Annotated in this window: 37 protein-coding genes and 1 pseudogene; 24 read left to right on the top strand and 14 right to left on the bottom strand. The window is 33.5% G+C overall.

Going from position 1 to position 43,846, the window contains the following annotated elements; translation table 11 throughout:
* Positions 1–26: 26 nt before the first annotated feature.
* Entirely contained in the window at positions 27–1,091 is a 1,065-nt protein-coding gene (locus tag ADIWIN_RS12690) for an endonuclease/exonuclease/phosphatase family protein (RefSeq protein ID WP_020897592.1), read from the bottom strand.
* Positions 1,092–1,228: 137 nt separating this feature from the next.
* Between ADIWIN_RS12690 and ADIWIN_RS12685 the strand changes: the two genes are divergently transcribed.
* The 3 genes from ADIWIN_RS12685 (at position 1,229) to ADIWIN_RS12675 (ending at position 5,987) form a co-directional block, all read left to right on the top strand.
* The gene (locus ADIWIN_RS12685; RefSeq protein ID WP_020897591.1) at positions 1,229–4,009 is read left to right on the top strand and encodes a carboxypeptidase regulatory-like domain-containing protein; all 2,781 of its coding nucleotides are present in this window, start codon (positions 1,229–1,231) and stop codon (positions 4,007–4,009) included.
* 77 nt (positions 4,010–4,086) lie between these two features.
* Positions 4,087–5,544: a DUF5689 domain-containing protein gene (locus ADIWIN_RS12680; RefSeq protein WP_020897590.1), complete on the top strand. Its 1,458-nt coding sequence runs from the start codon at positions 4,087–4,089 to the stop codon at positions 5,542–5,544.
* Positions 5,545–5,615: 71 nt separating this feature from the next.
* The gene (locus ADIWIN_RS12675; protein WP_040757239.1) at positions 5,616–5,987 is read left to right on the top strand and encodes a hypothetical protein; all 372 of its coding nucleotides are present in this window, start codon (positions 5,616–5,618) and stop codon (positions 5,985–5,987) included.
* 53 nt (positions 5,988–6,040) lie between these two features.
* Here the strand turns inward: ADIWIN_RS12675 and ADIWIN_RS12670 are convergent, their stop codons facing one another.
* On the bottom strand, positions 6,041–6,556 hold the full coding sequence (locus ADIWIN_RS12670; protein ID WP_040757237.1) for a cation transporter: 516 nt from the start codon (positions 6,554–6,556) through the stop codon (positions 6,041–6,043).
* A gap of 73 nt (positions 6,557–6,629) precedes the next feature.
* Here ADIWIN_RS12670 and ADIWIN_RS12665 point away from each other — a divergent pair.
* Positions 6,630–7,542: pseudogene (locus ADIWIN_RS12665) on the top strand (DMT family transporter).
* Between the two features lie 57 nt (positions 7,543–7,599).
* Here the strand turns inward: ADIWIN_RS12665 and ADIWIN_RS12660 are convergent.
* The 3 genes from ADIWIN_RS12660 to ADIWIN_RS12655 all read right to left on the bottom strand — a co-directional run bounded on the left by ADIWIN_RS12660 (position 7,600) and on the right by ADIWIN_RS12655 (position 11,016).
* A complete protein-coding gene (locus tag ADIWIN_RS12660) occupies positions 7,600–9,093 on the bottom strand; it encodes a M16 family metallopeptidase (RefSeq protein WP_316929655.1) in 1,494 nt (497 codons plus the stop codon).
* Between the two features lie 101 nt (positions 9,094–9,194).
* On the bottom strand, positions 9,195–9,677 hold the full coding sequence (locus ADIWIN_RS21940) for a M16 family metallopeptidase (protein WP_316929654.1): 483 nt from the start codon (positions 9,675–9,677) through the stop codon (positions 9,195–9,197).
* Positions 9,678–9,696: 19 nt separating this feature from the next.
* On the bottom strand, positions 9,697–11,016 hold the full coding sequence (locus ADIWIN_RS12655) for a M16 family metallopeptidase (RefSeq protein ID WP_020897582.1): 1,320 nt from the start codon (positions 11,014–11,016) through the stop codon (positions 9,697–9,699).
* 300 nt (positions 11,017–11,316) lie between these two features.
* On the opposite strand from ADIWIN_RS12655, the gene rplU reads away from it, so the two are divergent.
* From rplU to ADIWIN_RS12630, 5 genes are all read left to right on the top strand, one after another.
* The gene (gene rplU, locus ADIWIN_RS12650) at positions 11,317–11,970 is read left to right on the top strand and encodes a 50S ribosomal protein L21 (protein WP_020897581.1); all 654 of its coding nucleotides are present in this window, start codon (positions 11,317–11,319) and stop codon (positions 11,968–11,970) included.
* Between the two features lie 41 nt (positions 11,971–12,011).
* Positions 12,012–12,272: a 50S ribosomal protein L27 gene (gene rpmA, locus ADIWIN_RS12645; protein ID WP_020897580.1), complete on the top strand. Its 261-nt coding sequence runs from the start codon at positions 12,012–12,014 to the stop codon at positions 12,270–12,272.
* Positions 12,273–12,428: 156 nt separating this feature from the next.
* Entirely contained in the window at positions 12,429–13,985 is a 1,557-nt protein-coding gene (locus ADIWIN_RS12640) for a tetratricopeptide repeat protein (RefSeq protein WP_152487259.1), read from the top strand.
* A gap of 156 nt (positions 13,986–14,141) precedes the next feature.
* Positions 14,142–16,973 (top strand): TonB-dependent receptor, encoded by a 2,832-nt coding sequence (locus tag ADIWIN_RS12635; protein ID WP_020897578.1) that lies wholly within the window; start codon positions 14,142–14,144, stop codon positions 16,971–16,973.
* 4 nt (positions 16,974–16,977) lie between these two features.
* A complete protein-coding gene (locus ADIWIN_RS12630; RefSeq protein ID WP_020897577.1) occupies positions 16,978–17,997 on the top strand; it encodes a phytase in 1,020 nt (339 codons plus the stop codon).
* A gap of 57 nt (positions 17,998–18,054) precedes the next feature.
* Here the strand turns inward: ADIWIN_RS12630 and ADIWIN_RS12625 are convergent, their stop codons facing one another.
* From ADIWIN_RS12625 to ADIWIN_RS12605, 5 genes are all read right to left on the bottom strand, one after another.
* The gene (locus tag ADIWIN_RS12625) at positions 18,055–19,827 is read right to left on the bottom strand and encodes a MutS-related protein (protein ID WP_020897576.1); all 1,773 of its coding nucleotides are present in this window, start codon (positions 19,825–19,827) and stop codon (positions 18,055–18,057) included.
* Positions 19,828–19,927: 100 nt separating this feature from the next.
* Positions 19,928–20,674 carry a succinate dehydrogenase/fumarate reductase iron-sulfur subunit gene (locus tag ADIWIN_RS12620; protein WP_040757231.1) on the bottom strand — a complete coding sequence of 249 codons (747 nt, stop codon included), beginning with the start codon at positions 20,672–20,674 and terminating at the stop codon, positions 19,928–19,930.
* A 10-nt stretch (positions 20,675–20,684) separates the two neighbouring features.
* Positions 20,685–22,697, bottom strand: coding sequence for a fumarate reductase/succinate dehydrogenase flavoprotein subunit (locus ADIWIN_RS12615; RefSeq protein WP_020897574.1), 2,013 nt, complete (start codon positions 22,695–22,697; stop codon positions 20,685–20,687).
* 12 nt (positions 22,698–22,709) lie between these two features.
* Positions 22,710–23,384 (bottom strand): succinate dehydrogenase cytochrome b subunit, encoded by a 675-nt coding sequence (locus ADIWIN_RS12610; protein WP_040757229.1) that lies wholly within the window; start codon positions 23,382–23,384, stop codon positions 22,710–22,712.
* Between the two features lie 109 nt (positions 23,385–23,493).
* Positions 23,494–26,337, bottom strand: coding sequence for a beta propeller repeat protein (locus ADIWIN_RS12605; RefSeq protein ID WP_020897572.1), 2,844 nt, complete (start codon positions 26,335–26,337; stop codon positions 23,494–23,496).
* 300 nt (positions 26,338–26,637) lie between these two features.
* On the opposite strand from ADIWIN_RS12605, the gene ADIWIN_RS12600 reads away from it, so the two are divergent.
* Together ADIWIN_RS12600 and ADIWIN_RS12595 are read left to right on the top strand one after the other, a co-directional pair.
* On the top strand, positions 26,638–27,930 hold the full coding sequence (locus ADIWIN_RS12600; protein ID WP_020897571.1) for an aminopeptidase P family protein: 1,293 nt from the start codon (positions 26,638–26,640) through the stop codon (positions 27,928–27,930).
* 92 nt (positions 27,931–28,022) lie between these two features.
* Entirely contained in the window at positions 28,023–28,946 is a 924-nt protein-coding gene (locus ADIWIN_RS12595; RefSeq protein WP_020897570.1) for an EamA family transporter, read from the top strand.
* 67 nt (positions 28,947–29,013) lie between these two features.
* Here ADIWIN_RS12595 and ADIWIN_RS12590 read toward each other — a convergent pair whose 3' ends face one another.
* From ADIWIN_RS12590 to ADIWIN_RS12580, 3 genes are read right to left on the bottom strand one after another with little or no spacing between them, the layout of a single operon-like run.
* Positions 29,014–29,718, bottom strand: coding sequence for a DNA adenine methylase (locus ADIWIN_RS12590; protein ID WP_020897569.1), 705 nt, complete (start codon positions 29,716–29,718; stop codon positions 29,014–29,016).
* On the bottom strand, positions 29,718–31,022 hold the full coding sequence (locus tag ADIWIN_RS12585) for a branched-chain amino acid transport system II carrier protein (RefSeq protein WP_020897568.1): 1,305 nt from the start codon (positions 31,020–31,022) through the stop codon (positions 29,718–29,720). Before ADIWIN_RS12585 ends, ADIWIN_RS12590 begins: the two co-directional genes overlap by 1 nt.
* Complete coding sequence (locus ADIWIN_RS12580) at positions 31,023–32,543, bottom strand: serine hydrolase (protein WP_235047111.1); 1,521 nt, start codon at positions 32,541–32,543, stop codon at positions 31,023–31,025.
* A gap of 126 nt (positions 32,544–32,669) precedes the next feature.
* Here ADIWIN_RS12580 and ADIWIN_RS12575 point away from each other — a divergent pair, with 126 nt between their 5' ends.
* The 3 genes from ADIWIN_RS12575 to ADIWIN_RS12570 all read left to right on the top strand — a co-directional run bounded on the left by ADIWIN_RS12575 (position 32,670) and on the right by ADIWIN_RS12570 (position 34,078).
* Positions 32,670–33,455, top strand: a complete 786-nt coding sequence (locus ADIWIN_RS12575; protein ID WP_040757226.1) for an alpha/beta fold hydrolase — start codon at positions 32,670–32,672, stop codon at positions 33,453–33,455.
* 68 nt (positions 33,456–33,523) lie between these two features.
* Positions 33,524–33,766 carry a DUF1660 family phage protein gene (locus ADIWIN_RS22430; protein WP_081669578.1) on the top strand — a complete coding sequence of 81 codons (243 nt, stop codon included), beginning with the start codon at positions 33,524–33,526 and terminating at the stop codon, positions 33,764–33,766.
* 81 nt (positions 33,767–33,847) lie between these two features.
* The gene (locus ADIWIN_RS12570) at positions 33,848–34,078 is read left to right on the top strand and encodes a DUF1660 family phage protein (RefSeq protein ID WP_040757224.1); all 231 of its coding nucleotides are present in this window, start codon (positions 33,848–33,850) and stop codon (positions 34,076–34,078) included.
* Here the strand turns inward: ADIWIN_RS12570 and thiL are convergent.
* Complete coding sequence (gene thiL, locus ADIWIN_RS12565) at positions 34,062–35,114, bottom strand: thiamine-phosphate kinase (protein WP_040757282.1); 1,053 nt, start codon at positions 35,112–35,114, stop codon at positions 34,062–34,064. The two genes, ADIWIN_RS12570 and thiL, sit on opposite strands and share 17 nt — an antisense overlap.
* A gap of 286 nt (positions 35,115–35,400) precedes the next feature.
* On the opposite strand from thiL, the gene ADIWIN_RS12560 reads away from it, so the two are divergent.
* The 10 genes from ADIWIN_RS12560 to ADIWIN_RS12515 all read left to right on the top strand — a co-directional run bounded on the left by ADIWIN_RS12560 (position 35,401) and on the right by ADIWIN_RS12515 (position 43,774).
* A complete protein-coding gene (locus ADIWIN_RS12560) occupies positions 35,401–35,640 on the top strand; it encodes a hypothetical protein (RefSeq protein WP_051155462.1) in 240 nt (79 codons plus the stop codon).
* Positions 35,641–35,776: 136 nt separating this feature from the next.
* Positions 35,777–36,109: a HesB/IscA family protein gene (locus tag ADIWIN_RS12555; RefSeq protein ID WP_020897561.1), complete on the top strand. Its 333-nt coding sequence runs from the start codon at positions 35,777–35,779 to the stop codon at positions 36,107–36,109.
* A gap of 15 nt (positions 36,110–36,124) precedes the next feature.
* The gene (gene sufB, locus ADIWIN_RS12550; RefSeq protein WP_020897560.1) at positions 36,125–37,573 is read left to right on the top strand and encodes a Fe-S cluster assembly protein SufB; all 1,449 of its coding nucleotides are present in this window, start codon (positions 36,125–36,127) and stop codon (positions 37,571–37,573) included.
* Positions 37,574–37,595: 22 nt separating this feature from the next.
* Entirely contained in the window at positions 37,596–38,477 is an 882-nt protein-coding gene (locus tag ADIWIN_RS12545; protein ID WP_020897559.1) for an N-acyl homoserine lactonase family protein, read from the top strand.
* A gap of 26 nt (positions 38,478–38,503) precedes the next feature.
* A complete protein-coding gene (locus ADIWIN_RS12540) occupies positions 38,504–38,887 on the top strand; it encodes a hypothetical protein (protein WP_020897558.1) in 384 nt (127 codons plus the stop codon).
* 4 nt (positions 38,888–38,891) lie between these two features.
* Complete coding sequence (gene sufC / locus ADIWIN_RS12535) at positions 38,892–39,644, top strand: Fe-S cluster assembly ATPase SufC (RefSeq protein ID WP_020897557.1); 753 nt, start codon at positions 38,892–38,894, stop codon at positions 39,642–39,644.
* A gap of 153 nt (positions 39,645–39,797) precedes the next feature.
* Entirely contained in the window at positions 39,798–41,111 is a 1,314-nt protein-coding gene (gene sufD / locus ADIWIN_RS12530) for a Fe-S cluster assembly protein SufD (RefSeq protein ID WP_020897556.1), read from the top strand.
* A 122-nt stretch (positions 41,112–41,233) separates the two neighbouring features.
* A complete protein-coding gene (locus ADIWIN_RS12525; protein ID WP_020897555.1) occupies positions 41,234–42,448 on the top strand; it encodes an aminotransferase class V-fold PLP-dependent enzyme in 1,215 nt (404 codons plus the stop codon).
* Positions 42,449–42,493: 45 nt separating this feature from the next.
* On the top strand, positions 42,494–43,318 hold the full coding sequence (locus ADIWIN_RS19675; protein ID WP_051155460.1) for an META domain-containing protein: 825 nt from the start codon (positions 42,494–42,496) through the stop codon (positions 43,316–43,318).
* Between the two features lie 33 nt (positions 43,319–43,351).
* A complete protein-coding gene (locus tag ADIWIN_RS12515; RefSeq protein ID WP_020897553.1) occupies positions 43,352–43,774 on the top strand; it encodes a SufE family protein in 423 nt (140 codons plus the stop codon).
* Positions 43,775–43,846 lie beyond the last annotated feature (72 nt).

Here is a 43,846-nt window from a genome sequence, read left to right as displayed (position 1 = left end):
CTTTTTTTTATATGTTAATCAAACTTTTAATTCTCGGTATTCACCTCTTTAATCAAGTAAATATACACTGGAAAGTGATCACTAAAGCCACCCGAAAATCCACCATCAGCAAAACTTCTAAATGGATAGCCTTTGTAACGTCCTTGTTTATTTGTTAAATAGGATTTATTAAAAATACCTGCTTTATAAAATCGGAACGAAGAATAATCCTTCTCTAAAAACGGTTGCGTAAATAAAATCTGATCAAACAAACTCCAGGCATCTCTATAAGCATTAGAACCCAAACCTTGTCTAAAAAATTCTTCCATAGGATTATATATACCTTTAAGTCCAACTTTACTTTCCTTACGTTCTGCTTTTAAAACCTCTTTTACACTTTCATTTGTTGGGTTATCATTTAAATCTCCCATTGTAATAATTTTAGCATAAGGATCTTTAGATTGTAAAGAGTCTATAATTCGTTTGTTCAGTTTTGCTGCTCCAACTCTTTTAGATCTACTTCTTGCCTCACCTCCACTTCGAGATGGCCAGTGATTAACAATAATATGAATTAGATCACCTTCTAATTCACCACTAACTAACAACTGATCTCTTGTGTATACGCGTTTTCTTGTTGAATCGTCATAAATAAGTAGTTCATGAGAACTTGTGTCAATAGGTTTAAAAAGGGCTTTCTGATATAATAAAGCCACATCAATCCCTCTTTTATCTGGCGATTCAAAATGGATAATACCATAGTCCTTATTTAAAAGTTGTGGGTCGTTTACTAAGTCTACAAGCACTTGTCTGTTTTCAACCTCAGAAACACCGATAATTGCAGGTGTATTTTTTGTGTCCTCAGAACCAATATCAGCAACCACTCTTGCCATATTCTGAACTTTTTTCTTATAAACCTCGGCTCTAAGTCCCTCGTTCATTTCCATAATAGGACTAGCCTCATCGAACTTCGTAGTATCGTTTATGGTATCAAATAAATTTTCTAAATTGTAAAATGCTACGGTGTGAATTTTATACTTTTTCTTTTCCTGAGCATTTATACTTATAAATACAAAAACAAATAATACTAATAAGCTGTGTTTTAAATTTTTCATTTAGCGCATGTTATGTTAACATTAATTACTTTACAAATCTTGAGCCAAAAGTAGATATTTATTATAAATAATGTAAATTTGCACGCCTTAAATAACTTTTATTTAATGTACCAAGATTATTAACTTTAAATTTAGATATGAAAAAAAGTTTAATTATTTTATTATTTGGAGTTTTAACTTCCTTTACCATGATGGCACAAAGTACCATTATTAAAGGTAGTGTAAAAGATGCCGCATCTTCTGAACCAATTCCAGATGTAACAATTACTATTGAAGAAACCCAACAATCGACTTTGACCAACGGTTTCGGTGAATTTATTTTTTCTAGCAATGTGCCATTAGGCGAACAAGTCTTAAAAATTTCTAAAGCTGGTTATGCTACGAAACGTTACCCTATTATTGTAAACGAAGGACAAACCGTAGATATAACGGATATGTCTTTAGATATCGATGTAACAGATGTACAAGATATGTTTACTATTACGTTGTCTGACGATGAATTAAATGATGATACAAGTGGTGCAGATAATATATCTGGATTATTATCATCTTCATTAGATGTTTTTCAAAGAACAGCAGCTTTTGAGTTTAGTTCTTCTTTCTTTAAGGTAAGAGGTTTAGACTCTGAAAACGGTTCTGTTTTAATGAACGGTATTGAAATGAACAAACTTTACAACGGGAGACCACAATGGAGTAATTGGGGAGGATTAAACGATATGATGCGTAACCAAGTTTTAACAACTGGTCTTACTCCTTCTGACTACAATTTTGGTGGTGTTTTAGGAACATCAAACATTATAACTAGAGCGTCTTCGTACAGAAAAGGTGGACGTTTTACCTATTCATCTTCTAATAGAAGTTATACTAACCGTGTAATGGCAAGTTATGCATCTGGTTTATTAGATGGAGGCTGGTCTTATGCGCTTATGCTAGGAAGACGTTGGGGAGAAGAAGGTTTTGTGGATGGAACATTATATGATTCTAATTCATTCTTTGCTTCTGTAGAAAAGAAAATAAACGACAAACATAGTATTAACTTTACTTCAGTTTACACACCTAATAGAAGAGGGAAGTCGTCACCAAATACACAAGAGATTTATGACTTAAAAGGGATTAAATACAATGAATATTGGGGAAGCTTAGATGGTGAACAACGTAACTCTCGTATTAAAGAAGTTGAAGAGCCAATCTTTATGTTAAATCACTATTGGGATATTTCTTCTAAAACAAGGTTAAACACTAATGTTGGTTACCAATTTGGTAAACTAGGAAACAGTAGATTAGATTACAGTGGTGGTGGTAACCCAAGTGCTGCTTATTACCAACTACTACCTAGCTACCATGAACAAAGAGATGATCTTGCTGGCGCTTATTTAGCAGAGCAAAAATTCATAAATGATGGTCAGTTAGATTGGCATCGTATTATAGATGCTAACGTTACTAATAATATTGGTGACATTACTTCTGCTTACGCTTTATATGAAGACAGAGCTGATGACAAACAATTAACGGTTAATTCTATATTTACATCTGAAATTAATGAGAACATCGTTATTAATGGAGCGGTAAACTACAAAAACTTAAAATCAGAAAACTTTGGAGAAGTTCTAGATTTATTAGGTTCTGATGTTGGTTTATTAAATGTAGATTCTTTTGACGGGTACCAATACGATAATCGTAATGAAGATAGAATAGTACAAGAAGGAGATAAATACAGATATAACTATAACTTATATGCTGATGTCATTTCAGCTTATGCACAAGGACAGTTTAAGTATAACAAATTTGATTTCTATGCTTCTGCTAACATCACTAGCACAACATACCAAAGAGAAGGGTTATGGGAAAATAGTAGATTTGATGGAGTTGACGGACGACCAGAGTCTTATGGAAAAGGAGAAGAACTTTCTTTTACAGGCCTTGGTGCAAAAGCAGGATTCACATATAAAATTACAGGAAAACACTTAATTGATGTTAATGGAGGCTACCTTACTAGAGCACCAAATTTACGTAACACATACTCTAACTCTAGAGAAAATCATTCTGTTGTAAATAATATCAGTGAAGAAATCGTAACATCTTTAGATGCAAGCTACATATTTAGATCACCAATCGTTAATGCTAAAGTTACAGGATTCTATACCAAAATAGAAGACGCTAACGAAGTTGGTTTTTATTATGCAGATGGTTTAAGTGGCGGTAATGATATTACAGATAACGATACGTCTGCATTTGTACAAGAAGTTTTACAAGGTATAGACAAAAGCCATTTAGGCATGGAATTAGGAATTGAAGCACAAGTAACACCAACTATAAAATTAAAAGGTGCTGCTTCTATTGGCCAATACACCTACGATAACAACCCTAATTTATACTTAACGTCTGCTAGTTTTCAAACAGCAGATGGATCAGGTTCTATTGATTATGGTAAAGCGAATTTAAAAGATTATAAACTTGCAGGAGGCCCTCAAAGAGCTGCTTCTATTGGTTTTGAATATAGAGATCCAGATTTCTGGTGGTTTGGCGCAACAGCTAACTTCTTCTCTAATGCTTATATAGATGTTAATGCATTAACAAGAACAGAGAATTTCTATTTAGATTCAGACGGGTTACCAATAAATGACTATGATGAAGATTTAGCTACTGACTTATTAAAACAAGAGAAAATTAGCGACTATATGGTTATTAACCTTGTCGGTGGTAAATCTTGGAAAGTTGATGAGTATTATATTAGTCTGTTTGCTAGTGTTGGTAACATCCTAGATGAAGTTTACAAAACAGGTGGTTTTGAGCAAGGTAGAAATGCTAACTTTAGAGAACTTAGGGATGATAATGCTGATGGCAATCCTAGATTTGGTTCTAAGTACTGGTATGGACGTGGAGCTAACTATTTTGTTAACTTAAACGTAAGATTCTAAAAGAAAAATTAATAAATTATATCACAGTTATGGAATGTTTCAATTTCATAAATTCAATAATAATAAATAGAAAAGTTATGAATAAAGCGATTAAATCTTTAAAATTAATGTTAGTCTTAATAGCTTCTGTAGCTATTACATCTTGCGTACAAGATGATGACTATACTATTCCTAATAGTTTAGGAGACGAAGAAAATAAAAGTCTTACATCATTGTTAGAGACTGGAAATGAATTGACATTTGCAGAGGTTAAAGCATTGTACCAAGGTGGAGAGTTCATTGAACCAGTAGATACTAATGATTATGTTAAAGGATACGTATCTTCATCTGATCAAACAGGAAACTTCTTTAAAGAATTTTTTATTCAAGATAGTCCTACGAACCCAACATCAGGTTTAAAAGTAATTTTAAACCAAGTTGATACTTATAACCAATTCAATTTAGGAAGAGAAGTTTATATTAGTCTTCAAGGTTTATTCATTGGTGAAGAACGTGTTGGAAACGGGGTCACTACTATTGGTGGAGGAACTGAAACTGATCAATTTGGTACTACTGTATCAAGTTTAAATGAAATTCAAATTAGACAAAAAGTTTTAAGATCTACAGTTACTGAAGAACTTACTCCTTTAAACTTAGGTTTAACTGCAATTAACGCTAGCCATGTAGGTGTTTTAGTAAAAGTCGAAAATGTAGAATTTGCAGATGATGAAATTGGTTTAAATTATTTTGACCCAATTGAAGTTTTTGATACACAAAGAACGTTACAAGATTGTAGAGGTTTTACATACCCACAATTTATATTAGAAACGAGTAGTTTTTCAAGTTTTAAAAATGAGCCTTTACCAATTGGAAACGGATCTGTTACAGCTGTTGTTAGTAAAACTTTTGATGGAGCTAGCTTAATATTGGCTTTAAACTCTACTGATGATGTAAATATGGATAGTGCTAGATGTTCTTTATTAGATCCTGCGGATTTCAGCAACCTTTTTTCTGAGGACTTTGAAGGAATGTCAACAGGTGCCACTGTATCTGGAAATGGCTGGACAGCCTATGCAGAAGAGGGTACTTATAACTGGAGAGCTTTAACGACTACTGATAGTGGTAATCCAGGACCTGGAAACAAAATTGCGTCAATGGGAGCCTATAACTCTGGTGTACCAGTTAATATTGCTTGGCTAATTAGTCCATCTATTGATTTAGATTCTCAAGAATTAACGTTTATTAACTTCCAATCTTCAAACAATTTTGATGACGATAGTGAATTAGAACTTTTAATATCTACTGATTGGGATGGAAATCTTTCTACAATAACTAACTCAACATGGACTTCCTTACCGGGAAATATAGTTTCTGATGACACATTTTACCAAGATTGGGTAGATTCTGGATTAATTAATTTAAGCAATTACTCAGGCACAGCTTATGTAGCTTTTAAATACGTTGGTGGTGATAATAGCGGTAATGAGTCTCCAAATACAGGAACTATTGATGGTACTTTTGAAATTGATAATTATAGAGTTTTAGGTCCGAACTAAACCGATAAAATAATATTCACCAAACCTGCAATGATAAACATTGCAGGTTTTATTTTTTAAACTCTATCTATATGACTTCATTTTTTGACAATTATTATATTTTAATTTTCAACCATTACAAAAAAAAATTAGGTAAACGAAGCCTAAACATAGCCTTGTTTTATATTACGTTTTTAGAGCTGTCCGTTATATTTGCTTTATCGGCTTTTCTTATGGCATTTGCTAGCCAAATGAAAATGGCTATAATGTCTTCTACAAAATTTTGGGTACTATTTTCAATAATCACATTTTTTATAATTTCTAAAAACTGGATGCGTTACAACGGAAAGAAACGAACGATTCTTAATGCTAAATCTAAACGCAGTGATACTTCTATTTACTTATTGTGGCTTTTCCCGTTAGGATGCTTTGCAATAGCTTTTATACTACTTCAAGTTCAATAAAAAAACGCCACCCTTTCGGATAGCGTTTTTATACTATTTTATTTTATCTGAATTTATTCAGCTACTTTCTCTTTACTACAACATTCTTTTTTACAATCTGCTTTACAAGCTATTTTTTCAGCCTCTGTTTTGTTTGCACAACAGGCCTCTTTACAGTCTGCTTTACAAACTTTCTTCTCAGCACCAAAATCATCTACAGCATGCATATCTTTAACCTTATAGGTATCTGACACTTTACCAACGGCTTCTTCTAAAGATTTAGGCGTTACTTTAGCCTCATCATACTCTACCATAGCTAAACGCGTGTCAAAATCAACTTTTGCAGATTTTACACCTTCCATTTTCGCCATCTTCCTTTCAATAGTTTTAGCACAACCCATAGCACAAGTCATTCCGTCTATTCCAAACTCTACTTTAGCATACGTTGCATTAGGATCTAGAGTTTTAGCAACGTCTTTTTTAGCAACTTCTACATCTACAGTTTTTACTTCTGGTTCTGATTCATTTTTACAAGAGGTAAAAACCAAAGCCACAATTGCTACTATACTTATTGTCTTAAATATCTTCATTGATTTAAAGTATTAATATTTTGGTTAAAACTAACAAATATTGACGTTCCTTGCGAAACAATTAACGAATTTTATGACTCAATTACAGCGTTTTTGTACGAAAGGCCCTAATTTGAAATGGATATACCTTATAATACTATCCATTATATGGGGAAGCTCATTTATACTTATTAAGAAATCGCTTTTAGGACTTACAGCTTACCAACTTGGAGCACTTAGAACTATTATAACAGGACTACTTCTTTTAGCTTTTGGCTTTAATACACTAAAAACAATTCCAAAATCTAAATGGAAATGGTTGTTAATTTCTGGGCTTTTAGGTTCATTTATTCCTGCATTCTTTTTTGCGATTGCAGAAACAGAAATTGATAGTGCTGTAGTATCAATATTAAATTCTTTAGTGCCATTAAACACCATTTTATTAGGCTTTGCCGTTTTTTAGAATCACATCAACCAAGCGCCAAGTTTTTGGTGTCATTATCGGCTTTATTGGTACGGCAATTTTAATTTTAAAAGGATCTGAATTAAACCCCAATCAAAATTATTTATATGCAGGCTTTGTAATTGCATCGACAGTAATGTATGCCGCAAACGTCAATATTATAAAACGCTATTTACAAGATGTAAAACCATTGGCTATTGCTGCTGGCAATTATGCCTTCATTGTTATTCCGGCACTAATTGTATTACTAGTTAGTGACTTCTTTACAGTAGAAACGCTTTCTAATCCAAAGTTATTACACGCCTTAGTTTATGTTGCTATACTATCTGTTTTTGGTACTGCACTCGCCAAAATATTATATTTTAAATTGGTACAAATGTCCACACCCGTTTTTGCATCTTCTGTAACTTACATTATGCCTATTGTCGCTTTAATTTGGGGCGTTTTAGATGGAGAGAATTTAAGTTATATACAAGGTTTAGCTTCAATACTTATTTTGATTGGTGTCTATTTATCTCATAAACCACAGTCTAAACCAAAATAATACGCATAAAAAAACCGAAGCTTTCACTTCGGTTTTAATATTAATATTTAGATATGATTAGTTAAAATCAGCATCTGATACTCCTTCGTTAATTTTAACTTCTGTAGTCTCAAAAGATAAAACTTGAGGTCCTGTTGCTATTTTCATAGTGTTAGGTAACATTACAGCGTTTACTTCTTTATAATTAGAATAATCAGTAATCGTTGTCATTGTTTGTCCTGCCATCTCTGCAGTCTCTTCTGTTCTTACTAAATAGTTAGTTTTAGTATCGTAATATCTATAAGATGCAACATCTCCATTTGTTACTTTAACTTTATAAACATCTGTACCATCAATGGTCATAATACTTTCCAATTCTAAGCTAGAAGCATCAATATACAATTCTGGAAACAATCCTTTTTCAGCTTTCTTAACTGATAGCATTTTATCATCCATTACAGTTTTTTGACCTTGTTGAACCATATAGCCACTCTCACCGTTAAAACTTTGTTGCATTACAGCACCCATACCTTCTACAACAATTTCCATATAAGATTTGTTTGGTGCCATTTGCTTAATTGTCGCTTTTGGCTTGAATGGTGCTCCTTGAATAGTTACATCAGAATTCACTAAAATTGTATTAATCTTATTTAAATTCGCTTCACCACCAATTGAAGTAACATAATTATTGACAACAGCATCAGCAGTTAAACCTGCTGGTAATGGCTTAGAAAATACTGGCTTTTCAGTTGCATTTGCATATTTATCAAAGTACTTAATAGGAATTCCTGTTTTTTCTAAATTCTCTAAAACATCTGCACCATTACCTACAACAATAATTCTTAAGTTATCTTCTTTAAAATATTTGTTGGCAACACGTTGAATATCTTCTACTGTTACATCATTTATTTTCTGTAAATAAGTAGTGTAAAAATCTTCAGGCAAATCGTTTAACTTAATATTTAACGCATAATTTGCTATAGTTTGCGGACGCTCTAAAGCCATTACAAAGTTACCTACATATTTTGCTTTAGCATCTTTTAAAAGCTGAGCATCAACTGGTTCTGTTCTAATTCTTTTAATTTCTTTTAAAGTTTCAATAACAGCACTATCAGTTACTGCATTTCTAACTTTAGCAGTTGCATTAAAACGAGATGCACCATATCTGTCTGTTCCTAAACTAGAATAAGCACCATATGTATATCCTTTATCTTCTCTAAGATTTTTAAATAAATAACCTTCACCACCACCACCTAAGATGTTGTTAGTAATTAAAGCGATATGATAATCTTCATCATTCATCTTTAAATTAACATTATTTGTAATAGAAAGATTAGATTGTGTAGCATCTGGTACATCAACAAAGTTAATTTGCGTGTATTGTACGTTAGCGCTTGGTTTTGGAACTATACTGTTAACAGCTACAGACTGTGACCAATTTTTAAAATATTTTTGAATTTGCTTTTTAACGTCTTTATATTTTACGTCACCAATCACAACTAAATAAGCATGATTTGGGTTAAAGTACTTTTCATAGAACGCAACAGCATCACCAAAAGTTACATTTTTGATAGTCTCTTCAGTTACAAATTCTCCATAAGGGTGATTTGTTCCATAAGATAAAGCCGAACCAACTCTACCAGAAATAGCATCTGCACTTTTAGCATCTGCTTTTAAACCTTCAAGTAATTTAGTTTTTCTTTATCAAACTCTTCTTCTGTTAATAATGGATTGATAGCTGCATCTGCCATTAATTCTAATATTCTATCAGAATATTTCGTTAATGAACTTGCAAAACCTCCACTAATTCCAAAGTTTAAATTTGCACCTAAGAAATCTATTTCTTCGTTAAAGTCGTCTTTAGAAATGGTTGTCGTTCCATTACCTAACATACTTCCAATTAAGCTTTCAATACCCGCTTTTTTTCCTGTAGCTACAGGAGCATTATCAATTCTTAAAGAATAAGATACTCTTGGTAATTTGTGGTTTTCTACGACAAGCACCTTTAAACCATTCTTTAATGTAAATTCTTCTGGCTTATCAATTGAGATTTCTGGTTCTGGACCTGCCACAGGTGGCTGAGATCTATCTATTTGTGCACTGGCGCCAATAGTCATTATAAATAATGCGAAAAAGGCTACTATTTTATTGTTCATGTTAATTGCTGTTTTCATATTATTGATCGTCTTTTTTTGGTAGATATTCAATTTCTACACGTTGGTTAGGGCTTAAATATTGCTTAGCCGCTGCCTGAATGTCTTCTCTTGTAATAGATCTATAAGTTTCTAACTGATTGTTAATGATATTTACATCACCATATAATAAGTAGTATGTTGCTAAAGACCCTGCAATACCAGCTACACTAGAATTAGAGCTTACGAAATTATTTTCAAATTGATTTAAAAGTTTTTGATAATCACGTTCACTAATTAATTCATCTTGAAGTTTTACAATTTCCTCATCGATCTCTGCCAATAATGTATCTAAACTAACCTCACCTAATGGTAAAGCAAATAAAGCAAAAATGTTATAATCTACTTGACCGATATTAACCGCCTGTACTGTTAAAGCTTGCTTTTGATCGTCGATTAATTTTTTGTAAAGTACAGAACTCTTTCCACCACTTAAATAACTAGAAATCATATCTAACACATAAGCATCTTTGGTTGACTGACCAGGAAGTCTGTATGCCGCTATAATTGCTGGGATTTGAATATTCTTATCAAAAGTCGTTGCTTTTTTTGTTGTAGAAATTGGTGTTTCTTTTGGGAAATTACGCACTACGTCCGGACCTTTTTTAACAGCACTAAAATAATCTTGTACTAATTTTTTAGTCTTAGCATAATCAATATCACCTGCTACAACTAATACAGCATTGTTTGGCACGTAATATTTATCGAAGTAAGCATTGAATTCTTCTAAAGTAGCAGCATCTAAATGCTCTAATTTACCAATATTTTCATCCTTGTAAGGGTGAACTTCAAAAAGGTTTTCACCTATGGTTTTTAATAGACTTCCATAAGGTCTGTTATCGTAACTCTGACGTTTTTCCTCTTTTACAACTTCGTTCTGTGTATCTACACCAACCTGGTCAATAACAGGGTGTAACATACGCTCAGACTCTAACCACAACCCTAACTCTAATTTATTAGACGGAAAGATTTCATAATAATACGTTCTATCTTGAGATGTATTAGCATTAAATGTGCCTCCATTTGCAGGAATAATTTTCATGAATTCCCCACGACCAATATTTTCAGAACCTTCAAATAAAAGGTGCTCAAAAAAGTGTGCAAATCCTGTACGTTCTCTATCTCCATCTTTTCCTCCTACATCATACATTACAGATGTAATAACAACTGGTGCCGTATTATCTTGGTGCATAATAACGTGTAATCCGTTGTCTAAATCAAATTCCTCAAATTCAACTTTTTGTGCTATTGCCTGATGGCTAATAAACAACAAAGAAGCCAAAGCCAGTAAGTAGTTTTTCATTGTAGTTTTGTTTAAAATTTAAATTGTTTTAAATGTTAGTCTATACTAAATGCATATTGTTACAAGAAGTCTCACAAAAATAAGTAATGATTTATCTTTTTAACAGAATAAAATGTAAAAACTCCTCATTTTACAGATGCCAATTTTAACAAAAATACCTAAACTATCAATTATTTAAAGCAAAAACAGGTCTAAAACCTCTAAAACACTTGCCTATTAATAATTTAGAAGTATATTTGCATCCGCTTTCTGAGATGAAAGCATATTTTTTAATAAACAAATTAATAAAAACGTTACGCTATGTACGCAATTGTAGAGATAGCAGGGCATCAATTTAAAGTTGAAAAAGACCAAAGAGTTTTTGTTAACCGTTTATCAACAGAAGAAGGTAAGAAAGTAGATTTCGACAACGTTCTTTTAATTGGTGATGGTGACAATATTACTTTAGGCGCCCCAGCTATAGATGGAGCACTAGTAGGTGCAAAAGTCTTAAGACACCTTAAAGGTGACAAAGTAATCGTCTTCAAAAAGAAAAGACGTAAAGGTTACCGTGTAAAAAACGGACACAGACAATCTTTAACTGAAATCGTAATTGAAGGTATTACTGCTTCTGGAGCTAAAAAAGCTGCTCCAAAGAAAGAAGCTAAAAAAGCAGAACCGAAAGCTGAAAAAGCTGCTCCTAAAAAAGCAACTGGAAAAGCTGACGATTTAAAGAAAATTGAAGGTGCTGGACCAAAAGCTGCTGAAGCATTGGTAAACGCAGGTTTCGAAACTTTCGAAAAAATTGCTGCTGCTAAGCCAGAAGAATTAAGCACAGTGCTTACTGAAGCTAGCTCAAGATTAGCACACATCGTTACTGATACTTGGCCAAAACAAGCTAAATTAGCTGCAGATGGTAAGTGGGACGAATTACAAGAATTACAAGACAGATTAGACGGTGGAATTGAAAAGTAATTTTCAATTGCATTAATATTAACAATATAAAACCTTAGATCATGGCTCATAAAAAAGGAGTTGGTAGTTCGAAGAATGGTAGAGAATCAGAATCAAAACGTTTAGGCGTTAAGATATTTGGTGGACAAGCTGCTATTGCTGGAAATATCATTTTAAGACAACGTGGTAATACACATCACCCAGCTGAAAACGTATACCAAGGAAAAGATCATACTTTACATGCTAAAGTTGATGGTTTAGTAAAATTTACTAAGAAAAAAGACAACAAGTCTTACGTTTCTATTGAAGCTTTTGAAGCTTAATAACATCTTTTCTTAAAAAACTAAAAGCGTCTAATTTTATATTAGACGCTTTTTTTTATTTCATAACATTAACATTACAAAACAACACGGTTTAAGTAATATTCATTGCGTTATTTTACAAGTTATCTATAATAGAACATCGCTTTGATTAAAAAATTGTTTGTTTTCACTGTGTGCGTTGCAGGATTATTATCGCATGCTCAAACTAACGACAACAGCTTAAAAAAGCTGGATGTCAAATTACACGCACTAAAACAGAAATTACAGGACGCACACAACAACTCAGATTCTTCTAAAATAGCACAGACCTACGTAAAACTTGGAGACTTTTTTTCGCGTTTAGAACTTTACAGTGAAGCTATTAGTAACTACCACCATTTTCAAAACATATACAAGAGCAAAGACACAACTTCAGTTTATGTAGAAAATGCCTTAGCTCGTATACATCTAGATTTAAAGAAATTTAATGATGCCAAAAATCATGCCTCTAAAAGCCTTAAAATCTCCGAAATGCTTAATTACAATAAAGGCATTGCTAATACACATGCTTTATTGGGCAGTATAGCAGAAAAACAAAGCCTGTATAAGGATGCTTTGAAACATCAAAATATAAGTTTAGAAATTTTCGAATCTCTAAACGACAGCACAGGACTCGCTATAACCAATGAAAATATAGGAAGTATTTACGAAGATTTAGAACAGTTCGATTTGGCTTATAGTTATTTTAAAAAAGCCCAACGCTATTCTCAAAATTGCCAAACTAATATTCAAATAAATATTCTTAATAACTTAGGAGATGTCAACAGTAAAACAGGCCATTTTAACAAGGCAATAAATTATTCAAACCAAGCTTTAAAGCGCGCTAAACAAACAGACAATACGTCGCAAATTGAAAGTGCTTATAAAGATTTAGCCCGAACGTATTCTGAAGCAGGAAATTACGAACAAGCTTACAAATATCTTAATAACCAAAGTATCGTTAACGAACAAGAATTAAAACGAAAAAATATAGAAGTCGTTAGTACCATGGAAGTACTCTATGCTGTAAAAGAAAAAGAAGCAGAATTACTGCTACTCAACAAACAAAAGCAAGTTACAGAAGTAAGACAATACATCATTATAATTTGTGCAGGTTCAATAATTCTAGTTTTAATAGGTGGCTTTATATATTGGAAAAAAAGAAAACAACACGAACAACACCTTTTAGAATACAAACAACAACTGCTACAAGTCGATTTGGATAAAAAAACAGCACAAGAAGCGGCATTACAACGTGAAATTGAAATTAAAGTATCTTCACTTACCAATTACAGCTTAAATATCGCTCACAAAAACAAAATGCTTTCTGATGTATCTAAAACACTTTCAAAATTAAAAGATAGAAATATCACTTTAATACGTTCGAAATTAAAAGTTATAACAGAAGATATAGAAGCCGATTTAGCCAACCAAAATGAATGGACAGAACTTATGGGTTACTTTAGTCAAATACATCCAAATTTATTTGAAAACATCAACCAAATCGCATCAGAACAACTTTCAGCTTCGGAAATGAGATTAAGCATGCTTTTAACACTTAATCTCTCCTCAAAAGAAATTGCAAACATTCTTCATATTACACCAGACAGTGTAAGAATTGCACGATATAGACTTAGAAAAAAATTGCCAATAGATTCTAAAGACGATCTTTTGACGTTTCTTATCAATTTATAAATTATATATATATAATCTATTTTCAATGTTAACTGATCGTGAATGTTGCCTTGATATATAGCTGTTTTAGTACGTTTTGTTACTTTTTGATAACACATACTTTAGCTAAAAAAAAGTGCTTAGCTCTAGTTTTGTGAAAACAAAATCAACCTAAACATGAAAAAATTATTTAATCTATTACTCCTCATAGCACTGCCAATTTTAGGCTACGCTCAATCCGGAAATATCCAAGGGGTTATTACTGATGAAAACGGATTAACTATTCCGGGTTCTACAGTCGCAATTCAATCTATTAAAAAAGGTACTGTAACCGATTTTAATGGCAAATACACTTTAGTAAATATACCAGAAGGAAACTACATTATAACTGTAGAATATTTAGGCTATGCAGACACCACTAAAGACGTTGTAGTAAAAGCCAATGAAACTGTAACACTTAATTTTGCATTAAATTCTGAAGATACTAATCTAGACGAAGTCTTGATCTCGGGATTTGGACTTGGCGGTCAATCTAGAGCGTTAAATACACAGAAAAACAAACAAAACATTACCAACATCGTGTCAACGGATCAAGTTGGTAAATTCCCTGATGCCAACATTGGTGATGCTATTAAACGTATTCCTGGTATTACCATGCAAATGGATCAAGGTGAAGCGAGAAATGTTATTGTACGTGGTTTATCTCCACAATTAAATTCGGTGACTTTAAACGGCAGCCGAATTCCTTCTGCAGAAAGCGATAATAGAAATGTACAAATGGATTTAATTCCATCAGACATGATTCAAACCATTGAAGTCAATAAAGCAGTAACTCCAGATATGGATGCAGATGCCCTTGGTGGTTCTATCAATTTAATTACTAAAACGTCTCCGCAAGGCTTTCGTTTATCTGCTTCAGCGGGTTCTGGTATCAATTTTATTTCTGATAAAAGAATCTTAAATGGATCATTCTTAGTTGGTGATCGTTCTGCTAATGATAAATTTGGTTGGGTAGTAGCCGCATCAATTAATGATAATGACTTTGGAAGTCATAATGTGGAAGCAGAATGGACAGACGAATTTGAATACAATGCTGGTGACGAAGACAACTTAGTAGGAGTAGATGTTAATCCTTATGCTAATGTTTTTGAAATTAGAGAGTACCAAGTGCAACGTATCAGACGTAGTTTTTCTGCTAATTTCGATTATAAATTGGATGAAAACAATACCATTTTCTTTAAATCTATTTACAATTGGAGAGACGATAGAGAAAATAGATTTGTTTTAGAGCATGGAATTTTAGATGGTGAAGATATTGAATTAGGCGATTTTGAAGTTGTTAATGGTAACCTAACCATGTTTCCAGCAGAAGCTAAACGCGAAACTAAAGCTGGTATAGACAACAACAGAAATCAAAACACACGTTTAGAAGATCAAAGAATGCAAAACTATAGCCTTGGTGGAGATCATTTATTTGGAGATGTTCAATTAGATTGGATGGCTTCTTTTTCCAAAGCTTCGGAAGAACGTTTAAACGAACGCTATATAGTTTATGAAAGTGAATATTCGGTGATTTTTAATAATAACGAAGATAAACCCTTATATACACCAGTCGCTGGAGAAGGTAATTATGAAGACTTTGAATTTGGAGAATTAACTGAAGAAAATCAATACACTGAGGAAAAAGACATTAATTTATTTGTTAATGCTCAAATCCCTCTATCAATAATTGATGGTAATGAAGGGTTCTTAAAAGTTGGAGCAAAAACGAGAATAAAAAATAAGTACACGGATAATGATTATTCAGAATTTAGTGATATTACAGGTAGTTTAGATCTTTTAGGAAATGTACCAACAAGAAATTATTCTAATTCAGATTTCTTAGCTGGAAGTCAATACCAAACAGGGAATTTTGCAAGCCCGGAATTCATAGGAAATTTAAACCTTTATGATACTGCTATATTTGAAGGAGAAGATCTTCCTGAAGAATACATTACAGGAAATTTTGATGTTAACGAAAATGTGTATGCTGGTTATGCCATGTTAACCCAAAACATATCAAATAAATTCAGCATATTAGCTGGTTTACGACTAGAACATACGTCTATTGAAAGTGAAGGTTACGAGTTAGAATTTGATACAGAAGGTGACGTTTCAGGTATTAATACTGTAAAAGATAAAAACTCTTATACCAATATCTTACCTGGTGTTCATTTAAAATATGATATCACTGATAATACCATTTTAAGATTTGCTTGGACGAATACTTTAGCACGCGCTAACTATGTAGATTTAGTACCCTACCGTGAAATCAGCAATGAAGATGAAGAAATTTATATAGGTAACTCTGAACTAAAACCTACAACCTCTATGAATTTCGATATCATGGCTGAACATTATTTTAAGTCTGTTGGTATTATTTCTGGTGGTCTATTTTACAAAGACATTAAAGATTTTGTCTACACATTTCAATATGAAGATGAAAATGGTTACGAAGTTTACCAACCTTTAAATGGTGACGATGCTTCGGTTTTAGGTGCTGAATTTTCATTTCAACGGCGTTTAGAATTCTTACCTGGTTTTGCTAAAAACTTTAGTGTATACTTAAACTATACCTACCTTACATCTAGTACAGATGGCATTAGAAACGAGGATGGTGAAGAGCGTGTGGATTTAGATTTACCGCAGACATCACCTAACATGTATAACGCTTCTTTAGGTTATGCGGCAAAAAAATTCAGCTTACGTTTATCTACTAATTATTCTGATTCTTATATCGATGAAATTGGTGGAAATGCATTTGAAGATCGCTATTACGATGAGCAGTTTTTCTTAGATTTCAACGCTAATATTGCATTGAGCAACAACTTAAGCATGTACGTTAACTTAAATAACATCACCAATCAACCTTTACGTTACTACCAAGGCGCAAAAGGAAGAACGATGCAAATGGAATACTACGAAAAGCGTTTAACAATTGGTTTAAAATATGATTTATTTAAAAAATAGAATAATGAAAAAAGTAATATTATTAGGATTAATTTTCATGACACTCGCATCTTGTGGTAATGGTTTACCAGAAATTGCACCAACTTTAGTAACCGAAAAATTACCGCACGATAGTGATGATCCTGCCATTTGGATTAACAAAGAAAACCCAGAACAAAGTATTGTTTTTGGGACGAATAAAGATGAAATTGATGGTGGTGTTTATGCTTTTGATTTAGACGGAAAAATTATTAAAGACAAAAGTCTAACAGGGATCGCCTACCCTAATAATGTAGATGTAGAATACGGTTTTAAAATCAATGATTCTACAGAAACAGACATTATGGTATTCTCGGAAAGAGAAAAACATCAAATACGTATGTATGCTATTCCAGATATGACTCCTTTAGATAATGGTGGATTTAAAGTATTTGCTGATGAAACTGATGTAGAAATGAAACGACCAATGGGAGTTTCAATATATAAAAATCCAAAAACCGATGCTATTTCTGTATTTGTAAGTCGAAAAAATGGTCCTACTGAAGGCTATTTACATCAATATGGTTTAGAAGCAGATTCATTAGGTGTGCGTGCTAATCTTTTAAGAAAAGTAGGAAAGTTTAGTGGCACAAAAGAAATTGAAGCGATTGCTGTAGATGATGAATTAGGTTTTGTGTACTGCTCAGATGAAGGAGTTGGTATTAGAAAATTCTATGCAGATCCTAAAATGGGAAATGAAGAAATATCCATGTTTGGCGGTGAAGATTTTAAAGACGATATTGAAGGTATTGCCATAGCAACATACTCTAATGGCGAAGGTTTTATTATAGTCTCTAACCAACAAGATCATAGTTTTAACTTTTACAAGCGTAGTGATAATAGCTATGTTAAAACTTTAAATTTAGGAACACTAGAAACAGATGGTTGTGATATTGTAACCACATCTTTAGGCAAAAAATTTCCGAATGGTTTATTTGTATCTATGAATGATGAAAAAGACTTTTTCTATCATGCTGTAGATTCTTTAAAATTGAAGTATCAGTAAGTAAGCTTTTAAATACTAAAAAGCCTTTCCTGAAACATAGGAAAGGCTTTTCTTTTGTTATATAATTTCCATCTTCTTCAAAAGGAAACTCGCATTCATGTTTTGGCAAACACCTTGTTTCAATTTATAATCGAAAAAGAGTTCGTCGTTTATGATTTCGGCATCGAAGTAATAGTTTTTTACGGCTTCTAACTCGGTTTCAATTTCAGTAAGACTTAAGTCGTGGGTAGCAATAATTCCTGTAGCATGTTGTTTAACCAATTTCTCAACAAACTTTCGAGACCCAATGGCTTTATCTGTACTATTGGTTCCTTTTAGAATTTCATCTAGAATAACGAAATAATTTTTATCGTTTTCAATGGTATCAACCACAAACTTTAATCGGGTAAGCTCACTGAAGAAATAAGAACTATCATCGGTTAATGAATCCGTTGTACGCATACTTGTAATTAATTTAATAGGCTTGTATTTGCTTTGTTTAGCACAAATAGGCAGTCCAACATTAGCCATGACAATATGAAGCGCCACAGTTCTTAAAAATGTACTTTTACCTGCCATGTTTGCTCCCGTAACGATAAAGAATTGTTCTTCTTTTAATTCTAAATCACTGTCGACCCGTTTTTCAGCATTTAACAATGGATGTCCTAACCCTTCCGCTAAAATCGTAATAGGTTCATCAGTTAAAGTCGGATAGGTAAAACTTTGATGGTTAAAAGCATAATTTCCAAAGCTATTAAAAGCATCAAAGAAGGTAACAACTTCAAACCAATCATCTACTTTATGTCCATATTTAGAAATCCATTTTTCAACATTATAACTGTTTCTAATATCTAACAGTAGATAACCATTCCCCAAAACTAATGAGATGAGATTATTTCTGTTATCTAGAGCATCCAGTGCTTTTGAAAATTTTGAGAATATTTCAGATGCTTTCTGGTCTTCAGATCTAATCAATTTCTGTTTCTTCTTTAATAATTCAGATTTAAATTCCGTTGTTTCAATCGCTTCTAAAAGCAATGCATATTGCCTAAACGTATCTTTTGCTTGTCCTGTATGAAGTGCAAGGACATCAATTTTTTTCCAATATATACCGGCAATTCCAAGTCCTACTAATAACCAATAACCAATGGTTGTAATTGGGATAATTTCCGCAATTCCTAACCCTAAAATAACCAATGATGCTATACCAAAGCCAATAGTTAAAGTATACTGCGTTTTTCCTAAAAAGGGCTTATAGTCTTTTAACCATGTAATGATAGATGTTGCTGAGTGTTCTATTTCCACACCTTGCGCAACAGCTACATAGTTTTGTCGCCATTCTGGTAAATCTGCCAATTCTTTTATAGCGTCTTGTCGTTCTTTAATATTAGTAATAGCGTTAGAAAGCAAATTTGCACTTAATTTCTGAGCTCCTTCTTTAAGCGCTGTTCTATTCATAAATTGAAAGAAAGAGCCCTTTCCAAATAAATCGATATCGAGGCTAAAAAAATGTTTAGAATCTTGAAATTCAGAACCCTCTGGCCTATCATGAAAATCACCTTTTGCTATTTTTAATTCCTCTTCATTAATAGCTATTAACCGCTTGTGTAAGTTTCGTTTCGATTTTAAATCTGTATAACGGGATAATAAGAAAAGAAAACTAGATAGACCTACAAAAGCAATTCCTGCTGCTATTTGCCAATTCTCATAAGTGAAATAAATTCCAATTCCTGAAAGCACAAATATGGCAAGTCTAAGTATACTATATAAGCTTAGCTGTTTAAATATACGTTTAGAAGCTACCTGATTTAATTCTAATTGTTCGTTGTAAAAAGACGCTGGGTTTTGCATAAGTCTATAATAAAATTGAAATATAAGAAAAGTAAAAATCCCAAGTCATAATTAGGCTTGGGATTTTGTATAATAAGATTTCTGCTTTCGCAGGAATTTGTTAACCTTTTAAAGTCGCAGATAAATACTCACGATTCATACGTGCAATATTTTCTAAGGAAATACCTTTAGGACATTCTACTTCACAAGCACCTGTATTTGTACAGTTACCAAAACCTTCTAAATCCATTTGTGCTACCATGTTTTTAACACGGTCTACAGCTTCAACTTGTCCTTGTGGTAATAACGCATATTGCGATACTTTGGCACCAACAAATAACATTGCTGAAGAGTTTTTACAACTTGCTACACACGCACCACAACCAATACAAGTTGCTGCATCCATAGCTTCATCTGCTGCATGTTTAGAAATAGGAATACTGTTAGCATCTTGGGTGTTACCAGAAGTATTTACAGAAATATATCCACCAGCTTGTTGAATACGTTCAAAAGCCATTCTATCTACTACTAAATCTTTAATTACTGGAAAAGCTGCGGCTCTAAATGGCTCAATAGTAATTGTATCACCATCATTAAACATACGCATGTGCAACTGGCATGTCGTTACACCTCTATCTGGTCCATGTGCTTCACCATTAATGTACATAGAACACATACCGCAAATTCCTTCACGACAATCATGATCAAATGCTACAGGCTCCTCACCAGAGTTTACTAATTGTTCATTCAAAACATCCATCATTTCTAAGAAAGACATGTGTTCTGAAATATCAGTAACTTTGTAATCGACCATTTGACCCTTAGCTTTTGAGTCTTTTTGTCTCCAAATTTTAAGTGTTAAATTCATATCGTCTTTCTTATTTGTATGAACGTTGTTTTAGTTCAATATCTTTAAATTCTAATTCTTCTTTATGTAAAACTGCATCAGCAGGTTCTCCTTTATATTCCCAAGCAGCAACAAAGGCAAAGTCTTCATCATTACGTTTCGCTTCTCCTTTTTGAGGACCATCTAATTCTGCAGATTCTTCTCTAAAGTGTCCGCCACAAGATTCTTTTCTCATTAAAGCATCTTTTGCAAACAATTCTCCTAATTCTAAGAAATCTGCAACACGACCAGCTTTTTCAAGCTCAGGATTCATTTCATCTGCTGTTCCTGGTACAGAAACTTCTTTCCAAAACTCTTCTCTTATGGCTTTAATTTCTGCCATAGCCTCTATTAAACCTTCTGCGTTTCTAGACATTCCTGCCTTGTCCCACATGACTTTCCCTAATTTCTTATGGAAATAATCAACAGATTTTGTTCCTTTATTATTTACGAAGAAGTTAATTCTATCGCTTACTTCCTTTTCTGCTTCATCAAATTCTTTAGTATCCGTTGGAATTTTCCCAGTACGAATATCATCAGATAAATAATCACCTATAGTGTATGGTAATACAAAATAACCATCTGCTAAACCTTGCATTAAGGCAGAAGCACCAAGTCTGTTTGCACCATGATCAGAGAAATTAGCTTCACCAATACAATAACAACCAGGAATAGTTGTCATTAAGTTGTAATCTACCCAAACACCACCCATTGTGTAGTGTACTGCTGGATAAATCATCATCGGTGTTTTGTATGGATTTTGATCTATAATCTTTTCATACATCTGAAATAAGTTACCATATTTCGCTTCTACGATAGCTTGACCTAATTCGTAAATTTTTTCGTCTGAAGGATTTGTTATATTATGAATTTTAGCCTGCTCTCTTCCGTAACGCTCAAATGCAGAGGCAAAATCTAAATACACCGCTTCACCTGTCGCATTAACACCATAACCAGCATCACAACGTTCTTTTGCTGCACGTGATGCAACATCACGAGGTACTAAGTTACCAAATGCAGGATAACGTCTTTCTAAGTAATAATCGCGTTCATCTTCTGACAAATCAGTTGGTTTTTTACGACCTTCTCTAATTGCCATAACGTCTTCCATATTTTTTGGAACCCAAATACGTCCATCATTACGAAGCGACTCAGACATCAATGTTAATTTAGACTGATAATCTCCACTTCGTGGAATACATGTTGGGTGAATTTGTGTATAACAAGGATTTGCGAAATACGCACCTTTTTTATGAATTTTCCAAGCTGCAGTTGCGTTAGAACCCATAGCGTTTGTTGATAAGAAATATACATTTCCGTATCCACCAGAACCAACAACAACAGCATGCGCTGAATGTCTTTCTATTTCACCAGTAATTAAATTACGAGCAATAATTCCACGTGCTTTTCCGTCTACAATAACAACGTCTAGCATTTCGTGACGGTTAAACATTTCAATCTTACCACGAGCAATTTGTCTATTCATTGCAGAATACGCTCCTAATAATAATTGTTGTCCTGTTTGTCCTTTAGCGTAGAAAGTTCTAGATACTAAAACACCACCAAACGAACGGTTGTCTAATAATCCACCATAATCACGAGCAAAAGGAACTCCTTGTGCTACACATTGATCAATGATATTAGCAGACACCTCAGCTAAACGGTAAACGTTAGCTTCACGAGAGCGATAATCCCCACCTTTCACGGTATCGTAAAATAATCTATAAGTAGAATCACCATCACCTTGGTAATTTTTAGCTGCATTAATACCACCTTGTGCAGCAATAGAGTGCGCTCTACGAGGTGAATCTTGGTAAGCAAATGCTTTTACATTATAGCCTAACTCGGCTAATGTTGCAGCAGCAGAACCACCAGCTAATCCTGTTCCAACAACAATAACATCAATATGACGTTTGTTGGCAGGATTTACTAAATCGATGTGATTTTTATAATCGGTCCATTTATCTTTAATTGAACCCTTTGGTACTTTTGAATCTAAAGCCATATTAGATATGTTTTAATGATTAAGGTGATGAAATAATGCAATAAATATGAATCCTAATGGAATAATAATTGCATATGCTTTTCCGAATCCCTTTAATCCTTTTGTGTATTTATTATTTGCACCAACCGACTGAAAGGCTGAGCTAAATCCGTGTAATAAATGTAATGCTAAGAAAACAAAAGCAATAACATAAAGTACAACTCTCCACAAGTCTACAAACTTGTGTTGAAGCTCTTCGAAGTATCTAAATTCTCCGTTAGCAAGTTGTCCAGACATATCACCAACAATATATTTGGTGTTAATTTCTGGAAACCAAAAATCGTAGAAATGCAGCCCCATAAAAGCTAAAATAGCAGCTCCACTCCAAATCATATTTCTACTCATCCAAGTAGAATTTGCAGCACCATTATTTTTAGCATAAGAAATATTTCTTGCTTTATTGTTTTTAATCTCTAGTACAAATCCCATTACAAAATGGAAAATAACACCAAAAATTAATACAGGTTGCATCAGATATTGAATGACCCAAAACGTTCCCATAAAGTGTGATACTTCATTAAAAGTATCTGCACTGAAAACAGATAATAAATTAATTGCAAAGTGTTGTAATAAGAAAATCATTAGGAAGAAAGCCGAAAGTGCCATGGCAAATTTTCTTCCAATCGACGAATTTAGAATTCCGCTCATTGTATATTTTGATTTATTTAGTCTAACAAAGATACTGCGCAATTAACGTTTTCCCAACTACGCATTGTTATTATTAATTTATTTAGAATGAATTTAAGTAGGTTTTGATCTACTTAAATTCAAGTTTTGTATTTACACTATCAATCTGAATCTTGTAACTACCTCTTGGTAAATAGACTTTTTTGTTACCTGTTTCTTTAAAATGAATGTCCTTGTTTTCTTTCATTAAAGCCTTTTTTCCTTTATCTGTTAGCTCTAAATTATAATCTACGTAGTTAAAACCCTTAGTCACATCAATAGAAATACTATTTAATTCAGCTCCATTTTCAGAAAGAATTTTTAAAGTTTTATTCCCTGAAGAATTACTGTAAAATTGAATAGTTACCTCTGGCTCAAAAGAATTAGACCATGCACTCCAAGAACTTCCCCAACGTCCTGAATATCTTACAGGTTCCAAATCCATAAATGCAATCGACGTCGTAACGTTGCTCGTATTTAAAGTTTGAAGCGCTTCAATATTAGCTTTATAAAGACTACGTCCATGTGTACCTAATATTAAATCTTTAGCTTCAGGTTGAATTACAATATCATGGATAGCCACATTTGGAATGCCTTTTGAAAATACTTCCCAAGACTCTCCCATATCAAAAGACACATAAGCTCCATTATCCGTTCCTAAATACAATAGATTTTCGTTTGAAGGATCCTCTTTTATCACATTAACTGGCGACGTAGGAATAGTTGCTCCAATATCCTTCCAAGTTTCACCATAATCGTCGCTCATGTAGGCATACACTTTAAAATCATCCCAACGATACCCATTTAGAGTCACGTAAATGCGTTCTTTTTTGTGTTGTGACGCAATAACACGACTTACCCATAAATCTTTTGGTAATGTATTTGAAATTGTTGCCCAACTTCCACCTGCATCTTTAGTAACACTTACCACTCCATCATCACTTCCTGTGTAAATTAATCCAAATTGAAATGGACTTTCAATTATCGAAGACAAAGTTCCATACGCGACATTTCCTTTCTTGCCTCCATTGGTTAAATCCCCACTTATCGCTACGAAATCATCACCTTTATTCATAGAACGCATCAATTTATTACCTCCTAAATATAAAATATCCTGATTGTGAGGCGATAATAATATGGGTGTTTGCCAGTTAAAGCGGTATGGAGTTTCACCTAAAGTATGTTTCGGCTGAATGTATGTTTGCTCACTCGTCTCACGATTAATTCTGAAATAATTTCCGAACTGAAAGCCTGTATAAACAATATTTGCATCACGACTATCAATCTGAATTTGCATACCATCTCCCCCCATTAATTCTTCCCATGGATAGTGACCACTTTGATGCCAAGCTTTATTTTCGCGTGCATTACTAGCACCAACCCAAACACCATTATCCTGCAAGCCTCCGTAAATGTTATATGGTGTTTCATTATCCACATTTATAGCATAAAACTGACCAACAGCTACCGAGTTTAACTTTGTCCAACTTTCACCATCATCATAACTCATATTTAATCCACCATCATTACCATTAATTAGATGACCTTTCATTTTAGGGTTTACCCAAAGAGCCTGGTGATCTGCATGTACATTTTCGCGACTAATAGACGTAAATGTTTTGCCAGCATCTTTCGACTTTAATAATGGCACACCTAAAATGTAAATTCCATTTTTATCTTGTGGATCTACTCTAATTTCTCCAAAATAATAGCCATAACTGTAATACAGACCGTCAATGTAATCTTCATGCGTTTTCTTCCAAGTTTTACCACCATCGGTACTTTTATAAACCTCTGCTCCAACTACGGGAGTGTCGAACAACATCGCATTAGCATCTTCTAAATAATGTGCCAAATCTATAGGTTTTACAGAACCACTACTTACCAATTGTTTGATGTTAGAGGCACGATGTTTTTCATGAAATCCATTCGTTTTGAGGTATTCATTCAATTTTTTGTCTTCAAGTTTCATAAACGCATCAACACTCATGGTTTTGAAATCCTCTTTTGTTAATCCTGAAACATCTTTACTTTTAGCTTCTTCTGGTCTATGGAATTGACTATCGTGCAACGCATAAATCGTATGTTCATCGAACATGGTTATACCAATCCTACCAACTCCATCACCTATTGGAAAACCACTATTTTTAGTTGAAACCTTTTCCCAAGTATCACCTCCATTTACACTTTTAAATATCGCAGAATTATTGCCATTTCCAGTAAAATTCCAAGCTTTTCGATCTCTAGTCCAAGATGTTGCAAAAAGCACTTCAAAATTATTTGGCGCATGTTGCACATCAATAATGCCGCTCATAGCATCAACAAACAAAGTCTGTTTCCATGTTTTTCCACCATCTACTGTTTTGTAAATTCCGCGTTCTTCATTGGAAGAATATAAGTGACCAGTCGCCCCAACAATCACCTCATTCGGATTGTTAGGATTAATAAGAATACGTCCAATATGGTGGGAATCCGATAAACCAACATGTTCCCAATTTTTGCCGTTATCATTAGATTTCAACACTCCAATACCTGAATAGCTAGAACGTGAACTATTATTTTCACCTGTACCAACCCAAATAGTTCTGCTTTGCCAATCTACAGCAATATCTCCTATATTCTGTGTTGCAGCATTATCAAAAATTGGAGTAAAAGTTGTGCCGTTATTCACCGTATGCCAAACGCCACCAGAAGCATAACCGACATAAAATTCCGAGGGAGTATCTGGATTCACATCCACATCTACCACTCTACCACTCATAACTGTAGGTCCGATATTTTTAAAGGGTACATTTTTTACCAATGACGTTTCTGTCATTTTTTGTTTTTGAACCAAAGCTTTAGTGGTAATATCTGCAGAAGTTGCCTGTTGCTGAGCGAAGGCAAAAAACGAGCTTACAAAAAGAGTAAACGATAAGAATTTTAATTTAAACATAGTGGTTGGTTGTTAATGCTACGAGACATTCATAACTAAATTTTGATACTTAAAGGAATGATTATACGGATGTGCCATGTGACCATTGAAAAGCAATAAATATAACCACATAAAATTAAGCTTTTCAGAATGAAACTTCATAAAAGTGTCTTAATATTTAATAGATTCTAGCTTTGGACTTTTGCTTGCAGTATTAGTTTCACTACTTTTGATACTGAACTGAAATCACAACATTTCACACGCATACATAGAATTTATTTCGACTGCACTCAGTGTGATAACATTTAAAATTTTACTCTCATGAAATATGATTTAATAGATAATCAACTATTTATAAAAAACCGTAAAAACTTTATGGCTCAGATGAGACCTAGTAGTTTAGCTGTTTTTAACTCTAATGATATTTATCCTATAAGTGCAGATAGCACGCTTCCTTTTGCACAGCACAGAGATATATTTTATTTAAGCGGAGTGGACCAAGAAGAAAGTATTTTGGTTTTATTTCCAGGTTGTCCTAAAGAAAAACATCGTGAAATTTTATTCTTAAAAGAAACTAACGAACATATTGCTGTTTGGGAAGGCGAAAAACTCACCAAAGAAAAAGCCTTTGGAACCTCTGGAATCAAAACCGTGTATTGGTTAAAAGACATGGAAAAGGTGCTATTTGAATTAATGACACAATGCGACACCGTCTACATTAACACCAACGAACATTACAGAGCCAATGTAGAAACAGAAACACGCGAAGACCGTTTTACAAAATGGTTAAAAGACAAATATCCTGCGCATAGTGTTGCTAAGAGCAATCCTATTTTACAACGTTTACGTTCTGTAAAAGATCAAATAGAATTAGATTTAATTCAACAAGCCTGTAATATTACAGAAAAAGGATTTAGACGCGTTTTAAAGTTTACGAAGCCTGGTGTTTATGAATACAACTTGGAAGCAGAGTTTATGCACGAGTTCCTTAACAACCGTTCTAAAGGATTTTCATACACTCCAATTATTGGTTCTGGTAACAACGCCAACGTCTTACATTATATTGAAAACAACCAACCTTGTAAAGCTGGTGATTTAATTTTAATTGATGCTGGTGCAGAATACGCTAATTACGCTAGTGATATGACACGTACAATTCCGGTTTCTGGAAAATTCAATGACCGACAAAAGGATGTTTATAACGCTGTAAATCGCGTTAAAAATGACGCTACTAAAATGCTTGTTCCTGGTACATTATGGGAACAATACCATGTTGAAGTTGGAAAACTAATGACGTCAGAACTTTTAGGCTTAGGCTTATTAGACAAAGCAGATGTACAAAATGAAAACCCAGATTGGCCAGCTTATAAAAAATACTTTATGCACGGAACGTCACACCATATGGGATTAGATACTCATGATTATGGAATTTTAACTGAGCCAATGAAAGCTAATATGGTTTTTACTGTTGAACCTGGAATTTATATTCCTGCTGAAGGTTTTGGTATTCGCTTAGAAGATGATGTGGTCATACAAAATTCAGGAGAACCGTTTAATTTGATGCGCAATATTCCTATTGAAGTTGAAGAGATTGAGGATATCATGAATTCTTAATTTTAAAATATCCTTAAATATTAAAAAACTTGTAAGTTCATTATGTAGCTTGCAAGTTTTTTTGATTACCGCTAATCTCTAAATTATAGGACATGAAATTGACTAAAGAACGTCTTTATATACTACTAGCATTTTTTTCGATTTATGTTATTTGGGGCTCCACATATTTATTGAACAAAATTTTAGTTAGTCAATTAGCACCTTTATACGCAGCTTCTATTCGATTTATTACAGCAAGTATCTTGATTTTTACTATTGCCAAATTTTTAAAAATTCCTTTGAAAATCACAAAGCGACAACTACGAAATACAGCAATTGCTGGTTTTTTGTTTTTAACAATCGGAAATGGTTTAGTCGTTTGGGCCTTAAAGTCTGTTGATAGCGGTTTTGCTGCTTTAGAAATTTCGGCGCAACCCTTGGTTGTATTAATTTTATTGCGAATTTTAGAAGGCAAAAAAATACAGCCTATGTCCATATTAGGTGTTGTTATTGGTTGTATCGGTATTTATTTGTTAGTCAGTCAACGTGAAATGATTGGACAAGAAGGTATGGTTACCGGAATGATTATGATTTTTATATGCATGCTAAGCTGGGCCTATTGTAGTCTCTTTGTATCGAAAGCCGACTTACCTTCAAACTTTTTTGTGAATACTGGCTACCAAATGTTATTTGGAGGTGCTATGTTATTAATTGGCAGCCTTATTGCTGGCGAAGAACGACTCCCTTTTTCGAGCTGGAATACTGAAATCATAAACTCCATGGGAATGCTCATCATTTTTGGAAGCATCGTTGCTTTTACAGCGTTTAACTATTTATTAAGTAAGGTATCTCCAGAAAAAGTAGCCACCTCTACGTACGTAAATCCAATCGTAGCTTTAATTTTAGGATGGTATTTTTTAGATGAAACCTTTTCGGCACAATCTATAATTGCCGCGGCTGTTTTACTCACCGGTGTGTATTTTATTAACACTAAAAAGACCATTACGCTTTTTAAACGCTTCAAAAAAGAAATTTAAGAGAATCGAAACAACACATTAATGATTGACTTTGCTGCATTATAAAAAGTCAAATTCCCACAACGATTTAGCCTTCAAATACAAACAATCGTTCCAGAGCAACTTTAGGAGCTAAGTTTTCAACATGCCAAGAAAATGTTGTTTTTGCAGGTTTTTCCCAAACACATTTAAAATCTTCTGGCGCATTATATTCACTAACAAATACTTGGTGACCCGCTTTGCTTTGTTGTCTGCACCATTCCCAGAATTTCTCATGATTAAAGCTATCCCGATACTTCGTCGTAGATTGATAAGGTGGGTCGCAATAGATAATGCTTTTTTTTGGAATCTCTAATTCAGTATACGATTTACAAGATAAAATAACACCTTTCAAATTTGGGACTTGCTTAGTAATATTACGATAGTGTTCTCCCCAATAATCGCGTTTACCTTCTTTATCGCGTCTATAACCCGCAAACCATTTTCCACCAAAAGAATTAAACCCAACATAACCCACGACATGTTTTGGGTATTGCTCTTGGTTATATTTGATATGCTTATAATCTTTTTCAGATACTAATTGTGGTGGATCCCAATTTTCATTGACTAAAGCTTCCCACATGGCCATTAGTTCTTGGTGCTGATCGTTGGCAATTCTAATTCCATCAATCTTATCAATCATATTCATACCACCTGCAAATGGCTCAAGATAAGGTTGGTTTTCTCTTCTATCCTTCAGAATAATTGGCAGTAAATCTTTAGCAAAACGCGCCTTGCTCCCCATGTATTTCATTATCTCTTTTTCATTTTCTGTTGAATAAAAGACGAAATCACGAAGACTAAAAAAGCAGGCAAAACCCAACCTAAACTTTGGCTAGAAAATGGAATATAATCGGTTACTATTTTTAAGCCTTCAGATGGACTAACAAAACCAATCACATCTGGAATACTAAACAAAAAGGTCACAAGAACGACCGTTCTAAATATCAAAGGTGTTGCTATTTTTTCTGGCAATACATTTAATAAAATAAGCACAATCGTAATAGGATAGATAAATAATAATACCGGAATCGCAACAACTATAATAGAATTAAAATCCAATTGACCCATAGAAATTCCGAGAACACTTGCTAAAATAGCTGTAACAATATAAACCGTTTGTGAGTCACCTAATAAGCCTTTAAAATAATCTGCCGTACCAGCCACAATACCAATGGCAGTTGTAAAACAAGCTAATGAAATTAGAATACTTAAAACGGTATTTCCAAATTCACCTAAAGCTGAAATACTGATATGTCGTAATAAATTGGCACGTTGCATATCACTACTTAAATCTGCATTAATATTAATTTCAGAACTATAATAAGCTCCCACAGAAATTAAACCTGCATAAATAACAAATAAACCCAAACCTGCTATAAAACCTGATTTACGAATTAAGGTGCGCTTAGAACTGTACGCCTCAACAGCCATGTTTTTAAAATTCAAGGAAATAATGATTACTGCTCCAACAACCACTGCTCCAATAGCATCAAAAGTTTGATAGCCTTCTAGAATTCCTGTAGCAATAGGCGTTTCAAATTGAGAAATCCCTGTACTAAATTCAGAAGAAAATAAACCAATACTAATGACCGCCAAAAGCATGATAACAATAAACGGCGTTAAAAATTTTCCGATAAGACTTAATATTTTTGAACGGTTAAGCACAAAAACTAACACAAGTAAAAAATAAATAGAGCTCGTTAATAAAGGAGAGGTTCCAAAAGCTGGAAAGATTGCAATTTCATGCGTTGCCGCAGCTGTTCTTGGAGACGGAATAGCCACCGCAATAATATAGATTAAAATACAATAAATTAAACTAAAGGTTGGAGATACTTTTTTACCAAAATCGAATAACGTCCCTTGAAGTCTGGCGTGTGCAAAAATTCCAAGGATAGGAATTACCACAGCGGTAATCATAAAACCAATAGTTACCCAAATCCAATCGTCACCAGAATTATACCCCAATAAAGGTGGTAACAGTAAATTACCTGCTCCAAAAAATAATGAGAACAATGCAAAACTAGTAATTAAAAGTTCTTTGCGTTTTATATCCACTTAGTTCGTTTTCTTAAGTTCCAAATCACCAAAATCGAAACTAAAATCAGTAATTGGCGCAATATAGTTCATGGTCGCTGAAACCGCTTCTCCTTTTTCATTAAAGGTGAATTTCACGTAAACATCTGCATCATAACTTCTATCGTTCCATTTCGCCACAAAGGTAGTTGCATTTAACGGCAACAACTCACCGAACAATCTTGATGAACGCTTACTCTTTATAGTGTATCCTTTTTTTGCATCGTGAGAAATCATCACATCACCAAACCAATCGTCTGTATAAGTCCCGATAATTTGTTCTGGTTTCGGTATTGATTTAAGCGTTTTTGCCTTTTCAACTTTTGAATACACTGCAGCTTTTATACTGTCGTTATAGATAATATTATCGGCATTAGATTTCCCGTATTTCTCCAACCAATTTCGATTTTCATAACCGAGATAAGCATCTTTAATTGTATTTGTGATGGTATTAAAAGCGGAACCATTCATTTGATTCGTTAATACCACAATGCCTAAATCTAAATCCGGGATCATAGTAAACTGTGTTACGGTTCCCAATAACCCTCCTGTATGATAGACTTGCTTATGACCTTCTTTAACATCAGCAACAAACCAACCTAACCCATAACCTTTAAAATTAGAATTATAGGAATCATTAGGAGATACATTTAAAGGAGTTTGTAATTGCCAAAGTTCATGAAATTGTTTAGTACTTAATAAACGCTCACCGTTTTCGGAAACAGCATCATTCATTAAAAATTGAGCCCAGGTTAACATATCTGGAACATTACTTACAATTCCTCCTGCAGGATTAGCAGTTTCACTCCAATCATGTGGAATCTGAATTACCTTACCTTCAGCCATAGTATGCGCATCAATAATATTCGATTTATCTGAAACACGATTATAAGATGCTTTACTATTTGTCATTCCAACTGGTTTCATAATCTTGGTTTCAATAAAGTCTTCCCAAGACAAACCACTCACCCGTTTTAAAACTTCACCTGCTATGATGAACATATTGTTATTATACGCAAATTTGCTTCTAAATGAACTTTCAGGTTCTAAATATTTTACATTATTAATAATGTCGTTCACTGTAAAATCACTTCCTTCAGGAAAAAACATTAAATCTCCTGCTCCCAATCCTAATCCACTGCGATGTGTTACCAAATCTCTAACCGTAAATTCTTCAGTTACCCAAGCATCGTGTAATTGAAATTCCGGAATATGTTTACGCACTTTATCATCCCAATTCAATTGACCAGCATCAACCATCATCGCCAATGCAAAACACGTAAATCCTTTACTATTAGATGCAACACCAACTAAAGTCTCATCGTTCATGTCTTTTTTATTGGTTAGCGAACGCACACCATGACCTTTAGCATACACTACGTTTCCATCTTTATAAATACCGACAGAAATACCAGGCACATCAAAAGTCGTTAAGGTTTCTTTTATTAAATTATCGAGCTGTTGTTCTCCAATTTGAGCGCTTAGCAAGAAAACTGAATTCAATAGGAGTATTGTAAAAAAGCGTTTTAAAACCATTAAATTTTTAATTTAGTTTGAAAGATCTCAAAGATACTAAAATGTTATAATCATTAAGGAGCTGTAATACTTTCAAAATCTATATTTGCAAATATGATTTTAAATTACAAAAATAGTCGCATTCATTATACAACTGAAGGCAAGGGAGATTCGATCGTCTTACTTCACGGATTTCTTGAAAGTGTTGAAATGTGGCAAGATTTAGTCACTGAGTTTTCTACAACTAATAATGTTATTTGTATTGATTTATTGGGGCATGGCAAAACAGATTGTATTGGCTATGTGCACACCATGGAAGCTATGGCAGAAGCCGTTTTGGCGGTTTTAGAACATTTAAATATTGAGAATACACATGTTGTTGGTCATTCCATGGGAGGTTACGTGGCCTTGGCTTTAGCAGAAAAGAAACCAGAATTATTTAAGGGACTATGCTTAATGAACTCTACCTATGAAACCGATGATAATACTCGGAAACGTATAAGAACGCGTGCTTCTGAAATGGCACAGCAAAATTATGAGGTGTTAGTTCAAATGTCTTTCGCTAATTTATTTGCTCCTGAAAGCAAAGTTAAATATGAAGCTGCCTACGAAAAAGCACTTCAGTTAGCATTAGAAACACCACTTCAAGGCTACATTGCTGCGCAAGAAGGCATGAAGCTTAGACCCGATCGTTTTGAAGTGTTGAAAAACTTAAAATGTAAAAAAATAATTATTGCTGGCAAAAAGGATAGCTTAATAGATACGGATCAAATCCTAGAAAAAATTAAAACTACAGACATTGATTTTATAGAATTTTCAGAAGGCCATATGAGTTATATCGAAAATAAATCAGAATTATCTGACAATATTTTACTCTTTATCGAAAATTCACCCCTTTAAACGTTTTATTTTATTTTATTTTCTAAGTTTACCATAGAGATTAAAAATAATTTGTAAACCAACCTATTATGACACCTAGCAAATTCTACTGTGATTTATTTGGACATAATTATCACATTACCAAAAAAGTCACCAACCACGTTAAGGAGTACACTTGCAAATGTTGCAAAAAACAATTGACAACAAACAGCAACGGAAGACTCACTGAATTAACAGCTAAATATCAAGAGATTAATTCGGCATTAGAACGCATTTACAACAATAAATCGATGCGTTTGAAGCGAAAAACACTCACTTCATCGATTTGTTAATTGTTAACAACTTATAAGTAACTAATTTTCTTATATTTAAATCCCTATAAAAAGTGATAATATCTCTAAGAAAACTAGTTAATGAAAAACATTTATTGCTCATTATTTGGTCACGACTATAAAGTGTCCAAAAATGTTACTTATCATGTTAAAGAATATAAGTGTAAAAATTGTAAAACAGAAATGACCATTGATGGCGACGGAAAATTTATTCCCTTAACACCAAAATTCAAAGAAATTAATCGTGTGCTAAATCGTGTACACACTAAGCGCTTAGAAAAAGGACAAAAACTTTTTATGCTTGATCTGTAAGCGCATTCCAACCTTTAGCTATAATCTGAATTTTTTCATCAGCTCTTGTAACTAAGTGCATACCTCTGTCTTCTTCAGTCATATAACCAATAACTGTTAGGTTTGGATTGCCTTTTATTTTCGGGAAATCTTCTTGAGAAATTGTCATTAACAATTCATAATCCTCACCACCATTTAAAGCAATTGTGGTGCTATCTAAATTAAATTCCTCACAGGTTGAAATCACTTGAGGATCTAATGGTATTTTCTCCTCATAAAGATCTACACCAACCTTACTTTGTTTACATAAATGAATAATTTCAGAAGAAATTCCGTCACTAACATCTATCATACTTGTAGGTTTTACATCTAATTCCTTTAATAATTCTACAATATCTTTTCGAGCTTCAGGTTTTAACTGACGTTCTATAATGTAGGTATACATTGATAAATCAGGTTGATTATTTGGGTTCACCTTAAACACTTCTTTTTCGCGTTCTAAAACTTGCAATCCCATAAAAGCTCCACCAATGTCACCAGTAATCACTAATAAGTCATTTGGCTTTGCACCAGATCTTAATACTTCTTTTCCTTTTTCAACTTCTCCAATCGCAGTTACAGAAATAATTAAACCAGAAGTAGAAGACGTTGTATCTCCTCCCACCACATCAACATTATAAAATTTAGAAGCGGCTGTAATACCAGCATATAATTCTTCAAGTGCTTCTAAAGGAAAACGATTAGAAACCGCTATAGATACTGTTACTTGTGTAGCCACAGCATTCATTGCATAGATATCCGATAAATTAACAACAATAGCTTTATAACCTAAATGTTTTAAAGGAGCATAACTCAAATCGAAATGCACACCTTCTACCAACAAATCCGTAGAAACAACCACTTGCTTTTTACCAAAGCTAAGTACCGCTGCATCATCACCAATACCTTTAACAGTTGATTTTTGGGTGACTTTAAAATGATCCGTTAAGTGCTCAATCAATTTAAATTCTCCTAATTCACTCAATGGAGTACGCTGTGGGTTTTTATCTTCTATCATACTGCAAAAATATTGTGCTTTTTTTGAATAGGTTGCATGAATAGAATTATTTATTACTAATTTAATATAAATCAAAAACTGAAAACCAAAAAAATCATGATATTTCTCTACATGTTCTTGGGTTTTCTGATGCAATTATTTATACCATTTCTTTTTTAAAAATACCCGTTAAAAGGTATGTTTTATTATAAAAATATCAAATCCATATGCATTTCATCGAAAAAGTAGGCATTTTGACATGATTTAGATATGGTTTACTAAATTGCTCTACCCTAAGTCAATAAAAATGAAACCTAACTCTACTAAAGCATTACCATGTGCTATTTTTGGCCATAACTATCAAAGATCCAAAACTAATATCGATCACACCATTGAAATGACCTGTTCGCATTGCGATACAGTTGTGGTTACAGATCGTCATGGAAATTTTGAAACTATCACAGTTTCTAACACTCAAATCGCAGATACATTACAGGAATTATATCGTCTTACTAGACGTATACCTAAAACAAAAGTAGCTGTATAATTATACATTCTTCTCGGTTTACCTTGAATAGCCAAACCCTATCAAACCATATGCTAATATAATGTTAGTACCTATGGTAAAACCCTTGTTATATCGTATATTTGCATTCTATTTAGAACTAATCTAGTTAAACGATATGATTAAAGTATCTGATCACGCAAAAAAGAAAGTCATAGAACTTATGACCGATGATGGTTATGACCCAAGCACAGACTATGTTAGAGTTGGTGTTAAGAGCGGAGGCTGTTCTGGTTTGTCATATGATTTAAAATTTGACAAAGAACAAGCTGCTGAAGACGATAAAGTATTTGAAGTCAATGATATTAAAATCATTGTTGACAAAAAGAGCTTTCTCTACCTCATTGGTACTACACTAGAATATTCTGGAGGCTTAAACGGAACAGGTTTCGTTTTTAACAACCCAAATGCCAACCGAACTTGCGGTTGCGGTGAATCTTTTTCACTATAAAAAATTAAAACACACATGTCAAAATATACAGAAGACGATCTTAGAGAAGAATTAAAAACCAAAGAATACGAATACGGTTTTTTCACAGATATAGAATCTGAAACATTTCCAATTGGTTTAAATGAAGACATCGTTCGCGCTATTTCAATGAAAAAAGAAGAGCCCGAATGGATGACAGAATGGCGATTAGACGCTTTTAAAATTTGGAAAGAAATGGCTGAGCCTGAATGGGCAAACGTGCGTTACAAAAAACCAGACTTTCAGGCTATTGCTTATTATTCTGCACCAGTTTCTGTTGACCCGAACAAAACCTTAGACGATGTAGATCCTGATCTTTTAGCTATGTATAAAAAGTTAGGAATCTCAGTAGATGAGCAAAAGAAAATGAATAATGTTGCGATGGACATCGTTGTTGATTCCGTTTCTGTTGCCACAACATTCAAAAAGACTTTATCTGAAAAAGGTATCATTTTTATGAGTATCTCTGAAGCCATAAAAGAGCACCCGGAACTTGTAAGAAAATATATTGGTAGCATTGTCCCAACCAAAGATAACTTTTACGCCGCTTTAAATTCTGCAGTATTTAGTGATGGTTCTTTCTGTTATATTCCAAAAGGTGTTAGATGTCCTATGGAATTATCAACGTATTTTAGAATAAACCAAGGTGGAACAGGCCAATTTGAAAGAACACTTCTTATTGCTGACGAAGGCAGTTATGTTTCTTATTTAGAAGGTTGTACTGCGCCAAGTCGTGATGAAAACCAATTACACGCAGCCGTTGTAGAATTAATTGCAATGGATGATGCCGAAATAAAATATTCTACTGTACAAAACTGGTATCCAGGAAATGCAGAAGGAAAAGGTGGTGTTTACAATTTTGTTACTAAAAGAGGGCTTTGTGAGAAAAATGCAAAAATCTCATGGACACAAGTTGAAACCGGTTCTGCCGTAACTTGGAAATACCCTTCATGTATCTTAAAAGGTGATAATTCAGTAGGCGAATTTTATTCTATTGCGGTGACTAATAATTATCAGCAAGCAGATACTGGTACTAAAATGATTCACTTAGGTAAAAACACAAAATCAACGATTATATCTAAGGGTATTTCAGCTGGTAAATCACAAAATTCGTATCGTGGATTGGTTCAGATTGGTGCACGTGCAGATAATGCGCGTAACTTTTCGCAATGTGATAGTTTATTAATGGGAAATGAATGTGGTGCACATACCTTCCCTTATATAGAAGCTAAAAACAAAACTGCGATGATTGAGCATGAAGCTACGACAAGTAAGATTGGTGAAGATCAAATTTTCTATTGTAACCAAAGAGGTATTGATACCGAAAAAGCAATTGCACTAATTGTAAATGGTTTTAGTAAAGAAGTCCTAAATAAATTACCAATGGAATTTGCTGTGGAAGCTCAAAAATTATTAGAAATTAGCTTAGAAGGTTCTGTAGGATAACATCTAAAAATAGCTCTCAAGCATGAAAAAAACACTATTCATATTAACCTTAGCTTTAGCATTTGTATCGTGTAAAGACTTCAAAGACGGAGTTAAAGACGGTTATAATGATGCCAAAGCAGAAGCTGAAGCAACTCAAAAGGAAGGTGTAAAATTATATGCACTAGACGGAGGAACAGTACAAGTGAACATGCTAGAGATTTTTTCTCAAGACACAACCTACCAAGGACAATCAAAAACTTTTGCTGATGCTTTTTATATTATTGAACATCCAAAAGGTCGAATGCTTTGGGATGCTGGTTTAGCTGAAGGTTTGGTTGGTCAAGATCCATTTACAACTCCAGATGGAGCATTTACAGTCTCTCGTAAGGATTCTGTAGTCTCTCAACTTAAAGCGTTGAATTTAACACCAGAGGATTTTGATTTTATTGCCTTATCGCACACACATTTTGACCATTCTGGTTCGGCTTCCAAATTTGCGGATGCTACTTGGTTAGTCCAAACCGCAGAATACGATTTCATTACTAGCGAAGAACAAAAACAAGGTGATAACTATGCTGCAATTGCCGCTTTAACTAATGTTAAAAAACTTAATGGAGAATATGATGTTTTTGGTGATGGAACGGTTATAATTAAATCCATGCCTGGGCATACACCTGGACATCAGGCGTTATTCTTAAAATTAGAAAACGCTGGCAATATATTATTAGCAGGTGATTTATATCATTTTCAAGAAAATAGAGATAATAAAGGGGTTCCAAGTTTTAACTACGATGTAGATGCCACCCTAAAAAGTATGGACCTTTTTGAGGCTTTCGCAAAAGAAACTAATGCCGATGTTTATATTCAGCATAGTGCCGACGATTTTAACCGATTACCAAAATATCCAAAATATTTAGACTAATGTTAAGAAACTCATTCGTAATACTAATGTGCCTTGCACTATTTATTTCTTGTAAAAACGAAGCAAAACAAGACGTTAACCTTGAAGAAAATCGTGCAAAATCCTTCGATCAAAATGATGGATTTATAACTCTAAAAGGAGACTTTGTGTATTTCGCAGATGCGGCAGTTTTACAAACATCAACAGAAATTTATGGTGTTGTAATTGATAAGAATATGCACAAGTTAGATGCGCAAACAAAAGCATTTAAAAAAGAAGATACTGATATGGTTCCTGTAACCATAAGAGTTAGAAAATTCGAAAAAAACAAAGACGAAGAAGGCTGGCAATATAGAGTAGAAATCAAAGAAATCCTTAAAGTGGAAGCGCCAGACCCAAATAAAGAAGATGTTATAAAATTAGCAAATTAAGACTATGTTAAAGATCAATAATTTACACGCAAGTATAGAAGATAAAGCCATTTTAAAAGGTATTAATCTCGAAGTTAAAGCAGGAGAAGTTCATGCTATAATGGGTCCAAACGGCTCAGGTAAAAGTACACTAGCCTCAGTAATTGCTGGTAAAGAAGAATACGAAATTACAGAAGGGAATATATTTTTAGAAGGCGAAGACATCGAAGAATTAGCCGCTGAAGAGCGTGCACATAAAGGTGTGTTTTTATCTTTTCAATACCCAATTGAAATACCAGGAGTTAGTGTTACTAACTTTATAAAAACGGCCATTAACGAAACTCGTAAAGCTAAAGGTTTAGACGATATGCCAGCAAAAGATATGCTGAAAATGATCAGAGAAAAATCTGAACTTTTAGAAATTGATCGTAAATTTTTATCACGTTCATTAAACCAAGGGTTTTCTGGTGGTGAGAAAAAAAGAAACGAAATCTTTCAAATGGCAATGTTAGAACCAAAATTAGCCATCTTAGATGAAACGGATTCTGGTTTAGATATTGATGCATTGCGTATTGTTGCCAATGGAGTAAATAAATTAAAGTCTAAAGACAACGCTGTAATTGTTATTACGCATTACCAACGTTTATTAGATTATATCGTTCCAGATTTTGTACATGTATTACTCAACGGTAAAATTGTAAAATCAGGAGGAAAAGAATTAGCACACGAGTTGGAAGCTAAAGGTTATGATTGGATTAAAGAAGAGGTTAACGCATAATTAGTAGGCAGTGGTCAGTCTTCAGTAAGCAGCAACTTACTCAGATGTGACTATTTGTAGCAAAAACATTAAATCAAGTATTAATTCTTCGAATTATAGTTTGCCATTAAGCCAACTGAAGACTGAAGGACTTATTACTGAAGACTTAAAAACATGAGTTTAAAAGAAAAATTAGTATCGTCATTTATGGCATTTGAGGACACAGTTGATGTGCACTCGTCAGTACATGATATTCGTACTGAAGCTATAAAGACTTTTGAAGCTGAAGGATTTCCTTCTAAGCGTCAAGAAGATTGGAAATATACATCATTGAATTCTATTTTAAAACACGATTATAGTGTTTTTCCTAAGCATGACAATGACATAGAATTTAAAGACGTAAAAAAATATTTTATTCATGAAATTGATGCGTATAAAATCATCTTTATCGATGGAAAATACGCCTCTCACTTGTCACAAACCACGCATGATGGTTTAGATGTTTGTTTAATGTCTGCGGCTTTAACCAAACCTAAATACAAAGTAATTATTGATAATTATTTCAATAAAATTGCGAAAAAAGATGGCTTATCTTCTTTGAATACAGCATTTTCAATGGAAGGTGCGTACATCAATATCCCTAAGAATAAAGTGGTTGAAAAACCGATTCAAATCATTCATTTTTCAACAGGAAACGAAGCTGCCGTAATGTTGCAACCGCGTAACTTGATTGTAGTGAATGAAAATTCGCATGTTCAGATTATTGAGCGTCATCAGAGTTTAACGGATAACCCTGTTTTAACGAATAGTGTGACAGAAATTTTCGCGAATAAACGTGCGATTGTTGATTATTATAAAATTCAGAATGATAGACAAAGTGCGTCATTAATTGACAACACTTTTATCAATCAGAAGCAGGAAAGTTTAGCCAAAGTGCACACCTTTTCTTTCGGTGGAAAATTAATTAGAAACAACCTTGAGTTTTACCAAAACGGAGAGCGTATAGATTCTACCATGAAAGGTATTACCATTATAGGAGATAAACAACACGTAGATCACAACACGTTAGTACACCATATTGAACCAAATTGTGAGAGCCACCAAGATTACAAAGGTATCTTTGACGATAGCTCTACAGGTGTTTTTAATGGTAAAGTTGTCGTTGAAAAATTAGCACAGAAAACCAACGCATTTCAGGCAAATAATAACATTTTAATTAGCGATAAAGCCAGCATAAATACCAAACCTCAACTTGAAATTTTTGCAGACGATGTAAAATGTTCTCATGGTTGTACCATTGGTCAGCTAGATGAAAGTGCAATGTTTTATTTGCGTTCTAGAGGAATTCCTGAAAAAGAAGCACGCGCTTTATTAATGTTTGCCTTTAGTAATAACGTTTTAGATTCTGTGAAAATTCCAGAAATTAAGAATAGAATTACAAAGATTATTGCGAATAAGTTGGGTGTAAATATTGGGTTTGATTTATAAAGTATAAATATATATTTCTAGTGAGTTTCATTATCTAACTAGGCCAATTATACTTGAAATTTTAATATAAAAAACCTCAAAGATTTTTAAAACCTTTGAGGTTTCAGCTTTAAAAGAAACACATGTTAGACGTACAAAAAATAAGAAAAGACTTCCCTATCCTTAACCGTAAGGTTAACGGAAAACAACTCATATATTTCGATAATGCTGCAACATCACAAACACCTCAGCAAGTGATTGATGTTATCGTAGATTATTATAGTAATTACAATGCTAATATTCACCGAGGTGTACATAGCTTGAGCCAAGAAGCAACCGATGCCTATGAGCAAGCACGTCTAAAAATCCAGAAGCATTTTAATGCCAAGAACAGTCATGAAATAATTTTCACTTCTGGCACCACACATAGCATTAACTTAGTTGCTAATGGTTTTTCTTCACTCTTAAAAAAAGGTGATGAAATTATTGTTTCTGCTTTGGAACACCATAGCAATATTGTGCCATGGCAAATGCTTTGTGAACGTACAGGAGCTAGTTTGAAAGTCATTCCTATGAATGAAAATGGAGAATTAATCCTTTCAGAATACGAGGCACTTTTAAATAAAAACACAAAACTGGTTTTTGTAAATCATATTTCAAATGCTTTAGGCACCATAAACCCAATTGAATATATTATAGAAAAAGCACATGCTGTTGGTGCAGCAGTTTTAGTTGATGGCGCACAATCTTGCCCGCACCTAAAACCAGACGTGCAAGCATTAGATGTTGATTTCTACGTATGTTCTGCCCACAAAATTTGTGGACCAACAGGTGTTGGAATGCTTTATGGAAAGGAAGAATGGCTCAACAAATTACCACCTTACCAAGGAGGAGGAGAAATGATTGCAGAAGTGTCGTTTGAAAAAACGACTTATGCTGGCCTACCACATAAATTTGAAGCTGGTACACCAAACATCTGCGGAGGCATTGCCTTCGGAGCGGCTTTAGACTATATGAATGCTATTGGTTTTGAAAATATCGCTGAATACGAAAATGAATTGTTAGAGTACGGGACAGCAGAATTACAAAAAATTGAAGGTTTAAAAATTTACGGCACAGCAAAAGAGAAAACCTCTGTTATTTCATTTAACGTTGGATCTATTCACCCGTATGATATTGGGACTATACTAGACAAAATGGGCATCGCTGTACGAACAGGTCATCATTGCGCACAACCTATTATGGACTTTTACAAGATTCCAGGAACCATTAGAGCGTCTTTTATGTTTTATAATACAAAAGAAGAAATTGATGCTTTTATTACGGCTTTAAAGAAAGCAATTATGATGCTCTCGTAGACTTTGGCATTAAAAGTGTATTTACCTATTTAAAAACTATAAATGATGAAATTTATACTCAGTTTAGTCGCGCTTTTAATCACTGTAAGCTCATGTAAATCGAATACAGACGTTGTTGAAAACAGCAAAACCATGCAAGAACATCTTTCAGGAACGTATTATATAACGCAATTAGAAGGTAATGATATTACTTTAAACAAACTCGAAATAACTTTTGATGAAACTTCAAATAAAGTCAATGGAACAGCCGGCTGCAATAGTTTCTTCGGGAATTATTCAACAGAAAATAATACTATTACATTTGGAGATATTGGAGCGACTAAAAAATTATGTTCTAAAAACATTATGGCCATTGAAGCGTATTTTTTAAAATCTTTGAGTTTAGTAGATTCGTTTTCCGTAGATGCTAATGGTGGGATTTCACTTCTAGCAAACGATAAGATTTTAATTACAGCGACCCGTACTGCTCAGACAACTAAAAAAAGTGATGAGATTAACGATAATTATATAACGGCTGTTAAATATCAAACTTCAACAAGAGGTTTTTTTAATTTCATTCTTATTTCGAAAAATAAAATCGCTATTTCCGAAGATCGAAGTCTTCAAAACATTAAAAATTATAACATTGACGCTACTCAGTGGAATGAACTTAAAAGTTTAATAGATGCTACAGATTTAGAAGGCCTATTAAAACTAACACCACCTTCTCAAAATCACCAGCATGATGGAGCTGCACACGCCACTTTAGCGTTACAAATAGGTGATATTGAATATATGACTCCGACATTTGACCATGGCAATCCTCCAAAAGCCATTGAAGCTTTAGTTAATAAAGTGTTATCCATTAAAGAAAACACCGTAAAACAGTAGCGATTTTGTAATTTTGCACAAAAGGATGAGACTATGACTATTGAAGACGTACAAAACGAAATTATTGATGAGTTCGCTATGTTTGAAGATTGGGAGGAACGCTACCAATACATGATAGATTTAGGTAAGGACTTACCAATAATAGACGAAAAATATAAGACTGAAGATAATATTATAAAAGGTTGCCAGAGTAAAGTTTGGGTTCACGCCAATATGGAAGATGACAAAGTGAACTTTACTGCAGATAGCGATGCCATTATAACTAAAGGTATTATAGCGATATTAATTAGAGTATTTTCTAATCAGCATCCAAAAGACATTCTTGAAGCTAACACCGATTTTATTGATAAAATCGGACTAAAAGAACACTTATCACCTACTAGAGCAAACGGCTTGGTTAGTATGATAAAACAATTAAAATTGTATGCTATTGCATACCAAACACAATTAAACTAGTTTATCTTTTTTGTTTAAAAGTTAAAAACTAACCCAGAACAATTAAAATTATAAACGCACAAATTCAAAGAC

Origin of the sequence: Winogradskyella psychrotolerans RS-3, assembly GCF_000427335.1 — a bacterium.
GTDB classification, from domain to species: domain Bacteria; phylum Bacteroidota; class Bacteroidia; order Flavobacteriales; family Flavobacteriaceae; genus Winogradskyella; species Winogradskyella psychrotolerans.
Note: the sequence above shows the minus strand (reverse complement) of the source record. Positions and strands in the feature narration are given on the sequence as shown.

What these genes read in the sequence shown, in the direction of transcription:
- ADIWIN_RS12625 (WP_020897576.1), bottom strand. Translation starts at nt 19,827, where the DNA reads ATGCAAAACCCAGCGTCTTTTTACAACGAACAATTAGAATTAAATCAG.
- sufB (WP_020897560.1), top strand. Translation starts at nt 36,125, where the DNA reads ATGTCAAAATATACAGAAGACGATCTTAGAGAAGAATTAAAAACCAAA.
- ADIWIN_RS12670 (WP_040757237.1), bottom strand. Translation starts at nt 6,556, where the DNA reads ATGAAGATATTTAAGACAATAAGTATAGTAGCAATTGTGGCTTTGGTT.
- thiL (WP_040757282.1), bottom strand. Translation starts at nt 35,114, where the DNA reads ATGATAGAAGATAAAAACCCACAGCGTACTCCATTGAGTGAATTAGGA.
- ADIWIN_RS12685 (WP_020897591.1), top strand. Translation starts at nt 1,229, where the DNA reads ATGAAAAAAAGTTTAATTATTTTATTATTTGGAGTTTTAACTTCCTTT.
- sufD (WP_020897556.1), top strand. Translation starts at nt 39,798, where the DNA reads ATGAGTTTAAAAGAAAAATTAGTATCGTCATTTATGGCATTTGAGGAC.
- ADIWIN_RS12590 (WP_020897569.1), bottom strand. Translation starts at nt 29,718, where the DNA reads ATGAAATACATGGGGAGCAAGGCGCGTTTTGCTAAAGATTTACTGCCA.
- ADIWIN_RS12570 (WP_040757224.1), top strand. Translation starts at nt 33,848, where the DNA reads ATGAAAAACATTTATTGCTCATTATTTGGTCACGACTATAAAGTGTCC.
- ADIWIN_RS21940 (WP_316929654.1), bottom strand. Translation starts at nt 9,677, where the DNA reads ATGAACAATAAAATAGTAGCCTTTTTCGCATTATTTATAATGACTATT.
- ADIWIN_RS12555 (WP_020897561.1), top strand. Translation starts at nt 35,777, where the DNA reads ATGATTAAAGTATCTGATCACGCAAAAAAGAAAGTCATAGAACTTATG.
- ADIWIN_RS12620 (WP_040757231.1), bottom strand. Translation starts at nt 20,674, where the DNA reads ATGAATTTAACACTTAAAATTTGGAGACAAAAAGACTCAAAAGCTAAG.
- ADIWIN_RS22430 (WP_081669578.1), top strand. Translation starts at nt 33,524, where the DNA reads ATGACACCTAGCAAATTCTACTGTGATTTATTTGGACATAATTATCAC.
- rpmA (WP_020897580.1), top strand. Translation starts at nt 12,012, where the DNA reads ATGGCTCATAAAAAAGGAGTTGGTAGTTCGAAGAATGGTAGAGAATCA.
- ADIWIN_RS19675 (WP_051155460.1), top strand. Translation starts at nt 42,494, where the DNA reads ATGAAATTTATACTCAGTTTAGTCGCGCTTTTAATCACTGTAAGCTCA.
- ADIWIN_RS12610 (WP_040757229.1), bottom strand. Translation starts at nt 23,384, where the DNA reads ATGAGCGGAATTCTAAATTCGTCGATTGGAAGAAAATTTGCCATGGCA.
- ADIWIN_RS12525 (WP_020897555.1), top strand. Translation starts at nt 41,234, where the DNA reads ATGTTAGACGTACAAAAAATAAGAAAAGACTTCCCTATCCTTAACCGT.
- ADIWIN_RS12675 (WP_040757239.1), top strand. Translation starts at nt 5,616, where the DNA reads ATGACTTCATTTTTTGACAATTATTATATTTTAATTTTCAACCATTAC.
- ADIWIN_RS12575 (WP_040757226.1), top strand. Translation starts at nt 32,670, where the DNA reads ATGATTTTAAATTACAAAAATAGTCGCATTCATTATACAACTGAAGGC.
- ADIWIN_RS12615 (WP_020897574.1), bottom strand. Translation starts at nt 22,697, where the DNA reads ATGGCTTTAGATTCAAAAGTACCAAAGGGTTCAATTAAAGATAAATGG.
- ADIWIN_RS12630 (WP_020897577.1), top strand. Translation starts at nt 16,978, where the DNA reads ATGAAAAAAGTAATATTATTAGGATTAATTTTCATGACACTCGCATCT.
- ADIWIN_RS12545 (WP_020897559.1), top strand. Translation starts at nt 37,596, where the DNA reads ATGAAAAAAACACTATTCATATTAACCTTAGCTTTAGCATTTGTATCG.
- ADIWIN_RS12680 (WP_020897590.1), top strand. Translation starts at nt 4,087, where the DNA reads ATGAATAAAGCGATTAAATCTTTAAAATTAATGTTAGTCTTAATAGCT.
- ADIWIN_RS12605 (WP_020897572.1), bottom strand. Translation starts at nt 26,337, where the DNA reads ATGTTTAAATTAAAATTCTTATCGTTTACTCTTTTTGTAAGCTCGTTT.
- ADIWIN_RS12655 (WP_020897582.1), bottom strand. Translation starts at nt 11,016, where the DNA reads ATGAAAAACTACTTACTGGCTTTGGCTTCTTTGTTGTTTATTAGCCAT.
- ADIWIN_RS12515 (WP_020897553.1), top strand. Translation starts at nt 43,352, where the DNA reads ATGACTATTGAAGACGTACAAAACGAAATTATTGATGAGTTCGCTATG.
- ADIWIN_RS12690 (WP_020897592.1), bottom strand. Translation starts at nt 1,091, where the DNA reads ATGAAAAATTTAAAACACAGCTTATTAGTATTATTTGTTTTTGTATTT.
- ADIWIN_RS12595 (WP_020897570.1), top strand. Translation starts at nt 28,023, where the DNA reads ATGAAATTGACTAAAGAACGTCTTTATATACTACTAGCATTTTTTTCG.
- ADIWIN_RS12540 (WP_020897558.1), top strand. Translation starts at nt 38,504, where the DNA reads ATGTGCCTTGCACTATTTATTTCTTGTAAAAACGAAGCAAAACAAGAC.
- ADIWIN_RS12600 (WP_020897571.1), top strand. Translation starts at nt 26,638, where the DNA reads ATGAAATATGATTTAATAGATAATCAACTATTTATAAAAAACCGTAAA.
- sufC (WP_020897557.1), top strand. Translation starts at nt 38,892, where the DNA reads ATGTTAAAGATCAATAATTTACACGCAAGTATAGAAGATAAAGCCATT.
- ADIWIN_RS12635 (WP_020897578.1), top strand. Translation starts at nt 14,142, where the DNA reads ATGAAAAAATTATTTAATCTATTACTCCTCATAGCACTGCCAATTTTA.
- rplU (WP_020897581.1), top strand. Translation starts at nt 11,317, where the DNA reads ATGTACGCAATTGTAGAGATAGCAGGGCATCAATTTAAAGTTGAAAAA.
- ADIWIN_RS12560 (WP_051155462.1), top strand. Translation starts at nt 35,401, where the DNA reads ATGAAACCTAACTCTACTAAAGCATTACCATGTGCTATTTTTGGCCAT.